This is a genomic window from Sphingomonas albertensis (assembly GCF_014358075.1).
In the GTDB taxonomy this organism is placed as follows: Bacteria; Pseudomonadota; Alphaproteobacteria; order Sphingomonadales; family Sphingomonadaceae; genus Sphingomonas; species Sphingomonas albertensis.
The window spans coordinates 56,130-99,922 of the sequence record NZ_JACONT010000014.1 but is presented as its reverse complement, the minus strand read 5'-3'; the positions used below and the strand labels follow the sequence as shown (position 1 = coordinate 99,922).

Sequence of the window (43,793 nt, the reverse complement as noted above, 5' to 3'; positions counted from 1 at the left end):
CCGCCAAGCAGTGCAGCGCCTGGAACTGCCCCTCACCCAACCCTCTCCCCGGAGGGGAGAGGGCTATGACCGCGCCTCTTCACATCGCGGTGCTTATGGGCGGCTGGTCGGCGGAGCGTGAGGTTTCGCTGATGTCGGGTCATGGCTGTGCCGACGCGCTGGAGTCGCTGGGGCACCGGGTCACGCGGATTGATATGGGGCGGGATGTTGCTGCCAAGCTTGCCGAGGCGAGTCCCGACCTTGTGTTCAATGCACTGCATGGGACGCCTGGCGAGGATGGGTCTGTGCAAGGGCTGCTCGACCTGATGGGCCTGCGCTACACGCATTCCGGGCTGGCGACGTCGGTGATCGCGATCGATAAGGTGCTTACCAAGCTGCTGCTGGTTCCGGCAGGCGTGCCGATGCCGGGCGGGCGGATCGTCAAGTCGGCGGATCTGTTCGAGGGCGATCCGATGGCGCGGCCGTATGTGCTGAAGCCGGTCAACGAGGGTTCGTCGGTCGGCGTGGCGATCGTCACCGACAGCGGCAATTACGGCAATCCGATCGCACGCGACAGCGTCGGCCCTTGGGGCGAGTTCGAGGAGCTGCTGGCCGAGCCGTATATCCGTGGGCGCGAGCTGACGACCGCGGTGCTCGGCGGCAGGGCACTCGGCGTGACCGAGTTGAAGCCCAAGAGCGGCTGGTATGATTACGACGCGAAATACACCGGTGGGATGACGGTCCACGTCTGCCCGGCCGAGATTCCCGACGAGATCACCGATGCCTGCAAGAGCCTCGCGCTCGAAGCGCACCGGTTGCTCGGCTGCAAGGGCGCGTCGCGGTCGGACTTCCGCTGGGATGACGAGCGCGGCGTCGATGGGCTGTTCCTGCTCGAGGTGAATACGCAGCCGGGGATGACTCCGCTGAGCCTCGTTCCCGAACAGGCGCGGCACATCGGCATGAGCTATGCCGAGCTGGTGCAGGCGATCGTCGACGAGGCGCTTCAGGACCATCCTTCTCCATGAGCCGCACGATCAAGCGCGGTCCGCCGCCCAAGCGGCCCGCCCCGCGGCGGAAGGTCGCGGTCAAGAAGATGTCGGTGATGGACCGGCTGGTCGGGATGCTCCCGGTCAGCGAGGACACGCTTCGGAAAATCGCGACCTGGTCGATCCTCGGCGCGGGCGGTGCTGTGGCAATCGCCGCGGCGACGTGGGTCGGCATTCCGGGAATGATCGGCGCGGCGGTGGCCGAAGGCGCCGGGCGCGCGGGTTTCAAGGTCGAGCAGATCGAGGTCACCGGCCTCAAGCGGATGGACCGGATGTCGGTCTATGCGGTCGCGCTGGAGGACAAGCAGAACCAGACGTCGATGCTGTCGGTCGACCTCGAGGCGGTGCGCCAGAAGCTGCTGCGCTATGGCTGGATCGCGGACGCGCACGTCTCGCGGCGGCTGCCCAACACGATGCTGGTCGATATCGTCGAGCGGACCCCCGCCGCGGTGTGGCAGGACAATGGCCAGCTCACGCTGATCGACTCGTCGGGTGTGCTGCTGGAACCGGTCCAGCCCGATGCGATCCCGAACCTGCCGCTGGTCATCGGGCCGGGTGCGGATCGCCAGGAGGCGTCGTACCAGACCCTGCTCGCCGCCGCGCCCGCGCTGAAGCCGCGCGTGAAGGCCGCGACCTGGGTCGGCAACCGGCGCTGGGACCTGACGTTCGAGAGCGGTGAGACGTTGGCGCTACCGGAAGACGGTGCGCCGCGTGCGCTGGTGAAGTTCGCCGAACTGGATGGGGCGCGGCCGTTGCTGGGGCGCGGCTGGATCCGGTTCGACATGCGCGATCCGACCAAGCTGGTCGCGCGCAAGCCGGGCGCGAGCCTGGCGCACAGCGTCGACGTGCCGGCACCAGCTAGCGTGCCGGTAACGGGCGAGACTACGAATACTCCGTCGCAAACGGCGGGCGCGAACGTAACGGGCGGGGAGGGATGACATGGCAAAGGTGGCACCGGAAGGGCTGATCACGGCGCTCGATATCGGGTCGTCGAAGGTTTCGGCGATGATCGCGCAGAAGGGGGACGGCGGCGAGCTGATCGTGCTCGGTACCGGCCAGCGCGAGAGCCGCGGCGTCAAGCGCGGCTATATTGCCGACATGGCGACGACCGAGGCGGCGGTCCGCGAGGCGGTCGAGCAGGCCGAGCGGATCGCCGGGATCAACATCGAGAATGTCTGGGTCGGGTTCTCGGCCGGCGGGCTCGTGTCCGACGTCGCCGAGGTCGAGTTCGAACTGGGCGGCCACCGTGTCGAACAGCAGGATATCGACGCGTTGCTCGCCGCCGGGCGCAACTCGATCGATCCGCAGGGCAGGATGGTGCTGCACGCGCAGCCGGCGCTCTATACGCTCGACGGGCTTACGGGGGTGAAGACGCCGCTCGGTCTGCACGCGGATCGGCTCGGCGTGCATATCCATGTCGTCGCGGCGGACGGCTCGCCGGTGCGCAACCTCGATCTCTGCGTTCGCTCGGCGCATCTGGAGGTGAAGTCGATCATCGCCTCGCCGGTCGCGACCGGGCTCGCCTGCCTCAGCGAGGAGGAGCGTGAGCTCGGCGTCGCGCTGGTGGAGATGGGTGCCGGGATCACCAACGTGTCGCTGTTCGCGGGCGGGATGCTGGTGGGGCTGACGTCGATCCCGATGGGCGCGGCGGACATTACGGACGACATCGCCAGCGCGTTCGGCACGCGGCGGCAGAATGCCGAGCGGATGAAGTGCTTCCACGGCTCGGCCAACGCGAGCCCCCGCGACAATCACGACATGATCCCGGTCATGCCGATCTCCGCCGAGGACGGCGCGGGCGAGGGCGCGCAGATTACCAAGGCGCAACTGATCGGCGTGATCCGCCAGCGGCTCGAACATCAGATGGGGGAGGTGCGCAACGCGCTCACCAAGCTGAAGTTCGAGGGGCCGGTCGGGCGTCAGGTCGTGCTGACCGGCGGTGGTGCCGAGCTAAAGGGCATCGCGGACTATGCGCAGCAGGCGCTCGGGCGGTCGGTGCGGATCGGTCGACCGCGCGGACTGACCGCCTTGCCAGAGGCGCATGGCGGACCGGCGTTCGCGACGCTAGCGGGGTTGGCCTTCTATGCGGCGACCAACCCGATCGACCTTCGCGGGCTCGCGCCGCAGCGGACGACGGTGCATCGGCCAAAGGGTATGGGCATGGTGCGCAAGTTGATTCAGGCGGCGCGCGCGAATTATTAAGAGTTTCGAAGCGTCTGGCGTTATTTCGGCTGGAACAGGCCGTGACGTTGGTGCACACAGATTAATCAGGGGCCCGGCCGTAGCGTATCTACCGGGTTGTGCGGAGAACGGCGATGAGCATCGAATTCCTTAGTCCCGAAGTGGACGATCTGGCCCCCCGCATCGCGGTGATCGGCGTCGGCGGCGCGGGCGGCAACGCGATCGCCAACATGATGCGGGCCGACGTCCAGGGCGTCGACTTCCTCGTGGCGAACACCGACGCGCAGGCGTTGAAGCAGTCGACCGCACCGCAGCGGATCCAGCTGGGTACCAAGATTACGCAAGGGCTCGGCGCCGGCTCGCGGCCCGAGATCGGCCGCGCGGCAGCCGAAGAGACGATCGACCAGCTCGCCAAGATGCTCGAAGGCGCGCACATGTGCTTCATCACCGCCGGCATGGGCGGCGGCACGGGTACGGGCGCGGCACCGGTCATCGCCAAGGCGGCGCGCGACATGGGGATCCTGACCGTGGGCGTCGTGACCAAGCCGTTCGCGTTCGAGGGCAACCGTCGCGCGAAGTCGGCCGAGGGCGGCATCGACGAGCTGCAGAAGTACGTCGACACGCTGATCGTCATTCCGAACCAGAACCTGTTCCTCATCGCCAACGCGAACACGACCTTCAAGGAAGCGTTCACGATGGCGGACGAGGTGCTCCAGCAGGGCGTCCGCAGCATCACCGACCTGATGGTGATGCCGGGCCTCATCAACCTCGATTTCGCCGACGTCCGCTCGGTGATGCAGGAGATGGGCAAGGCGATGATGGGCACTGGCGAGGCCAGCGGCGACAACCGCGCGCTCGAGGCTGCTCAGAAGGCGATTTCGAACCCGTTGCTCGAAGGCGTCAGCATGCGCGGCGCAAAGGGCGTCATCATCTCGATCACCGGCGGCGACGACATGCGCCTGCTCGAAGTCGACGAAGCCGCGAATCACATCCGCGACCTGGTCGATCCCGATGCGAACATCATCTGGGGTTCGGCGTTCAACCAGGAGCTCGAAGGCAAGATTCGCGTCTCGGTCGTCGCGACCGGGATCGACGCCGATGCGCGTCCGCCCGAGGTTGCACCCGAGCCGACCCGCTCGTTCAGCTTCGGATCGCGCAAGACGGACGAGACCACCTCGTTCCGTCCGAGTGAGCCGGCTCCTGCGTCGGCCGCGCCCGCTGCGTCGTCGGCAGACGAAGAGCCGCTCGATCTGAACGCATCGTCGGAAGTCGAGCCGTCGTCGTCGAAGTCGGACGACGAGCTGGTGCTCGGTGCCGAGACGATCGTACCGCAGGCAGCACCATTGGCCGCGCCCGCGCCGGCCGTACCGGCGCCGCAGCCGGCTCCTGCGCCGCGCGTATATGGTGACGAGCCCTATGGTCGCGGTCCGATCGCACGTCCGGCTTCGGCATCGGCCGTGCCGCCGGCCCGTGCGCCGATCGCACCCGCCATTCCGGCGCCGACGCCTGCCGCGGACGAGGGTGGCGCGCGGCGCCGCTGGCTCGCGCCGGGTGCCGAAGCGGCTCCGGAGGCGGTTCCGGCCGCACCACGTGTGAAGCTGGGTGGTACGCTGTTCGAGCGCATGTCCAACGCAGCCCGCGGCGCGGCGAAGGAAGACGGCGAAGCGACCCCGCAGGATCCGCTCGACATCCCGCGCTTCCTGCATCGCCAGAACAACCAGTAAGCCTGAGCGCCGTTCTCTTGGTCTGGCGGGAGAACGGCGGGGCGAGATGGATTGGTCGGGGGTATCGTTCTCCAGCATCTGCACCTCCCCGGCGGAGGCCGGGGCCCAGCTGGCAAGGTTGATGTAACGGAGCGCTTTCGATCGGTATTTCCGTCTCCCCACTGGACCCCGGCCTTCGCCGGGGAGGCGGCATTTCAGAGTGAGCGCTTTTCCAAGATCGCATATGTCGAATCCGCAGATCGTAATCCTCGCCCGTTGCTTGCTCCTCGGTGCTGCACTCGTCGCCACCCCGCCCCAGTTCGCCGCGCCCATGCGTCGGAGACATTGCCGGTTCGGTTCGGCTGGCGTCTAGACAGATGATCCTCATGACCCGGTCCACGCATCATCTCCTGACTGCCGCGCTGGCGCTCGTGCTGGCCGCCGTGCCGTGCGCGGTTGGAGCGCAGGAAGTCGTGCAGGCGATCCCGGGGACGACCGATGCGGACAAGCTGGGCGATCTGATGCGCCGGGTCGCGAGCAATCCGCGCGACGTCGATGCGCTGATCCGGGCGGGCGACCTTTCGATGGGGTTGGGCGATCTGAGCGGTGCCGCGGCATTGTTCGCACGCGCCGAGAAAGTGAACCCGCGCGATGGTCGGATCAAGGCGGGGATGGGGTCGATCCTGGTCCGCTCGGAGCGGCCGGGCGAGGCGCTGCGCTATTATGCGCAGGCGGAAAGCCTCGGTCTCGACCCGCGGAATTTCGCGGCGGATCGCGGGCTCGCCTACGATCTGATCGGCCAGCAGGATCGTGCGCAGCGCGATTACCGGGTCGCGCTCCGCAATGCGCCGGATGACGAGACGATCAGGCGCTATGCGCTGTCGCTCGGGATTTCGGGGAAACCGGAACTCGCGATCCAGCAGCTCAATCCGCTCCTGCTCAAGAGCGATCGTGGCGCATGGCGGTCGCGCGCGTTCATCATCGCGATGAACGGCGACGTCGCGGGTGCCGAGAAGATCGCGACCACGATGATGCCCGCCGGCACCGCGCAGGGTCTGCAACCGTTCTTCCAGCGACTGCCGACCCTGCCTGCGAGCGACCGTGCGTTCGCTGTGCATTTCGGTGAGGTCCATGCGACGCCGGCGCGCCTGGCGGATGCGCGGATGGCGCCGCCGCTAGGCATCCTCGCCGCCGATCCGACCGCGCCGGTGATGATGGCTGCGGTGCCGCAACCGGTCGTCGTCGCCGCGTCCGGCAAGACCAAGCGCGGCCGTCGCAGCAAGCCGGGCCGGACCGAGATGGCCGCGACGACGCGCGCCACAACGCCGGTCCCGGTTGTCGCGACGCGTACCCCGACCACCCCCGCTCCGGCTATTCCCGCTGCGGTCGCACCGCCGGTTCAGCTCGCGTCGTCGTCGGTCCCGATGGTGCAGGCGGTGCCTGCGCAATCGACAGCGGCGCGTGTCGCGACACCGCAGCCGACGTATCGTGCACCGCAAGTCGCGCAGACCACCACCGTCGCGCCGCAGACTCAGGCACCGGTTGCAGTTGCACGCGTCGCACCGACCTCGACGCCGGTGCCCACCTCCGCGCCGACTTCGACAGGGGCGCTGCCCGCGCCCACGGTCACGCAGATGGCGGCCGTGCCCGCTGGGCGGATTCAGTCCGAAAGCAACACGCGCGTGGCCAATTCGATCGCGGCCGCGGCGGTCGCATCGGCGGGTACGACGGCCAAGCCGGTAGCGCCCAGCCCCGTGACACCGGCGCCGGTGCAACAGGCCTCGGTCCAGTCGCAGTCCGTGACACCGGCGCCGGTGCAGCAGGCTTCGGTCCAGCCACGGCCGGTTCAGCAGGCGAGTGCAGCACCGCTACCAACCCCCGGGTTCTCCGCAAATGGAGCGACGACGACTACGACGCCGGTCGAGGTTGCCGCGGCGATGCCGCCGCGCGCAGTGGCGGCGAGTGAGGATTCGATCCTCGCGCGGATCGTTGCCGGGTTGTCGATCCCGGCGTCAGAGCTCGATGTCGCGCCGATGCGCCCCGCGCCTGTCGTGACGCAGGCCGCGGTGCCGGTCTCCGACGACGCCGAGCGCGTGCTCGCCGAGGCGAAAGCCAAGCTCCAGCGCGATGCGGCGGCAAAGAAGATCGCGGCCGAGCAACTCGCTGCCGACAAGAAGGCTACCCTCGACAAGAAGGCGGCGGCGCGCAAAGCCATCGCCGACAAGAAGGCGCTAGCCGAGAAGAAGGCGGCCGCCGCCGAGAAGCTTGCTGCCGATAAGGCTGCGGCCGAGGAAAAGCGGATCGCGCGCGCCAATCCCGAACGCATCTGGGTGCAGGTGTCGACCGGCGCGACCGAGGGCGATCTGCCCAAGGCGTGGAAGGGTGTGAAGGCCAAGGCGCCGGCCGTGGTCGGCAGTCGCAGCGGCTGGACGACTCCTTGGAAGGCGACGAATCGCGTGCTGGCCGGGCCGTTCAAGACCGACGCGGAGGCGCGCACCTTCGTCAATCAACTCGCCAAGGAAGGCGTTTCGACGTTCAGCTTCACCAGCGAACCGGGCCAGGTCATCACGAAGTTGCCGTCGAAGTGAGTTACCGCGCGCCCTGGGCTTCAGACCCGGCGCGCAGCAAAGGACGGCTTCAGGAAGAACAGAACGGGTCCGTCCGTGGCCCGCGCGATGCCTTTCAGCGCGACCGAGACCGGATCATCCACTCGATCAGCTTCCGTCGCCTGCGGCACAAGACGCAGGTGTTCATGGCGCCGGACGGCGACCATTTCCGGGTACGCCTGACGCATAGCCTGGAAGTCGCGCAGATCGGCCGGACGATCGCGCGAACGCTGGCGCTGAACGAGGATCTGACGGAGGCCTTGTGCCTGGCGCATGACATCGGCCATCCGCCGTTCGGCCATGCCGGCGAGGATGCGCTGAAGGCGGCACTGACCGGACAGGGTGGGTTCGACCACAACGGTCATACGCTGCGCACGCTGATGACGATCGAGCGGCCGTATCCGATGTGGAATGGGCTCAACCTGACCTGGGAGACACTCGAGGGTCTTGCCAAGCATAATGGGCCGGTGCGGCATCCGGGTTGGGCGCTGGCCGCGGCGGATGCGGAGTTTCCGCTCGCGCTGACCAGTTTTTCGTCGCTCGAGGCACAGGTCGCGGCGATTGCGGACGATATCGCGTACGACAATCACGACATCGACGATGGCTTGCGCGCCGGACTGTTGACGCTCGACCAGATGCTGGCGGTGCCGCTGGTCGCGAGCGGCTGGGACGACGTCCGCCGGCGGTTCCCGGACATTGCGCCGAAGCGGCTGGTCGGCGAACTCGTCCGCACGCAGATCGGGACGATGGTCAACGATCTGATCGCCGAAACCCGTCGGCGGATCGCGGCGAGCGGCGTCACCAGCGTCGACGACGTCCGCGCCGCCGGGCAGTGCCTGGTCGGCTTCTCGCCCGAAATGCGCGAGGCGGAGCGCGATCTGAAGCGCTTCATGTACGCCAATCTCTATCATCATCCGCGCCAGCTGGCGGCGGCGGATGCGGCACATGGAATCGTGTCGGGGCTGTTCGCGGTCTATCGCGACGATCCGGCGACGATCCCCGAGGAATGGCGCGAGCGGTTACCTGCGGAAGATCCCGACCGCAGCCGGCATATCGCGGATTTCATCGCCGGGATGACGGATCGGTACGCGGTGTCACGCTACCGAGACCTGGTCGGCCCGATCGACCTGCCCGAAGGCTTCTGAGCGACTGATCCTCCCCCGCCAGGGGGAGGTGGCGCCGAAGGTGACGGAGGGGGAGGACGCGCAACCGATGTTGGCGCTTACCTCCCCCTCCGTCGGGCAAGTGCCAGCCACCTCCCCCTGGCGGGGGAGGATCGAAACAGTAAATCGCACCAAACGCAAAACGGCGGCCGGACCAAGGTCCGACCGCCGCTGCAATCATCTAAAAGCCCGTAAGCTCAACGCGTGACCGAAGCGATCCCGCCGGCAGCGCCATTGGCCTCTGCGGTCTTGAACGCGACCGGTACGCCGCCCGACACACCCGACACGCGATCGCCGCGGACGATCAGGTGGAACTTCTGGCCCGACGGATAACGACGACCGTCGATGACCTGGCGGCCACCGTCCTGCGTCGTGGTGTAAACGTACGTGCTGCCCTCATGGACGAAGCTCTGCTTCGCGTCGGCGGCCATGCCGATCGTCGAGGTGAGGGCGGCGGCGACTGCTGCGATGATCTTGATGGTCGTGCGCATGATCGTATCTCCCGAAGTGCGTCGAGCCGGATCAGCTCTTCACCCAACTCTCGAGTCGGATAAATATTGCGGTGCAGCATAAGCCGCAATTGCAAAGCCGGCGATCACGCTTGCGTGCGCTGCAACGACGTATCGACCTGGCGATGCGGTGAACTGCGACGGTGACATAGTTCCGCGACATCTCAGGCCCATAGCCGACGCGAAGGAGAGGGATCGTGTCTGCTTCCAGTATCGCGCTCAATCGGTTCGGCCTTGGTGCGAGGCCCGGGGGCGGCGTTTCCGGCGATCCGGCGAAATGGGTGCTGGCGCAGTGCGAGCGCTTCGATGCGCGGCCCGCGGCGATCGCCGGCGCGCCGTCGACGGCGAGCGTTTCGGCGACCCTGGCGACGTATTTCGCGCAGCAGAGGATGATCAGGGCGGAGTTCGGACCTCGTAGGCCGAAACCGGCGCCGGGCGCCGCGGCGCCGATGAAGGCGCCGGGCATCTCGACGCCGATGACGGCACCCGCCATGCCAGCCACGATGGCCCCGCCCGCCATGCCCGGTCCAGCCGCAGACAATCCCGGCGAAGCGGCCCGGCGCGCCGCGCGGCAACTCGCCGGCAAGCAGAGTCGCGACGATTACGGCGGCGCCGTTGCGGCCCGGACGGTGGCCGCGCTGACGAGCGATGCGCCGTTCGTCGAACGGCTCGTGCATTTCTGGGCGAACCATTTCGCGGTTTCCACCGACAAGCTCGAAGTCACCGGGCTCGCCGGGCCGATGGAGTTCGAGGCGATCCGCCCGCACGTCCTCGGCACGTTTGCCGACATGCTGAACGCGGTCGAGCGTCATCCGGCGATGCTGCTGTATCTCGATCAGGCGGTCTCGGTCGGCCCCGACAGTCCGTTCGTCGCGCGCCGACCCAGGCGACGCACCGGTCTCAACGAAAATCTCGCGCGTGAAATCATGGAACTTCACACGCTCGGCGTCCGCAGCGGGTACACCCAGGCCGATGTCACCGAATTCGCGCGGGCGATGACCGGCTGGACGGTCGCGGGGATCGGTCGCGGGCCCGGTGCGCGCATGCAGGATGACGCGCGTCCTGGCGCGTTCTTGTTTCTCGCTGAGGTGCATCAGCCGGGCGACCGGACCGTGATGGGCAAGCGCTATCCCGCGGCAGGCGAGGCGCAGGCGCATGCGGTGCTGGCCGATTTTGCGGTCCATCCGGCGACCGCGACCCACATCGCGACCAAGCTCGCGCGGCACTTTGCCGGCGATACGCCGCCGCCGGCGATGGTGAAGCGCCTCCAGGCCGCGTTCCTCACATCGGGCGGCGACCTGCCGACGGTCTATCGCGTACTGGTCGCGTCCCCCGAAGCGTGGGTGACGCAGCCGGTGAAATTCAAATCGCCGTGGGAATGGTATGTCTCGACGCAGCGCGCGCTCGGCACGACGATGGTCCAGCCGGGGCTGACGGTGGGCATGATGAACCAGCTCGGCCAGCCGGTGTGGAAGCCGGGGCAACCGGTCGGCTACGACGATATCGCCGCCGCCTGGGCCGGGCCCGACGCGATCCTGCGGCGGGTTGAGGCAGCGGAGCGGTTTGCCGCGCGTGCCGGGCCGGTCGATGCCCGCGCACTGGCGCCGACGCTGTTCCCGGCCTCGCTCAGTGCCGCCACCACGCAGGCGCTCGCGCGTGCGGAAAGCCCGGCGCAGGCGCTCGCACTGCTGCTCGTCGCCCCTGAATCGATGCGGAGATAGTCATGCTCGACCGTCGTTCCTTTCTCTCGACCGGTACGCTCGGCGTGCTGGCGTCCGCCTTCGCGCCGCGCATCGCCTTCGCGCGGGCCGCGACCAACAAGCGGTTCGTGTTCGTCATCCAGCGCGGGGCGGCGGACGGGCTCGGCACGATCGGTGCGGTCGGAGATCCCGCGTTCGCCGGGGTCAGGGGTGATCTCGCGGCCGACTTCGCCACCGGCACGAAGCTCGACGGCATGTTCGCGTTGCATCCGGCGATGACGGCGAGCGCGGGTCTCTACAAACAGGGCCAGGCGCTGTTCGCGCACGCGATCGCCTCGCCTTACCGCGATCGATCGCATTTCGACGGGCAGAACGTGCTCGAGACGGGGGGGGCGAGCGCGTATCAGGTGCGCGACGGGTGGCTGAACCGACTGCTGGGCGTACTGCCCGCGGAGGAGGCGCGGGCGATCGCGGTGGCGGCGACCGTGCCGATGGCGCTTCGCGGCCGGCGTGAGGTGGCGTCCTACGCGCCGTCGAACCTGCCGGATGCGTCCGACGATCTGCTGCAACGCGTGGCGATGCTCTACGACGGCGACCGGCAATTGCACGCGCTGTGGAGCGAGGCGATGGCGACACGCCAGTTGACCAGCGATCTCGGCCAGGACGGCGGCCGTAACGCCGCCGCGACCGGCGCGCTGGCTGCTCGGTTGCTGAAGCCCGACAATGGCGCGCGGATCGCGATGATCGAGACGGGCGGCTGGGATACGCATACCGGCCAGCGCGGGCGGCTGGCGGCGCAGTTGAAGGGCCTCGATGCGATGGTCGCGTCGCTGCAGGCGGGGCTGGGGCCGTTATGGGCGGACACGATGGTGCTCGTCGCGACCGAGTTTGGGCGGACTGTGGCGGTGAACGGCACCGGCGGCACCGATCATGGCACGGGCACGGCGGCGATGCTGTTCGGGGGTGCAGTGAAGGGTGGGCGGGTCGTGTCCGACTGGCCGGGTCTCGCCCCCGCTGCGCTGTACGAGGCGCGCGATCTGAAGCCGACGATGCAGTTGGATGCGTTCATCGGCGGGGCGGTGTCGTCGCATTTCGGCGTCGAGCCGGCGCGGGCGATGGCGGCGCTGTTCCCGGCGAGCGCGAAGACGGCCGCGGTCGAGGGTTTGGTGCGGGTGTAAAAATCGGCGGTGAACCGTAATTTCTGTTCCCTCGCGAACGCGGGGGCCCAGGATCTCGGGCGATGAGCGTGATTTAGCTGGGCCCCCGCGTCCGCGCGGGGAACGGGTACCGCTTCCCTTGCGGCGGATCGCGATGGACGGTTACCGCCTGCCAACCCAGCGACGGGATTAAAATTGAGCGCCGTGCCGCTATGGTCTAGAGCGCGCGCTTCCTTGTGATACCGGAATTGCCATGACGCTCTACACCCGTTTTGCCGCGCATATCGATGCGGCGCTCGACACGCTGACCGCGGCGGGGACGCTGCCGGCTGGCCTCGACCGCAAGAACGTGACGGTCGAGCCGCCGCGCGACACGAGCCACGGCGATCTCGCGACCAACGCCGCGATGGTACTGGCGAAGCCCGCCAAGACCAATCCGCGCGTGCTGGCCGATGCGCTAGTCGTCGAGCTGTCGAAGCTTGAGGACGTCGCGTGGGCGAGCGTCGCCGGGCCGGGCTTCATCAACATGAAGCTGACCGACGACGCTTGGCGCGCCGAACTTGCGGCGATCCCGGCGGCGGGTGCCGATTACGGCCGCTCGAAGCAGGGCGAGGGGATCACGGTCAATATCGAATATGTCTCGGCCAATCCGACCGGGCCGATGCACATGGGGCATTGTCGCGGCGCGGTGGTCGGCGATGCGCTCGCCAGCCTGCTCGAATTCGCCGGGCACCGGGTGATCCGCGAATATTACGTCAACGACGCCGGCGGGCAGGTCGACGTGCTCGCCCGCTCCGTACACTTGCGCTACCGCGAGGCGCTCGGCGAGACCGTCGAGATCCCCGAGGGCCTGTATCCCGGCGACTATCTCGTCCCCGTCGGCCAGTCGCTCGCGAAGGAGTTCGGCGGCCGCTATGTCGGCGCGCCCGAGAGCGAATGGCTCGCCGTCTTCCGCACGCAGGCGGTCGCGGCGATGATGGTGATGATCCGCGCCGATCTCGCGCTGCTCGGGATCGAGCACGAGGTGTTCTCGTCCGAGGCCGAACTGCAGGCCGCAAAGAAGCCCGAAGCGGCCGAGGCGGAGCTGCGGTCGCGTAATCTCGTCTATGACGGCGTTCTCGAAGCGCCGAAGGGCGAGACGCCCGACGATTGGGAGCCGGTCGAGCTGCCGCTGTTCCGCTCGACGCAGTTCGGCGACGACCAGGATCGCCCGATCAAGAAGTCGAACGGGTCCTGGACCTATTTCGGCGCCGATCTCGCCTATCATTTCCAGAAGAGCCAGAGCGCCGATCAGCTGATCGACATCTGGGGTGCCGATCATGGCGGTACGGTCAAGCGGATCGTCGCGGCGGTGGCCGCGCTTACCGGCGGCAAGACGCGGTTCGACGTCAAGCTGGTCCAGATGGTCCGGCTGTTGCGTAACGGCGAGCCGGTCAAGATGTCGAAGCGCTCAGGCAATTTCGTCACGCTGGCGGACGTCGTGCGCGAAGTGGGCAAGGACGTCGTGCGCTTCACGATGCTGACCCGGCGGTCCGATGCGCAGATGGATTTCGACTTTGCCAAGGTGGTCGAGGCATCGAAGGACAACCCGGTTTTCTACGTCCAGTACGCGCATGCCCGCATCGCATCGCTGCATCGGCGCGCGGAAGAGGCGGGAATTACGCCGATTGCGGCCGATTTGTCCCGGCTTGATACGGACGAACTGGCGCTCGTGCAGCTCGCGGCACAGTTCCCGCGGCTCGTCGAGATCGCCTCGACGGCGCGCGAGCCACATAGAATCGCGTTCTATCTCTATGACTTGGCTGCGGCGTTTCATGCGCTGTGGAACGTCGGCAACGACCGTCCCGATCGCCGCTTCCTAGTGATCGAGGATCCGCAGGCGACGGCCGCACGGCTTTTCTTGGCGTCCGCTATAGGGCAGATTATTCATAATGGCCTCGCCATCATGGGTGTCGAAGCGGTTTCGGAGATGAAGTGATGGCCGACGACATGGATCTGCGCGAGGAAGACCGGCTCCCCTGGCTCGAAACCGTCGAGCCGGACGAGCAGGACACGGTCGGCATCGGCCGCGTGATCGCGCTGGTCGTACTCGGGCTGGCGGTGCTCGCAGCGATCATTTTCGGCATCTACAAGCTGCAACAGCGCACACCCACGGGCGACGGCCAGCTGATCGCCGCGCAGGAAGGCGATTATAAGGTCAAGCCCGACGATGCCGGCGGTCTGAAGGTCAAGGGCGAGGGCGACTCGGCGATCGCGACGAGCGCAGGCAAGTCGGGCAATGGCGCGATCGACCTGCGCGGCGTGCCGGAAGCGCCGGTCGACGGCAAGCGTGCGGTGGCGCCCAAGACCTCCGACGTGGCAGGTCGCAACGCCGTCGCCCAGGTACCAGCCTCAAGTGGCCGTCTGGTCGCCGCCGCACCGATGGCGCCGTCACGCTCGGGCACCGCGAACGCCGCGACGGGTGGCTCACTGGTCCAGCTCGGCGCCTATCCGAGCGAGGCGGTCGCGAACGCGGCATGGACGAATTTCTCGAAGCGGTTCGCGTATATCGCGGCGCTGGGTAAGTCGGTCCAGCCGGTCGCGACGGGGGGGCGCACGCTGTACCGGCTGCGCGTCAATGCGGGCAGCGCGAACCAGGCGGCGGATATCTGCGGTCGGTTGCGTGTAGCGGGCGAGACGTGCTTCGTTGCGAGCTGAGGTCGCTGGCTGACTGACCACATAAGTCTCCCGCGAGGGCGGGGGGCCGGGGGCCGGGCCACGTCGCGAGTGAGCGTTGGACCCTGCGCGTTCGCGGGGGAGCGGTCTAGCTTTTAACGGACGGGTGGCAGAGATCACCGGGCATCAACCTCATGCCTACGGGACAGCAGCGTAACTCGCGACGCCCGACCAATCGACACTCGCCAGCCGATTCGAAGACCCGCTGTGCCCGTCCGGTCGCCCTCACGGGGAAATCTTTACCTGCACCGGGGATAGATGCGGTCGCTGGCGGCCAGTTGGCACTGCGTGGCTATCCCCGTGTCGTTCGTGATCGGTCTGCTGCGTTACAGCGAACGACGGTGCTTCCCGCCGTATTTACGCCCGATATAGTCGCCGATCTGCGCGACTTCGGTTGCTGCGGCACGTGCGCCTTCCATCTGGCAGGGCAGGGGATCATGCGCATGATCGGCGACGCGCGCCTGGACCTTGTCGCACAGCTCCTCGATGTCCGCGCGCGACAGGACGTTTTTCTCGCGCAGCAGGCAGATGAGGCTTTGCAGGATGACAAGGTTTTTGTCCTCGGGATCCGCTTCGAGCTTCAGGGACGTTGCCATGATCTCTCTCCTTGACCGTTTCACAACAGACTATGCCGATCGCGATACGTTGCAAGTGGAAATGCGCGAAAGCGTACCGATATCTCGAATACTATGTTTTGAACCCGGCTTTAGCGTAGGGTGTGCACAGATGTCTGCGTACCTGATTGGGAATAATCGGTCGGATTGGCTGGTTGGCCATGTAGTCTCGCGGTAGATTGGCACGGGCAAAACCTGGCCTCGAGGCATGACCGGTTGCGGGGTGACGGAACGGGTCGGCGTGCTTATCTCTGTGCCATGTACAAACCAAAAGCCGGTCTTCCGACGCGCGAGCAGATCCTCGACTTCATCGCCACCTCCGACGTGCCCGCGGGCAAACGCGAGATCGCCAAGGGCTTCGGGCTCAGCGCGCAGGACAAGATTGGTCTCAAGGCCTTGCTCAAGGACATGGCCGACGAGGGTCTGATCGACAGCGCCCCCGGTCGTGCGTTCCACAAGATGGGCGGCATCCCGAAGGTGACGGTGCTGCGGATCGCCGATGTCGACGATGGCGGTAACGTCTGGGCGGTGCCCGAGCGCTGGGAAGCGGAGGGCGTGCCGCCGCCACGGTTGCGCGTGCGCGAGCGGAAACGGGGTGCGCTGGGCGTTGGCGAGCGCATCCTTGCGCGGACCGAGGAGGCGGGGAACGGCTGGATCGCGCATCCGATGAAGGTGCTCGCGCCCGCGTCGGAGCAGGTGCTCGGCGTGTTGCGCGAGGAGGCCGGGCGGCTGTGGCTGACCGGCGTCGACAAGCGCGAGCGGCGCGAGTTCGCGGTGGCGGATGCGGGCGGTGCTGCGCCGGGCGATCTCGTACTGGCGGAACTCGCGGGCAAGCCGCCGAAGATTGCGGCGCGCGTCGTGCAGAAGCTGGGTGATCCGTTCGCAGCACGCAGTTTCTCGCTGATCGCGATCCACAAGCTCGGCATCCCGGACGTGTTCTCGCAGGAGGCGCTCGACGAAGCGGAGCGGGTCTCGAAGCTGCCGTTAGGTGAGGGGCGCGAGGATCTGCGCGATTTGCCGATCGTCGCGATCGATCCCGAGGATGCGCGCGACCACGACGATGCGGTCTGGGCCGAGGCGGACGACGATCCCTCCAATGCGGGCGGGTGGAAGGCGATCGTCGCGATCGCCGATGTCAGCTTTTACGTGCGGCCGAAGTCGGAGGTCGATCGCGAGGCGCGGCAGCGCGGGAACTCGGTGTATTTTCCCGACCGCGTCGTGCCGATGCTGCCGGAGATCCTGTCGGCGGAGGTGTGTTCGCTGAAGGAAGGTGCCGACCGTGCCGCGCTCGCCTGCCATTTGCGGATCGGCAAGGATGGCTCGCTCAAGTCGTGGCGCTTTACGCGCGCGGTAGTGCGGATCGCGGCGAACCTGGCGTATGAGGAGGCGCAGGCGATCATCGACGCCGCATCGCCGGTGGAGGACGACCGCGGCGATATGCTGAGCGTATTGCAGCCGCTCTGGGCCTGCTGGCATGCGCTGGCCAAGGCGCGCGATGCGCGGGCGCCGCTCGATCTCGACCTTCCCGAACGCCGCGTGGTGCTCGACGAGCAGGGGCGGATCATGTCCGTTTCGCCACGCGAACGGCTCGATGCGCACCGGCTGATCGAGGATTACATGATCGCCGCCAACGTCGCTGCCGCCAAGGCGCTGGAGGCGAAGAAGGCGCCGGTCATGTACCGCATCCACGAGCCGCCGAGCCGCGAGAAGCTGGCGGCGCTCAAGGAGTATCTGGAGACGTTCGACGTGCCGTTTGCGCTCGGGCAGGTCGTCCGTCCGGCGACCTTCAACCACATCATCGAGCGGATCGGCGATGCGGACTTCCGTCCGCAGGTGATGGAGCAGATCCTTCGCACCCAGACCCAAGCCTATTACGCGCCGGGCAATCACGGGCATTTCGGCCTCAGTCTGGGCAGCTACGCGCATTTCACCTCGCCGATCCGGCGTTATGCCGATCTGCTTGTCCACCGTTCGCTGGTCTCGGCCTACGGGCTCGGCGAGGGCGGGTTGCCGGCGGACGATGCGGCCAACATGGAGTCGGTCGGCGAGATCATCAGCCGGCTCGAGCGCCGCGCGATGGAGGCCGAGCGCGACACCACCGATCGCTATGTCGCGGCGTTCCTGTCGGAGCGCGTCGGCCAGGTGATGGACGTGCGGATCACCGGCGTGACCAATTTCGGCTTCTTCGCGACGGTCGAGGGGATCGGTGGCGACGGCCTGATGCCGGTGCGCGACCTGGGTGGCGAATATTTCCGCTTCGACGAGGGCGCGCGAACCCTGACCGGCGAGCATAGCGGCGACGTCTTCGCGCAAGGCCAGACGCTGGAGCTGCGGCTGGCGGAGGCGAACCCGGTTTCGGGGGCGCTGCGCTTCGAGATGCCCGAGGGGAAGGGCGCTGCTCCCCCGATGCGCGGGGGACGCAAGCCGGCGCGAGAGATCAAGCGGCGCGGACGCCCTGCGAACATCCGCCATCAAGGCAAGCGGCGTTAGGATTTGCGCAAACCCCCCGCGTTATGCGACGTCTGGGCGGGGGAGACTGGTATGTGGAGATTAGGTCTAGGCCGGTCGCGGCGGCGGATCGTCAATGATTTCGTCGCAGCGAAGGCGACGACGGCCGCGCGCGCGATCGCGTATGAAGCGGCTGACCAGCGCACGTTTCGACGCCTGTGCGGCTATGGCGCGATCGTCGAAGACGGCGCGGGGCGCTATCATCTCGACGCGGACAGGCTCGGCGCGTTTCGCGGTGCGGTGCGCAGGCGGGCCGCGGCGATTGCGGCGACGTCGGGCGTGGTCGCCAGTGCCGCCGCGGCTGCAACGGTGTTCGCGCTGGCTGAGTAACGGGGGCGGAGTGACGGGGGGCGTTGATCAGAATTGCCCGGTATTCGTCATGCCGGGCCTGTTCCGGCATGCACCGTCCCGCCTACTCTACCGCCGACGAGTTTGCTGATCGGTGGACCCCGGAACAGGTCCGGGGTGACGGAGTGAACCGGTAAGCAGTAGACGCAACACGCCGTGACATCACCCGACCGTAAAGCTCAGCCCCGCCTTTGCCACCAACCGATCGCGCAGTTTCGTGCCCATCAGCGCGCCCGGCGTCCAGATTCCGCCGTCTCCCTCGATGTCCTGCACTAGGCACAAGGCTGCCTCCGCGATCATCTTGCTGGTCGAGCCATAGCCGGGATCGCGATCGCCCGTGACGACCGCATCGATCCGCTCGCCGTCGGGCATCAGACCTGCGAACAGCAGATCGTAATGGCCGGCGTCGCGTTCCTCCTTCGATGGTCCCTCGCCGGACTTGGGGCCCTTGTCGCCCGAGAACGGGTTGAACTTGGCGATCGCCTCGGCGGCCACCTTGCCGAGATCGCCGAGGCCGGCGACCATCATCTCGTCATAGACGAAGTCCGCGCCATAGGCCTCGCCGAGCAGGAAATTGGTGCGGTGGACGTTCTTGGTGTTGATCGGCGCCATGACGAACGGCGCGACCCACGCGGAGATGGTCGTGTCGTATTCGGGGATCAGCCCGGTCGGCTGGTGCGGCCCGCTGAAACCCGGCGTCAGCGCGAACGGGCTGGTCAGCAGCTTGACGATGCCAGGATCGCGCGTGGCGGCGGCAAGCGTCGCCTTGAGGCTGGCCGCAGTGCCGCCCGAGAACGTGCCCTGCATTTTGCGCACGCGGCCTTTCACTCGGGGCGCTGGGATGCCGTATTTGGCCTTCGCGGCGTCCTGTAACGTCAGCACGCCGAGATCGAACGGGATGCTGTCGAAGCCGCACGAGAACACGATCCGCGCGCCGGTCCGCGTCGCTTCGCCTTCGTGCGCGTTGATCATGTGGCGCATCCAGGCAGGCTCGCCGCACAGGTCGACATACCCGGTCCCGCTCGCGGCGCAGGCGGCTACTAGGTCGGAGCCGTAAAGCTGGTATGGTCCGACCGTGGAAATGACGACGGTGGCCCGCTCCGCCATCGCGCGAAGGCTGGCGGGGGTGTCGGAGTCGGCAATGATCAGCGGCGTGTCGGCGGGCGCACCGATCAGATCGCGGACCTCCTGGAGCTTTGTCAGCGTCCGCCCGGCCATCGAGCAGCGAACGCCGCTCGGGTAGGTCTGGACGAGGTATTCCGCGACCAGCCGTCCGGTGAAGCCGGTCGCACCGTAGATGACGATATCGAAGTCCCGCATATCCACCTCCTGTTTCGCCGAGTTTTGCGCGCGTGCGCGCGTCGTCGCAAGCGAAACGCCAATGTGGGCCGGGACTCGCCATCTCCGCAACGATCTGCCAGCATCGGCGGATGGCATCCGATCGCAAAACCGTCGCGTTCATCGTCGACCAGCTCGCCGCGGCGGGGGATGTCTCCGCAAAGCTTATGTTCGGCGAATACGGGCTCTATTGCGATGGCCGGATGGTCGCGATGATCTGCGACGACCAGCTGTTCGTGAAGCCGACCGCAGGCGGTCGCGCGTTTGCGGGGGTAATCGACGAGGCACCGCCGTATCCGGGCGCGAAGCCGTGCCTGCTGGTCAATGCGGATCGCTGGGACGACGCCGAGTGGCTCGCTCAGCTCGTTCGGATCTCGACCGCGGAACTGCAGATGCCGAAACCCAAAAAGCCCAAAGGAACGAAGGTCTAGGGCGTATCGAGGTTCAGGCTGAGTCTACGAACCGAATCATGCCCAGTCATGCCGGGCCTGTTCGGGCATCCAAGATGCAGCACGATCGATCGATTTAGGTTTGAGGCACCGCGTCCCGAAACACCTCGATGCTTACTCCGTTAGAACCAGTGCACCCCCCCGGCGGAGGCCGGGGTCCAGTTGGGAAACGTCGATTACGACGGCTGCGCTCCATTACTGCGACCTTTCCAACTGGACCCCGGCCTCCGCGGGAGAGGTGCCTGTCGGTCGGGTATGATTACGGATCCAGTCCGGGCAAACGGAGCGCTTGTAGACTGTCACGACCCGAAACGCTCGAACTCGTTATGGCTCTACGCCGCCTCGTTGAACTGCAGGCTCGCCAGTCGCGCGTACAGTCCGCTGTTGGTCATTAGCGATCCGTGTGAGCCTTCCTCGACGATCTGGCCGTCGCTCATCACGATGATCCGCTCGGCCGCGCGGACGGTGGCGAGGCGGTGGGCGATGACCAGCGTGGTGCGGTTCGCCATCAGCCGTTCCAGGGCTTCCTGGACTAGCCGCTCGCTCTCCGCGTCGAGCGCGCTGGTCGCCTCGTCGAGCAGCAGGATCGGCGCATCGCGGAGGAGCGCGCGCGCGATCGTGACGCGCTGGCGCTGGCCGCCCGACAGCCGAGCGCCGCCTTCGCCGAGGAAGGTGTCGAGGCCCTCGGGTAGTTTGCGGAGGAACTCGGCGGCGTTGGCGGCTTCGGCGGCCGCCCAGAGCTGGTCGTCGGTCGCGGACCAGTCGCCGTAACGGAGGTTGTCGCGCGCCGAGGCGCCGAAGATGATCGTTTCCTGTGGGACCATCGCGATGCGGGCGCGGACTTCCGCCGGGTCGGCGTCTCGCAGGTCGATGCCGTCGAGCGTCACGCGCCCGGCGTCGGGATCGTAGAAGCGCTGGACCAGCTGGAACAACGTGGTCTTGCCCGCGCCCGACGGGCCTACGACGGCGACCGTCTCGCCCGGCTTCACGTCGAGCGAGAAGCCGTTGAGCGCGGCGACGTCGCGGCGCGTCGGGTAGTGGAACTGCACCCCCTCGAACGCGAGCGCGCCGCGTGGCGGTTGGGGCAGGGCGACCGGGTTGGCGGGCGCGGCGATCTCGGGCTTTTCGCGGAGCAACTCGGACAGGCGTCCGGCCGCACCGGCGCCGCGCAACAGGTCGCCGTACACTTCGGTCAGCGCGCCGAACGCGCCTGCGACGATGCCTCCGGTCAGGACGAACGCGGCGATCGCGCCACCGCTGATGCGGCCGGCGGCTACGTCGATCGCACCTTCCCACAGGACCAATGTGATCGATCCGAAGACGAGGCCGATGACGATTGCCGTCATCACCGCGCGGAGCATGATCCGGGCGCGAGCCGCAGCAAACGTCGCGCCGACCGCGTCCGCGAACCGCGCGGCCTCGCGGTCTTCCTGGCCGAATGCCTGCACGACCTTCATCGCGCCGAGCGTTTCGGTGGCGATCGAGCCGACGTCGGCGACGCGGTCCTGCGACGTGCGCGAGTAGTTGCGGACGCGCTTGCCGAGCAAGGCGATCGGCAGGATGATCAGCGGGATGCCGATCATCAGCATGCCCGCGAGTTTCGGCGAGATCGCGAACAGGTAGATCAGCCCACCGATGCCGGTGAAGGTGTTGCGGAGTGCGATCGATACCGTGCTGCCGACGACCTGTTCGATCAGCGCCGTATCCGATGTCAGGCGCGAGGCGATCTCGGACGGGCGGTTCTCCTCGAAGAAGCGCGGCGTCAGGCGTAGGAGGTGGCGCTGCACGTTGGTGCGAATGTCTGCGACGACGCGCTCGCCTAGCCACGACACGTAGTAGAAGCGCACTGCGGTCGCGAGCGCGAGCACCACGACGATCATTAGCAAATAGTGGAACGAGTTGGCGACCGATCCGCCCGCACCGGGGCCGAAGCCGCGGTCGATCACGCGCTTGAATCCGTAGGGAATGCCGATCGTCGCGGCCGACGTCATCATCAGCGCGAGCCCCGCGAATGCGATCTGGTGGGGGTATTGGGAGGCGTGACGCCACACCATCGCAAGATCGCCGATCCGGCGGGACGTCTTCTCTTCGGGTATCGGCTTGGCCATGCGCGGTGCCTAGCAGTGGCGGGGGTGGCGCTCAACGAGAACCGGGCGTCGCAGAGAGCGGTGATCCGGTCGCGCGGGACGGAGCGGCGGTCGATCGCGCGTTGCACTGCGGCAAAATTGCGTTACCACCGTGCAAAGCCCGATGAGGCGAGAGGATACCGCATGCTCTACGATGCCTATGAATTCCAGCGTTCGATGATGGCCGGCGCCAGCAAGATGGCGAGCTTCGGCGCGGATATGCTCAACGATCCGGCAAACCCGTTCGCCTATTTGGGCGGCGGTACGGTGGTCGCATCGGCGCTCGAAGTGTTCGCACACGCGAATGCGACTCGCGGAAAGCCTGCCTTTGGGCTCGACACGACGACGATCGACGGCCGCGAGGTCGCGGTGGGCGAGGAGATCGTGTTGCGGAAGGACTTCGGGCAGCTGAAACGGTTCGTGCGCGAGGGTGTGGAGGACGGTCCGAAGCTGCTGATCGTCGCGCCGATGTCGGGCCATTATGCGACCTTGCTGCGCGGGACGGTCGAGCGGATGCTGCCGTTCGCCGACGTCTACATCACCGACTGGCGCGATGCGCGCAGCGTGCCGCTGTCGGCAGGGCGGTTCGATCTCGACGACTACATCGACTACCTGATCGAATATCTGGAGACGATCGGCGCGAATGAGGGGCAGGGGGGCACGCACATGCTCGCCGTCTGCCAGCCTTCGGTACCATGCTATGCCGCTGTCGCGTTGATGAGCGCGGACAAGAACCCGTGCCGTCCGAAGACGCTGACGATGATGGGCGGTCCCGTCGATACGCGCGAGGCGCCGACCGCAGTGAACACGCTGGCGACCGAGCGGCCGCATGCGTGGTTCGAGCAGAACGTGATCGCGACCGTGCCGGGCAATTATCCGGGTGCGGGTCGGAAAGTGTATCCGGGGTTCCTGCAGCTTGCCGGGTTCATGTCGATGAATCTGGGCAACCACATGGTCTCGCACTGGGAGATGTATAAGCATCTCGTCCAGGGAGACGGCGAAAGCGCGTCGCAGAGCCAGGATTTCTACGAGGAATATCGCTCGGTCTGCGACATGACCGCGGAATTCTATCTCCAGACGATCGACGTCGTGTTCCAGAACCATGCGCTGCCGCGTGGGATCATGACGCATCGGGGTCGGCTGGTCGATCCGGCGGCGATCACCGATATCGGTCTGCTCGCCGTCGAGGGTGAACGTGATGATATTTCGGGGTTGGGCCAGACCAAGGCGGCGCTGACGCTGGCGACTGCGCTACCCGAGGATAAGAAGCGTTACCTCATGGCGGAAGGTGCTGGCCATTACGGCATCTTCAACGGCTCGCGCTGGCGGGACAAAATCGCGCCAGTGGTGGAGGAGTTCATCACCGCGAACGGGTGAGGAAAACGGGCAGCCCTCGCAGGCTGCCCGCATTCGTTAGGCGATCGAGTTTACCACCGCGTGGCTGCTCGACTCGTCCGAACGGATCGTGCCGCCGAACAGCATCTTGAGGCGGCCGCCGATCGAGATGTCGGTTTCCCAAAGCTCGGCGCTGTCGATGTCGAAGCGCAGGAGCGTCAGGTTGGGGTCTTCCTTGCCGCCCGGAAACCATGCCTCGACCTGGTTGTTCCAGAGCTTGTCGATCTGCGTGCGGTCGTTCGACGTCGAGACGTCGCCCGCCATGCAGGCGAAGAAATCATGGCCCTTGCCGACGAACTGCGCCATCGCCGCGCCGCCCTTGGCGATGCGGTTGTCGCGGCCGGCGAAGAAGAACAGCGTGTTGGGCTGATCGTCGTCGATCTGCGCGGTCATCGGCTCGGAATGCTCACCGTCATGCAAGCCGATCATCACGAACGGGCTGGCCTTCAGCTTCTCGATGAACTTCGCTGCGACTTCCTGCGGGGTATCCTTGTCGGCCATCGTCATTCTCCTATTGGCTTGGATTGCCACTGAGAACGGGCGGGGCGTGGGTTGGTTGCGCGCGGCCGGCCGATCGGCGCATGCGATGCTGCTTGGTGAATGCGCGCGCGACGCGCCATGGTGTCGGCGGCAGCAGTTCTGCTGTCGACCAGAAAGGATCGAGAATGTCTCTCACCGATCTGTGTCTGATACTAGGCGTGCTCTTCGCCTTTGCAACCTTGGTCGTGAAGATCATCGAAGTGGCACGTCGAGGATAAGCACACGGGCGGGGTTTGGTCTGCAAGCCAAGCCCCAAACGTATTAGAGCCCCGACCGCTGCAACGGTCGAGGCTCCCAGAAAGGCGAGAATGTCCTTCGCCTAACTCTAAATATCCCTTTGCCGGATACCTTGCAAGGTCACAGCACTTCGAACAACCCGGCTGCGCCCATGCCGCCGCCGACGCACATCGTGACGACGACGTACTTCGCGCCGCGACGCTTGCCTTCGATCAGCGCGTGGCCGGTCGCGCGGGCGCCGGTCATGCCGTAGGGGTGGCCGATCGAGATCGCGCCGCCGCTGACGTTGAGCAGTTCGTCGGGGATGCCGAGGTTGTCGCGGCAGTACAGGACCTGCACCGCGAACGCCTCGTTCAGCTCCCACAGGCCGATATCGTCCATCTTGAGGCCGAAGCGCTTGAGTAGCTTGGGGATCGCCACCACAGGCCCGATGCCCATCTCGTCGGGCTCGGTGCCGCCGACCGCCATGCCGACATAGCGACCGAGCGGCTGGAGCCCGCGCTGCGAAGCGATCTTCTCTTCCATCAGTACCGACGACGACGAGCCGTCCGACAGCTGTGATGCGTTCCCGGCGGTGATCGTGAAGTCGGGGCCCATCACGGGTTTCAGCGACTGCAGGCCCTCGAGCGTGGTGTCGGCGCGGTTGCCCTCGTCCTTGGTGATCGTCACGTCCTTGTAGGTGACCTCCTTCGTCTCCTTGTTGACGATGGCCATGTTGGCGTCGACGGGGATGATCTCCGCGTCGAAATAGCCCGCGGCCTGCGCGGCGGCGGTGCGTTGCTGCGACTGGAGCGCGTAGGCGTCCATCGCGTCGCGGCTGATGCCGTAGCGCTTGGCGACGACCTCGGCGGTCTGCAGCATCGGCATGTAGACGTCCTTGTGCATCGCGATCAGCTGGGGATCGGGCGCGACGCGCATCTGCGGGGTCTGGACGAGGCTGATGCTCTCGACGCCGCCGCCGATCGTTATGTCCATGTTGTCGGTGATGATCTGCTTGGCCGCGGTGGCGATGGCCATCAGGCCCGACGCGCACTGGCGGTCGACCGACATGCCCGAAACGGTGACCGGGAGGCCGGCGCGCAGCAACGACGTGCGGGCGATATTGCCGGCCTGATGACCCTGCTGGAGCGCGCAGCCGAAGACGACGTCGTCGACTTCGGCGCCGTCGATACCGGCACGCTCGACCGCTGCCTTGATCGAATGCGACGCCAATGTCGGCGCCGGGGTGTTGTTGAAGCCGCCACGATAGGCGCGGCCGATGGGCGTGCGGGCGGTGGAGACGATAACGGCTGAGCGCATGATAAACCTCTCGAAAAGCTGGCGAATGGGGAAAGAAGATTAGGCCGGGTTAGGCCAAGATCGGTTATTTGGCGGAAGGAGGCGCGACGAAGACCTGGCTGAGCCATTCGGCGATCAGGGCGGGCTTGTCCTGACCCTCGATCTCGACGGTGAACTCCATCGATTGCTGCCACTGGCCGGGCTTTTTCTCGTTGAAACTCAATAGCTTGAACCGGCCTCGTACCTTGCTGCCGGAACGGACGGGGCTGAGGAAGCGGACCTTCTCGCCGCCATAGTTCACGCCCATCATCGCACCCTCGATCTGCGGCGCGTCCGGCACCTTCGACGACAGCAAAGGCATCAGCGACAGCGTCAGGAAGCCGTGTGCGATCGTCCCGCCGAACGGGGTCTGCGCGGCGCGAACCGGATCGATGTGGATGAACTGGTGGTCGCCGGTCGCATCGGCGAACTTGTCGATCATCTCTTGCGTGACCTCGACCCAGTCGGAAACCGTCTCGGTGCCGATGCGCTGCTGCATCTGCGCGGTGGTGATCGTCGCCACGGCATTCCCCTCAAAGCTCATTTGGCGCTAAGCGCTGAAATGTCTCTAGGCGTACAGGCAAGCGGATCGCAAGCCTCACCCAACCGGAAGCTGGAAAATGTCGACTGCCGTAACGTCCAATGCCCGTGATATCATGGCGAAGCTGTACCGCGCGAGCGAACCCGATGTTCTAAAACCGTTGCTGGACCGCGCCGCGCTCGATTCGGATTCGCGTGAGCGGGTGATGGGGCATGCGCTGGGACTGCTCGCGGACCTGCGGGCGGCACAGAGCAAGGGCTGGGTGAACCAGTTCCTGCAGGAATATCGGCTCAATTCGTCGGAGGGCGTCGCGTTGCTGTCGCTGGCGGAGGCGTTCCTGCGCGTGCCCGATCCCGAGACGGCGGATCTGCTGATTGCGGACAAGCTGGGCGATGCCGATTGGCGGGCGCACGCGGGGAAATCGAACTCGAAGCTCGTCAATTCGGCGACCTGGGGTCTGGTGGTCGGCCGCGTGCTGGTCGGCGAGGGATCGACCGGGCCGCTGCGGCGCCTGATCAGCCGCGCGGGCGAGCCGTTCGTGCGGCAGGCGGTCGGCGCGGCGATGAAGATGATGGGCGAGATCTTCGTGATGGGCCGGACCATCGACGAGGCGATGAAGCGGATGCGCCGCCCTGAGAACAAGGGCTTTACGGCGAGCTTCGACATGCTGGGCGAGGCGGCGCGGACGCATGCCGATGCACAGCGATACTTCCAGGCGTATGTCGGTGCGGTCGATGCGGTCGGGCGCGATCCGGCGGCGGGGCACTCGATCTCGGTCAAGCTGTCGGCGTTGCACCCGCGCTACGAGGTTGCGCGGTGGAACGAATGCGTGCCTGCGCTGACCGAGATGCTGGAGGCGCTGGCGGTGCAGGCGGCGTCGAAGGGCATCGCGCTGACCGTTGATGCGGAGGAATCCGAGCGGCTGGAGATGAGCCTGGATATCATCGGCGCGGTCGCGGGGCTGCCGTCGCTTAAGGGCTGGGACGGGTTCGGCATGGCGGTGCAGGCGTATGGCAAGCGCGCGCGGCCGGTGATCGAATGGGCGAACGGGCTGGACCGCGTGATGAACGTGCGGCTGGTGAAGGGCGCGTATTGGGATAGCGAGATCAAGCGCACGCAGGTCGAGGGGCTGGCGGACTATCCGCTGTTCACGCGCAAGGCGGCGACCGACGTGTCGTATCTGGCCGTGGCGAAGGACATGCTGGCGGCGGAGAATATCCGGCCGGCGTTCGCGAGCCACAATGCGCTGACGGTCGCGACGATCATGGAGTGGGCGGGCAACTCGCGCGATTTCGAGTTCCAGCGGCTGCACGGGATGGGCGACGGGCTGTACGAGCGGCTGGTGCAGGAGAACGGGTATCATTGCCGGGTGTATGCGCCGGTCGGGGGGCATCGCGACCTGCTGGCGTATCTGGTTCGGCGGTTGTTGGAGAACGGGGCGAATTCCAGTTTCGTGCACCAGTTGGCGGACGAGCGGCTGACCGAGGCTGAGATTTTGGCGGATCCTGTGGCTAAGATCGCTGCGGTCGGGGGGAAGCGGCATCCTAGCATTCCGTTGCCGGTGGATTTGTTCGGGGCCGGGGGGCACCGGAATTCTGCGGGATTGGATTTGAGTGATGTGGGGACGCTGGAGGCGACGGTTGCTGCGGTGAATTCCCCCCTCCCGCGTGCGGGAGGGGGACCAGGTTGCGGCTGCCATCGGTCGCGCGCATGCGGCGTTTCCGGCTTGGTCTCGGACGCCGGTGGATGATCGGGCGGCCTGTCTCGAACGGCTCGCCGACCTGCTCGAGAAGCACCGTGACGAACTGATGGCGATCTGCGTGCAGGAGGCGTTCAAGACGATCGCGGATGCGATCGGCGAAGTGCGCGAGGCGGCCGATTTCTGTCGCTATTATGCGCAGCAGGCGCGGACGAACCTTCAGGCGATCGAGCTGCCGGGGCCGACCGGCGAGCGCAACATGCTGCATATCGAGGGCCGCGGTGTCTGGGCGACGATCGCGCCTTGGAATTTCCCGCTGGCGATCTTCCTCGGCCAGACCGTGGCGGCGCTCGTGACGGGTAACAGCGTGGTCGCCAAGCCTGCGCCGCAGACGCCGCGGATCGCCGCGCTTGCGGTTGCGCTGGCGCATGAGGCGGGGGTGCCGGCCGACGTGCTGATCCTCGTCACGGGCGGGACCGAGGTCGGCGCTGCGCTGACCGCGGACGTGCGGATTCAGGGGGTCGCGTTCACCGGGTCGACCGCGACGGCGCGCAAGATCGCGCGGGCTCTGCTCGACGACGATAGCCGGCCGATCGTGCCGTTGATCGCCGAGACGGGCGGAATCAACGCGATGATCGTCGATTCCACCGCGCTGCCCGAGCAGGTGGTGGCGGACGTGATCGCGTCGTCGTTCCGATCTGCGGGGCAGCGTTGCTCGGCGTTGCGGCTGCTGCTGGTGCAGGAGGACATCGCTGACGGCGTGATCGAGATGCTGTCGGGCGCGATGGAGACGTTGCGGATCGGGCGTTCGGGTGATCCGGCGACCGATGTCGGGCCGGTGATCGACCAGGCGGCGTACGACAAGCTGATGGCGTACCGTGAGAGCGTGCGCGGGCAGTGGCTGAAGACGCTCGACGTGCCGACTGATGGGCTGTTCGTGCCGCCGACGCTGGTGCGGATCGGCGCGATCGAGGATCTGAACCAGGAATGGTTCGGGCCGATCCTGCATGTCGCGACGTGGGAGGCGGGCAAGCTCAGCGAGACGATCGCGCGAGTAAATGCGAAGGGTTATGGCCTGACGATGGGTCTGCACAGCCGCATCGCGCGGGCGGCCGAAGTGATCGAGGCCGAGGCTGCGGTGGGGAATCTGTATATCAACCGGTCGATGATCGGCGCGGTTGTGGGGTCTCAGCCTTTTGGGGGCGAGGGGTTGTCGGGGACCGGGCCCAAGGCTGGCGGGCCTCGGTATTTGTACCGGTTCTGTGCGGAGCGGGCGGTTTCTGTGGATACGACTAGCGCCGGGGGGAATGCGACGTTGCTGTCGTTGGATGAGGGTGGGATTTAGGGATCTGCTCATAGGAACTCAGCCTCCGAACGGCTCACAGAGTACCTTTCCGGCTTCATAGCGCCCTCCCCGGCGGAGGCCGGGGTCCAGGTGGGGGACGTAGCCGATGAGTGTTGCGCTTAGTTACTGCGACCTCACCAACTGGGCCCCGGCCTTCGCCGGGGTGGTGCCGGGGTATGGCAGCGGGCTCGTCACGCCGAGCTTGGTCTGACAGCGGCAGCTTCGCGCTACCCTAGCAAGCATTGTTTCCCCGCGAAGGCGGGGACCCAGACTGGGCTCCCGCCTTCGCGGGAGAACAAGGTGGGGTAGCGCTGCCCTAACAAGCGCGTACCTTCCGATGGCGAAGGGGGAAGGCGAAGGCGTCGAGCTGCCTGGTGGACAATCAGGCGGGCGTTGCCTCCGCGTCCGACCGTCGCCCCTCGGGATACGGCATCACCATCGAGCCATCCGGCGCGGCCATCATGTTGACCTGGGTCGGGAAGGCGATCTCGATCTTCTCGTCGTTGAAGCGCTTCAGGATTGCGATGCCGACCGCGGTGCGGCCGTCGTAGAAGCTCGCGTAATCCGGCCCCTTGCTGTCGAACTGGACCTCGAAATCGAGGCTTGACGCGCCGAAGCCGGTGAAGCCGGCGCGGGTGAAGATCTTGTCGTTGGCTTCGACGATCTCCTTCAACATCGCGGGGATGCGCGAGCAGACCTCCGGGGGCGTCGAATAGGTGACGCCGATGATGAACTTCGCGCGGCGGTGGTTGCGCTGCGTGTTGTTGAGGATCTCCTTGTTGAGGAGGTTCTTGTTCGAGATCACGCGCTCCTCGCCGTCGATTCCGCGGATGCGCGTGGATTTGAGGCCGATCGCCTCGACGCTGCCCGAGGCGGTGTCGTAGCTGATCGAGTCGCCGCGGCGGAACGGGCGGTCGAAGATGATCGCGAGCGCGGCGAACAGGTCGGCGAAGATGCCCTGTGCCGCCAGGCCGATCGCGATGCCGCCGACGCCGAGACCCGCGACGAGGCCGGTGACGTTGACGCCGAGATTGTCGAGCACCACCACCAGCGCGACCGCGAAGACCACGAACGTGACGAGCAGACGGATCAGGCCCATCGCCGAGAGCAGCGCCTCGCCCGAATAATGTTCGGACTGCGTGCGGTGCTCGATCGCGCCGAGGATGATCTCGCGGACCCAGACGGCGGCCTGCATGACGGCGGCGACGGTGAAGAGGAAGTCGATCGTCTTCGATACCTCGCCGGGGGCGGCGGAATAGCCGGAGACCAGCTTCGCGGCGAGCATGACGATGAAGAAATTGCCGGTCCGTGCAATCGCCTTGCCGACGACCAGCCCCCAGCCGTTCAGCGCGCGCGGGCGTTCGCAGAGCTTGCTGCCGAAGCGGCGTGCGGTGTGGAGGACGAGGACGATGACCGCACCGATCCCGAACGCGATCAGGATCTGGAGCCAATAGGCCTGGACCCAGGCGATGCTGGCTGTGACGAAGCCCTGGGCGTGATCGCCAACATCGCTTGCGTCGAAGATCGGTTGCTTGGCGGCGGCAGTGGTATTGGTCATGGAGATACTCGTCAGGCCGCTTTTGCGATGGTTGCAACAGCGGGGGTTGCAACGGCGGGCGTGCCGGCTTCGAGGAAGGTGATCAGGCCACACTCCTCGCGGCTCATGTAGCGCTTGGCGCGGGGGAGGCGGAGGGCCTTGCGGAAGGTCGATTGGCCGGTCTTGACCAGCGCGATCAGCGACGGGTGGACATAGCTTTTCCGCGCGATCGCGTGGGTATTGCCGAGCCGTGCGACGACGGGTTCGAGCATCGCCTTCAGGCTGAGGTCGCGTTCGGCCGACGCAAGCGCCTCGAACGCGGCCACGCTGGCGGCCCAGGTGCGGAAGTTCTTGGCAGTGAAATCGGTGCCGGTGACGTCGCGGATGTAGCAGTTCACGTCGGTCGAGGTGACCGGATGCGCGACGCCCGCGTCGTCGAGCCAGGCGAACAGATGCTGTTCGTCGAGGTCCTGGCATTTCTTGACGAAGCTGCTGAGCGAGCGGTCGGTGATCTTGAGCGTCCGCATCTTGCCGGACTTGCCCTTGTATTGGAGCTTGAGCGTCGCGCCCTTCACCTCGCCGTGGCGCTTGCGCAGCGTGGTCGCGCCGAAGCTCTCGTTCGCTTCGGCATAGGCTTCGTTGCCGATGCGGATATGGCCGCCGTCGAGCAGGCGGATGACCGCGGCGACCGCGCGTTCGCGGGAAAGCGAGCGTTTGCGCAGGTCGGCCTCGACCGCCTTGCGGATCTTGGGGAGGGCGTGGCCGAAATCGGCGCAACGCTCGTATTTGGCGGCTTCCTGCGCTTCACGGAAGCCGGCGTGATACCGGTATTGCTTGCGGCCCTTCTCGTCCCAGCCGACCGCCTGGATATGGCCGTTGGGCTTGGGGCAGAACCACGCGTCGCCATAAGCCGGGGGCAGGCCGATTGCGTTCAGCCGGTCGATCTCGTCGCGGTCGGTGATGCGCTCGCCCCTGGCATCCCAATAGCCCCAGCCGTTCCGCATCTTCTTGCGGGTGATGCCGGGCTTGGAGTCGTCGGAATACACGATCTTGGTGGGCAATGCGGTGGTCCTTCCGGTCTCGAAATGTTCGGGGGGACGCATCGTTCCGGAACGACCCGCGCGACGCGGGGTTGAGAGGGCACGGGATTTCACTGGAGACATGACATGACCGATCTTTCACAAGCTCGCGTATTGATGCTCGCTTCCGACGGTTTCGAGACCGTCGAGCTGTTCGAACCGAGGAAGGCGCTGGAGGCGGCGGGCGCGACGGTGCAGCTCGCCTCGATCAAGATGGACCCCATTCAGGGCATGAAGGGCGACATCAACAAGGCCGAGACGGCGACGCCCGACCTGACGCTCGACGAGGTCGATACCGACGATTACGACGCGCTGGTGCTGCCGGGCGGCGTCGCCAACCCCGACACGATGCGCCAGCAGGAGCGCGCGATCGAGATCATCACCGAGTTCATGGAAGACGGCAAGATCATCGCCGCGATCTGCCATGCGCCGTGGTTGCTGGCCGAGGCCGACGTGATCGATGGACGTCGCGTGACGAGCTTCCCGTCGATCCGGACGGACTTGGAGAATGCGGGTGCGGACGTGGTGGACGAGGAGGTCGTGGTCGACGGCAATTTGATCACCAGCCGCAAGCCGGACGACATCCCCGCGTTCAACAAGGCGATCATCGCGGCGCTGGAGGAGGAGCTGGCGGACGAGCCGGTCGACTGACGCTATCTGCTCCCCTCTCGCTAGCGGGAGGGGAGTGCCCGGCGCATCGGGCGGAACGTCTGTTCGCTGCGCTTGCGCGTGAGATAGGTGTCGAGACCGATCTGCGCGCCGATCAGCATGTAGACGAACGGCTGGAACGCGATGCCGACGAAGGCCGCGCCGAACAGATAGATGATCTGCCCGCTCTGAAGCGCGGCTGCGAGCGGCCCCGCCCAGGCAAATTCGCTGGCCGGGTCGGCGTAGCGGCGGCGGAGGATTTCCATCCTGAAAACGCCGATGAAATTGATCGCGAGCCATAGCGCGAGTCCAAGATAGCCCTGTTCGCCCAGCATCTCGAAATAGGCACTGTGGAACGCGCGGGCCTTGTCGGTCTCGACCCGCGGGCCGGGTGCGGCGGCGGCGCCGGTGCTCTTCAGGTCGTAGCGGATGCGGTTGCCGCGATACGCCTCGAAGCCGCCGCCGAACGGATGGGTCTTCGCGTATTCGATCGTCCATTTCCACACCGCCAGCCGCGTCGAGGCGGATTCGTCCGCGTCATAGGTCTTGATGGTGTTCATCCGGTCGGTGAACGCGGAAGGCAGGAACGGGATCGCCGCCAGCCCGAGCGCCGCCACCGCCGCGAGGTACAGCGCCTTGCGCTTCACCGCGCGCACCGACAGCACCGCCAGCAGGCCGATGCACACGAGCCCGGTACGCGTCGAGGTGCCGACCGGGATCAGCAGGCACGCGAACACCAGCGCGAGGCAGAAGCCCTTCACGCGCCAGTCGGGCTTGAAGATCGTGCCGTGGACCATGAACCAGAAGATCAGCGGGATGATCGCGATCGCCACCGCGCTGATCGTGCTGCCCTCGTACAGCCCCGAATTATTGTCGACCATGAGGTTCAACTGGCCGTAGCCGCCGCCGCCGCTGGCGATCGTCTTGATCCCGCCGACGATGATGATCGACGAGGCGGAGAGGATCATGAACAGCAGCAGCGCCTCTATCCGCAGTCGCGTGCGCAGCGTCAGCGGCAGGAAGGCGGCAAAGATCAGCGTCTTCCAGACCCAGTCCCATTTCTCCTTGGCCTCGACCGGAAAATCCGCGCCGATCGTCGTCACCCAGCAATAGAGCATGAGCAGCACGATCAGCACCTGCCGCCCGCCGACGCGGGTGTCGCGCTTGTCGTCCGCGAGGATCCACCCGCCGACCGCCAGCGCGACCGCGATCAGCGAGATCGGCACGCTGTTGAGCAGGAGGTAGGTCAGCCGCTGTGGCGAGACGATGTCGATATAGACATAGACGAGCACGAGCAGGAACGGCCGCTTGAAGCCCATCGCGAAGAACGCGAGCAGGAAGGCGATGAACGCGAGATCACGCATCGCGGCGAGGTTTCTCTATTGGCGCGCGCTTCTTTTCGGGTGCGTCGTGCGGGCTGGGCTCGCGGTCGAGGTCGGGGCGCTTGAGCAGCAGGAATGCGGCGAGCATCATCAGCCCGTGGCTGAGACCGAGCGCGAGATTGTCGATCATGGGTTCGGCCTCCTTTCCTGTGAGGGCTTTTCGAGCTTCGTGCGTAGCCCTAGTCGGTTGACGCGCCGTTAAGCGATCTGTGGCAGACGACGTCCACGATGCGTATCCTTCATATCCTCGATCACGGCCTGCCGCTGCAAAGTGGCTACACGTTCCGCACCCGGGCGATCCTCAAGGCGCAGGAGGGGCTGGGGTGGACCGTCGCGGCGGTCACCGGCCCGCGCCACGGCGTTGCGCCTGCGTCGGTGGAGTCCGTCGACGGGCTGACCTTCTACAGGACGTCGGCCGGGGTGAAGCCGGGGCCGGTCGGCGAGATGGTCGGAATCGCGGCGTTCGCCAAAAGGATCGAGGCGGCGGTCGATGCCTTCAAGCCCGATATCCTCCACGCGCATTCGCCGGTGATCGACGCGCTCGCCGCCCTGATCGTGGCGCGCAAGCAGAAACTGCCGCTGGTGTACGAGATCCGCGCGTTCTGGGAGGATGCGGCGGTTGGCAACGGGACGGGGACGGCGACGTCGTTGCGCTACCGGGCGACGCGGGCGCTGGAGACGTGGGCGGTGCGGCGCGCGGATGCGGTGGCGGTGATCTGCGAAGGGCTGCGCGGCGATCTAGTCGCGCGGGGCATCGCGGCGGACAAGATCGTCGTCTCGCCCAACGGCGTCGATCTCGAGCTGTTCGGGAACTCGGTGCCGCGCGACGATGCGCTGGGGGCGGAACTCGGGCTCGACGGCGCGGACGTCGTCGGGTTCATCGGCAGCTTCTACGATTACGAAGGGCTCGACGACCTGATCGCGGCGATGCCGGCGCTGGTCGCGCTGCGTCCCAAGGCGCGGCTGTTGATGGTCGGCGGCGGACCGATGGAGGCGGCCTTGCGCGCGCAGGCGGAGGCGTCGCCGGTGGCCGACGCGATCCGCTTCGTCGGGCGCGTGCCGCACCAGGAGGTCGAGCGTTATTACGGGCTGGTCGATATCCTCGCTTACCCGCGCAAACGGATGCGGCTGACCGATCTGGTCACGCCGCTGAAGCCGCTCGAGGCGATGGCGCAGGGGCGGCTGGTGGCGGCGTCGGATGTCGGCGGACACCGCGAACTGATCCGCGACGGGGAGACGGGGACGCTGTTTCCGCCCGACGATCCGGCCGCGATCGCGACGGCGTTGGCGGCGATGTTCGTGGATCGATCGGGCTGGGACGAGCGGCGGGCGCGAGGACGTGCATTTGTTCGCGAAGAGCGTAACTGGTCGTCAAACATTCGCCGCTACGATCCTTTGTATCGGCGGCTGATGATGGCCGCTGCACGGGAAAATCGATGATTGCGCTGACCCGCCAGACCTTGATCCGCTCGCTGCCGGTGTACGGCGCGGTGGTCGGCGGCCTGATCGCTGCCATGAGCGTGCTGCTGGCGTCGACCGAAACGCTGGAGTCCGCGGTGTGGACGACGGGCGTGGCTGCGCTGGTGCCCGCCGCCGCGCCGCCGCTCGGGACGACCGCGCGCGCGCTGTTGGCGCTGGGGAGTGGGGCGCTGGTCGCGGCGTTGCTATGGTCGTCGCTGTTCCTGCTGTTCGGGCCGGGCGGGGTGTTCGCGAAGGCATCGCCGCGCGAGGACGGCGTGCCGGTGATCCGCCGCGCCGACGCGCATCCCGACGCACCGCCGCGCAAGCCGATGTCGGCGGCGGATCTTGGTACGCCGATGATGGAAGTGGGTGTCGGGGCTGGTCTTGGTACTGGGCTTGCTACTGGGCTTAATGCTGGGCGCGACGAGCGGACGATTCCGGCCGATCTCGACCAGCCGCTCGCGGCGTTCGATCCGAAGGCCATCCTGCCGGTGCCGATGGAGCCGGTGCGGCCGGTTTCTCCGTTGGCGCAGGCGATGGTCGCGCCGGTGGTGGAGTCGTCGTCGACGGCGGAGCCCGACACGTTCGTGACGGCGCCGTTGGTGGAACCGATCGAGCGGCCGGTGGAGGTCGCGGAGGACGGGGTTGCGGAAGCCGGTTTGGCTGAGGACGGGGTAGCGGAGCATGAGGTAGCGGAGTGCGGGGCGCCTGAAATCAATGCACCTACGCCGATTGCCCGCCCTGCGCGTGCGACGGGCGAGCCGACCTCGCCGCCGACGATCGAGGCGCTGTTGCGGCGGCTCGAACAGGGTGCGCTGCGTCGGGGGCGTATCGGTACGCATTGAGGCTTGAGCCCACCGCTCCCCAGGAGGCTGCCCCGAACTGCTCCCCTCCCTGGAAGGGAGGGGTTGGGGGTGGGTAGGCCGGCTTTTGCCACCGTCGGGCGAACTTGGGGAAGCCGACCCACCCCCGACCCCTCCCTTCCAGGGAGGGGCGAAGAATTGGCTCTGCGCTGGCGTACCCGATCGCCTCGAAAGCGCTGTTTCTCTTTTCTTTCGTCTGATACCCATAGCTCGAAAACATAACGAGGAGGGGTCATGGCGGGTGCCGAAACCATCGTGGGCGAGCGGGAGGCGGGCGCGTCGCGCTATGCCTGGTACGTGCTGTCGGTCCTGTTCCTCGTCTATGTCCTGAACTTCGTCGACCGGCAGATCATCTCGATCCTGGCGGAGGACATCAAGCGCGACCTGGGGTTGAAGGACCAGGATCTCGGCTTCCTGTACGGCACCGCGTTCGGCGTGTTCTATTCGCTGTTCGGCATTCCGCTCGGGCGGCTGGCGGACAATTGGCACCGCGTGCGGTTGATGACGATCGGGTTGTCGTTGTGGTCGGTGATGACCGCGCTGTCGGGCTTTTCGCGGACTGGCGGGCATCTGGCGGCGGCGCGGATCGGGGTCGGGATCGGCGAGGCTACCGCCAGTCCGTCGGCCTATTCGATCATCTCCGATTATTTCCCGAAGCGGCTGCGGGCGACCGCGCTGTCGATCTATTCCGCGGGCCTGTATGTCGGCGGCGGCTGTTCTTTGTTCATCGGCGGGCTGATCGTGCAGGGCTGGAACCGCGCTTATCCGGGGGGCGGGCCGCTTGGGCTGGTCGGCTGGCAGGCGGCGTTCATGGCGGTCGGCCTGCCGGGGCTGCTGCTGGCGATCTGGATCGCGACGTTGAAGGAGCCCATTCGCGGACTGGTCGAGGGACTGCCCGAGCCGGAGAAGCATCCGGCACCGTTCCGCGCGTTCGGTGCCGAATTGGTGACGATCGTGCCGCCGCTGACGTTGATCGGTGCGGCGATGGGCGGCGCGCGAGCGCTCGGGTATAATATCCTTGCGCTTGCGGTGGTGACGGCGGCGGTGTCGGGGCTGGTCGCGGCGGGTGAGCCTTGGCCGCAATGGGTGGCGATCGGGATCGGCGTGTATGCGGTGTTCTCGTGGGCGTCGGCGTTGAAGCGGCGCGATCCGCCGACCTTTGCGCTGATCGTCGGGACGCCGGCGTTCCTGTGCACGGTGGTGGCGTATGGGCTGAACGCGTTCCTGAGCTACGCCGCGAGTTTCTGGGCTGCGCCGTATGCGTTGCGTGAGCTTGGCGCGACGCCGGCATCGGCTGGGTTCATGATCGGCAGCCTGGGGGCGACGGCGGGGTTCCTGGGGCTGACGATCGGCGGGGTGGTGTCGGATCGGTTGCGGCGGGGCAATCCGGCGGGGCGGCTGTGGGTGGTGATCTTCGGTGCGGTGGTGCCTGTGCCGTTCCTGATCCTGGCCTTCACCGCGTCGTCGTCGACCGCGTTCTACACGGGGATTTTTCTCGCGCAGTTGACCGCGTCCTGCGCCTTGGGTGCGGCGGCGGCGACCACGCAGGACATGGTGTTGCCGCGGATGCGGGGGACGGCGACGGCGACGTTCTTCATCGGGACGACGCTGATCGGGCTGGCGCTCGGGCCGTATATGGCGGGGCGGGTGTCGACGCTGACCGGGAGCCTGTCGATCGGGATGTTGTCGTTGCTGGTGGTGACGCCGATCACGCTCGCGTGTGCGGTGGCGGCGTACCGGCTGGCGCCGCGGGCGGAGGCTACGCGGGAGGCGCGGGCGAGAGCGGCGGGGGAGGTGGTTTAGGATTTTTGCGATCCTCCCCCGCCAGGGGGAGGTGTCGCCGTAGGTGACGGAGGGGGAGGATACGGAGCAGGGGTTGCACTTACCTCCCCCTTCGTCTGGCAAGGGCCAGCTACCTCCCCCTGGCGGGGGGAGAATCGACCCATGTCCTAGTTCGGGCTGTCTGCCTCTTCCCGTTCGTCCTGAGTGGCCGTCGAGTTGCTGCGGTAGCAGCGTATCGAGACGGCGTATCGAAGGACAGGTTGGCGCGCGGAACCCATGCTTCGATACGAGCCCTCGATACGCTTCTGCGAAGCTACTCGGTCTCTACTCAGCACGAACGGGAGGGAAATTACCTTTAACTGCGGGGGATCACGCCAACCCTGGTTAGCATCACCCCGCCTGGAACACACCGCAGGCGATCCGTCCGCCGCTGTTGCCGGCCGGGTCGGTCATCAGGTCGTCTGGGCCCGCATGCACCACGAAGGCCGAGCCGTCCGCATCCATTAGGCCAGCCATTGTCGCGCCCGGGATCGTGATGCCGAGCGTGCCGCGACCATCGGTGCCGATGATCAGGTTGGGGAGGTCGCCCTCATGCGGGCCCTGCGGGTTCATGCTGCCATGCTTCATGCCGGTCGGGTTCCAGTGACCGCCCGCGGTCGTGAAGTCCGGGGCGTCGCAGCGGCCGACCATATGGATGTGCGCGCCGTGCGTGCCGGGGGGCATCGCCATGGCGTCGAGCGTGAAGCGGATGCCGCCCGCGACTTCGGTGGCGGTGGCGCGGCCGACGTCGGTGCCGGTCGCGGTCTGGAGCATCGCGGTGGCGCGCTGGCCGCCCGCCATTGGCGTGCCTGTGTCCATCCCGCTCTTGTCGCAGGCGCTGAGGCCCATCGTCGCCGCGCCGAGCAGTGCCAGTGTCGCAATACGCATGTCGTTTCTCCCTGTTGATCTCGTGATCTCTTGGCGAACCCTTCGCCGTCGCTCAGGTTCCGTCCCCGCTATCGAGCGCCCAGCGCGCGACCGGTTCGTAGGTCGCGCCGTCGCGGCCGAGATGGCTTTGGTACAGCACGAGATGGGGTAGCGGGAAGGGCGCGCTCGACAGGGCGGCGTGCGCTGCCAGCCACGCGTCGATCGCGAACCCGACGCCGGCCGATCGCGCCAGTCGTCCGACCGTGACGTGCGGCAGATAGGCGCGGCGTTCGGGGTCCAGCCCCGCCCGGACGCAGGCCTGGTCGACCTTGCGGTGGAGCGCGGCGAGGGCGTCGTGCGGCGTCACGCCGACCCAGAGCGTATCGGTCCGGCCGCGCTTCTCGAAGCGACCGACTCCGGTTAGCGACACGCGCGGCGCCGGCGCGACGACCTGGCTTAGCGCGACCGCGATATCCTCGGCGACGGGCCGCTCGACCGGGCCGATAAAGCGCAACGTGAGGTGCAACTGCTCGTCGTCCTGCCAGCGTGCGGCGGGGACGCCCTCCATTATGTCGAGCAAGCTCTGACGGATAGCCGGCGGCGGGCGGAGGGCGACGAAAAGACGGATCATGGATTGCGGCAGGTTAACCGCGAACGACGGCGCCGATGCAACCACTCAGCTTGAAAAACGTCCTGTAAAAGACGATATTCACCGTAACCGGCATTATGCCGGACAAAGGAGCTGATTTCACAATGGCTAATTGGTCTGACCCCCGGCCCCGTGCCGCGCCGTTCGGAACGACGGCCACGGGCCAGCGTACCGAGGCCTATGACGCTGGTCTCCGGTCGTACATGCTGTCCGTGTATAATTACATGGGCTCGGCTGTCCTGCTGACGGGCATCGTCGCGATGCTGTTCGCATGGGGCGGCGCACAATCGCCTGCCGCCCAGGTGTTCATGAGCGGCGGCATCCTGAAATACGTCATCATGTTCTCGCCGCTCGCGATCGTGTTCGGCATGAGCTATGGCCAGAACAAGATGTCCACGGGCACGATGCAGATGCTCTTCTGGGGCTTTGCCGTCCTGATGGGCTTGTCGATGTCGACCATCTTCCTGGTCTATAGCGGCACGTCGATCGCGGGTGCGTTCTTCGCCACCGCAGCCGGTTTCGCCGGTCTCAGCCTGTACGGCTACACCACGAAGCGCGACTTGTCGGCGTTCGGGACGTTCCTGATCATCGGCGTCGTCGGCCTGCTGGTCGCGAGCCTGATCAACATCTTCCTGCAGTCGAGCGTAATGCAGCTGGTCATCAGCGCGGTCGGCGTGCTGCTGTTCGCGGGCCTCACCGCCTACGACACGCAGCGCACCAAGGCGCTGTATGCACAGGTTGCCGGCACCGACATGATCGGCAAGGTCGTGATCATGGCGGCGCTGAGCCTCTACCTCGACTTTATCAACATGTTCATGTTCGTGCTGCGTCTGTTTGGTAGCAGCCGTAACTAACGCCCGCTAAGGGTGTGACGAACGCAGGGCTCGGCGGGATACCGCCGGGCCCTTTTTTGCTTTGGCCTTGAGACAGGAATGGGACGCACGATGCGGCTCTCGATCGACGTGCGTCTGGATTACGGGATCACCGGGGACGCCGACGTGCTCCTCCAGATCGAAGCGGCGGCGATGGCCGACCAGACGATCGAGTCCGAGTCCCTCACCTTGTGGTCCGACAGCCCGATCCGGGCGGTACGCGGCGAAGACGGGATCGGCCAACGCTGCTGGTCGCGCGGGCATGGCCGCTTCACCGCCGAGTATAAGGCCATCGTCGCTGTGAAGCGCGAGCGCGTGCAGCTCGAACTGTATCCGGCGACGCCGCCGCGGATGCTCGACGGCGAGTTGACGCCGTATCTGATGCCGAGCCGCTATTGCCCGTCCGACCGGTTCGAGGGCTTCGTCGCGCGCGAGTTCGGCGGGCTGGAAGGTGGTCCGCTCGCCGCCGCGTTGACCGAGTGGGTGTACCAGTCGCTCGACTATCGTTGCGGGTCGAGCAGCGGGGAGACGACTGCGCTCGATACGTTTGCTTCGAGGTCCGGGGTATGCCGCGATTATTCGCATCTGCTGGTGTCGCTGGCGCGGGCGGGTGGAATCCCGGCGCGGTGCGTGTCGGCCTATGCGCCGGGAGTCGATCCGCCCGACTTTCATGCGGTGGCGGAACTGTGGCTGGCGGGGGACTGGCGGCTGATCGATGCGACGAAGATGGCGACGTGCGGCGACATCGCGCGGGTCTGTGTGGGCCGCGATGCGACGGATATCGCGTTCATGACGGTGTTTGGGCAGGCGTATCTGTGGGAGCAGACGGTGAAGGTTACGCCGCTGGATTGAAGGCGCTGCTCTCTCGCTGGGCTGCTCTCTCGCTGGAAGGAAAGGCAGCAGGGGGAACGGTCTGCTCCGTTCTGCCTTCTTTGCCCCCCTCCCTGGAAGGGAGGGGCTGGGGGTGGGTCGGGTTCCGCATGCTCGGACCGTTGGGGTTCAGGCCGGCCTACCCACCCCCGACCCCTCCCTTTCAGGGAGGGGGGAAGGAGAAGGGCGGACGGTGGGGGGTGGCGAAGCGGCACGATCTGGAGGCGGGACAGGAACGCTCTGCCACTTGGACCGTTGGTCCTCGCTAAGATTAAAGAGGGACGTCGCAATGACCGACATAGACAAGAGCGCGTTGGACAGCCTGTCCGTAGCGCCCGACGACAAGGATTCCGAGGGCAAGAGCTCGGGCCGCGATCCGCGCCAGGAAGCCGGGCAGGACAAGTCGATCGGCAAGCGTCTGCAGAAGAACCCGGACAGCGCCGATGCCCGTCTCGACAACGGGCTCGACGAATCGATGGACGGCAGCGACCCGTTGTCCGCGACGCAGCCGGGCTCCAATCGCGAGGCGGCAAAGTCGTCGGGGTATGACGAGGACGCCGAGCGGGCGCTGCGCGAAAAGCAGGCGTAACGCTCTCGCCTGCACAACGAACGAGCGCCGGTCGGCAACGGCCGGCGCTTTTTTGTTGCCCAAACGCCGCGCAAGACGATCAAATCGCTTAGTTTCGTTCGGTTCGTCGCAGCCTTGTTGCAGCGCAACAGCTTTCATGGTGGCTTGGTGTTACGGAAAGATGACGCGCGATAGGGTCGTTGTTAACCATCCAGGCGCATAGTCTGCCGGTTCCTTGACGAGAGCGGGGTGACGACATGGCTTCCAGAATGAAACCGGCACAGGGCTCGATGACGCTGGCCGAGATGAAGGAATTTGCGAGCTTCCCGAGTTCGACGCAGCGGTACATCCGCCGCTCGCTCGACGTGGGGCTAGACCGCGAGGACGCGATGCTGCGCTGGTCGCGCGACGTGGTCGAGGCGGCGAGCATCCGGGCGCAGGCGCGTCTCTACAACAACCTCCCCGATCTGCGCGTGATGGTGCCCGACGACAGCGGTCTCGACGCGATCGAACCGTTCCTGGCGCCGCTGATGACCCTCGTTGCGTTCGATCTGGGGCAGGGGCGGCTGACGAGCTTTTCGGCGCTGCGATTCCTGTACGAGCGGTTGATCGGGGCGGAGGTTCGGCCTTGGTTGCCGTCGGCATTCTGTGCGGCGGCGGCGCTCCCGCACCTGCATCCGGAATTGCGGCGGAAACTGCTCCAGTCGATCAGCGAGGCTGCGGCGACCGCGTCGGGCTGGTCGAACCGGCAGCCGGCTTTCTTTCCGTATTGGGTGGAGAAGGTGGATTCGGGAACGACGTTGGCGAGTTGAAATTTGGCTTTAGCCAATCCTCCCCCGCCAGGGGGAGGTGTCGCCGAAGGCGGCGGAGGGGGCGGCGGCGATAACGTAGGTTCCGTGTCCTCCCCCTCCGTCTGGCAAGGGCCAGCCACCTCCCCCTGGCGGGGGAGGATTGAAGCTGTTCCCACGTGGGCTGCAACAGACTTCGGATCAGATCTCCCTACCACCCCGGCGGAGGCCGGGGCCCAATTGGTGAGGTTGTCGTGACGATGCGCTACGCTTGTCATTGGGGTCCCCCAATTGGGCCCCGGCCTTCGCCGGCGTGGTAGAGAAGGGGTGCGCCGCTGTGGTTGTGGAAGGCGTGGTTACGCGCTCCACATCCGAGCTACCCGGTCACTCCATCCATCCCATTCACCGACACGCCCGCCAGCCCATCGATCCACGGTTCGCCTGATCCAGATGCAAGTGATCGGCATGCGCGGCGTTGTAGTCGGGGGAGAGCGTCGTCGCGAACACCTTGCACGCCCCGTCTCGCACCTCGCGGAGGAAGGTAGCCTTCGCATCGTCGCCCTTCCAGTCGCGCGCGACGGTGATGCGGGTGCCGTCGGTCAGGCGGAAGCCGGCGATGTCGACCGCGTCGGCGGTGGAATGCTCGCTCCAGGTGCCGGCATCGCGCCCGTAGATCCGCCGGCAACTATAGCTGCCGAAATGATCGATGCTGGCCACGCGCGCGCCGAAATGGCGCTGGGCTGCGGGCTGGACGACGTCCCATTCCCACATCGACAGGGCCGCGGCGACGGGGCAGGCGATACCGAGTCCGGCGGGCACGAACCCGATCTTCCGCGCGCCGCCGGTCAGCCTGACACCATCCGAATAGCCGCATTGCCCCTCGCCCTTGCGCGGTGGCAGGACGGTGTAGCGCACCCCCGCACGATCGAGCAGCGCGCGGCATTGCGGGAAATCCTCGGTCAGCGCGGTCAATTTGCGACCGGTGAACAGGCCGATCGGCTGGCCGAGATCGAGCGGCGCCCAGGGCACATCCTGCGGGCGGCCGCGCGCCATCGACCAGAGCATCAGCGCGAGCGTCGCGACGATTGCAAGCCCCACGAGCCAGCCGATGGTGAGCCGCACCCCCCGCATGTCAGCCGCGCACCGCGTCCGACATCGGCTCCGACGTCACC

Annotated in this window: 37 protein-coding genes and 1 pseudogene (1 of these 38 only partly in view); 23 read left to right on the top strand and 15 right to left on the bottom strand. The window is 66.6% G+C overall.

Features of this window, described 5'->3' with window-relative positions; all coding sequences use genetic code 11:
- The first annotated feature begins 65 nt into the window (after nt 1–65).
- The 6 genes from H8S47_RS08370 to H8S47_RS08345 all read left to right on the top strand — a co-directional run bounded on the left by H8S47_RS08370 (nt 66) and on the right by H8S47_RS08345 (nt 8,660).
- Nucleotides 66–1,004, top strand: a complete 939-nt coding sequence (locus H8S47_RS08370) for a D-alanine--D-alanine ligase (RefSeq protein WP_187503426.1) — start codon at nt 66–68, stop codon at nt 1,002–1,004.
- Nucleotides 1,001–1,963, top strand: coding sequence for a cell division protein FtsQ/DivIB (locus tag H8S47_RS08365; protein ID WP_187503425.1), 963 nt, complete (start codon nt 1,001–1,003; stop codon nt 1,961–1,963). The genes H8S47_RS08370 and H8S47_RS08365 overlap by 4 nt, the downstream gene beginning before the upstream one ends.
- Nucleotide 1,964: 1 nt before the next feature.
- Nucleotides 1,965–3,227 carry a cell division protein FtsA gene (gene ftsA, locus H8S47_RS08360; protein ID WP_132897832.1) on the top strand — a complete coding sequence of 421 codons (1,263 nt, stop codon included), beginning with the start codon at nt 1,965–1,967 and terminating at the stop codon, nt 3,225–3,227.
- Between the two features lie 113 nt (nt 3,228–3,340).
- Nucleotides 3,341–4,930 (top strand): cell division protein FtsZ, encoded by a 1,590-nt coding sequence (gene ftsZ, locus H8S47_RS08355; protein WP_187503424.1) that lies wholly within the window; start codon nt 3,341–3,343, stop codon nt 4,928–4,930.
- Between the two features lie 356 nt (nt 4,931–5,286).
- Nucleotides 5,287–7,497, top strand: coding sequence for an SPOR domain-containing protein (locus H8S47_RS18860; protein ID WP_235982698.1), 2,211 nt, complete (start codon nt 5,287–5,289; stop codon nt 7,495–7,497).
- The gene (locus H8S47_RS08345; protein WP_187503423.1) at nt 7,494–8,660 is read left to right on the top strand and encodes a deoxyguanosinetriphosphate triphosphohydrolase; all 1,167 of its coding nucleotides are present in this window, start codon (nt 7,494–7,496) and stop codon (nt 8,658–8,660) included. The genes H8S47_RS18860 and H8S47_RS08345 overlap by 4 nt, the downstream gene beginning before the upstream one ends.
- Nucleotides 8,661–8,875: 215 nt before the next feature.
- On the opposite strand, the gene H8S47_RS08340 is transcribed toward H8S47_RS08345, so the two are convergent.
- The gene (locus tag H8S47_RS08340) at nt 8,876–9,169 is read right to left on the bottom strand and encodes a hypothetical protein (protein WP_187503422.1); all 294 of its coding nucleotides are present in this window, start codon (nt 9,167–9,169) and stop codon (nt 8,876–8,878) included.
- Nucleotides 9,170–9,384: 215 nt separating this feature from the next.
- On the opposite strand from H8S47_RS08340, the gene H8S47_RS08335 reads away from it, so the two are divergent.
- The 4 genes from H8S47_RS08335 (at nt 9,385) to H8S47_RS08320 (ending at nt 14,741) form a co-directional block, all read left to right on the top strand.
- Nucleotides 9,385–10,908, top strand: a complete 1,524-nt coding sequence (locus tag H8S47_RS08335) for a DUF1800 domain-containing protein (RefSeq protein WP_187503421.1) — start codon at nt 9,385–9,387, stop codon at nt 10,906–10,908.
- Between the two features lie 2 nt (nt 10,909–10,910).
- Nucleotides 10,911–12,065, top strand: a complete 1,155-nt coding sequence (locus H8S47_RS08330; protein ID WP_187503420.1) for a DUF1501 domain-containing protein — start codon at nt 10,911–10,913, stop codon at nt 12,063–12,065.
- 232 nt (nt 12,066–12,297) lie between these two features.
- Nucleotides 12,298–14,022, top strand: a complete 1,725-nt coding sequence (gene argS, locus H8S47_RS08325; protein ID WP_187503419.1) for an arginine--tRNA ligase — start codon at nt 12,298–12,300, stop codon at nt 14,020–14,022.
- On the top strand, nt 14,022–14,741 hold the full coding sequence (locus H8S47_RS08320) for an SPOR domain-containing protein (protein ID WP_187503418.1): 720 nt from the start codon (nt 14,022–14,024) through the stop codon (nt 14,739–14,741). Before argS ends, H8S47_RS08320 begins: the two co-directional genes overlap by 1 nt.
- 344 nt (nt 14,742–15,085) lie before the next feature.
- On the opposite strand, the gene H8S47_RS08315 is transcribed toward H8S47_RS08320, so the two are convergent.
- A complete protein-coding gene (locus H8S47_RS08315; protein ID WP_187503417.1) occupies nt 15,086–15,355 on the bottom strand; it encodes a hypothetical protein in 270 nt (89 codons plus the stop codon).
- A gap of 276 nt (nt 15,356–15,631) precedes the next feature.
- Here H8S47_RS08315 and rnr point away from each other — a divergent pair, with 276 nt between their 5' ends.
- Both rnr and H8S47_RS08305 read left to right on the top strand, forming a co-directional pair.
- Complete coding sequence (rnr, locus tag H8S47_RS08310) at nt 15,632–17,863, top strand: ribonuclease R (protein ID WP_187503416.1); 2,232 nt, start codon at nt 15,632–15,634, stop codon at nt 17,861–17,863.
- Between the two features lie 51 nt (nt 17,864–17,914).
- A complete protein-coding gene (locus H8S47_RS08305; protein ID WP_187503415.1) occupies nt 17,915–18,211 on the top strand; it encodes a hypothetical protein in 297 nt (98 codons plus the stop codon).
- A gap of 180 nt (nt 18,212–18,391) precedes the next feature.
- Here H8S47_RS08305 and H8S47_RS08300 read toward each other — a convergent pair whose 3' ends face one another.
- Complete coding sequence (locus H8S47_RS08300; protein WP_187503414.1) at nt 18,392–19,549, bottom strand: saccharopine dehydrogenase family protein; 1,158 nt, start codon at nt 19,547–19,549, stop codon at nt 18,392–18,394.
- Between the two features lie 110 nt (nt 19,550–19,659).
- Here H8S47_RS08300 and H8S47_RS08295 point away from each other — a divergent pair, with 110 nt between their 5' ends.
- On the top strand, nt 19,660–19,998 hold the full coding sequence (locus tag H8S47_RS08295; protein WP_187503413.1) for a TfoX/Sxy family protein: 339 nt from the start codon (nt 19,660–19,662) through the stop codon (nt 19,996–19,998).
- Nucleotides 19,999–20,348: 350 nt separating this feature from the next.
- On the opposite strand, the gene H8S47_RS08290 is transcribed toward H8S47_RS08295, so the two are convergent.
- Complete coding sequence (locus H8S47_RS08290) at nt 20,349–22,124, bottom strand: ABC transporter transmembrane domain-containing protein (protein ID WP_187503412.1); 1,776 nt, start codon at nt 22,122–22,124, stop codon at nt 20,349–20,351.
- Between the two features lie 162 nt (nt 22,125–22,286).
- Here H8S47_RS08290 and H8S47_RS08285 point away from each other — a divergent pair, with 162 nt between their 5' ends.
- Nucleotides 22,287–23,519 carry a polyhydroxyalkanoate depolymerase gene (locus tag H8S47_RS08285; protein WP_187503411.1) on the top strand — a complete coding sequence of 411 codons (1,233 nt, stop codon included), beginning with the start codon at nt 22,287–22,289 and terminating at the stop codon, nt 23,517–23,519.
- A gap of 36 nt (nt 23,520–23,555) precedes the next feature.
- Here H8S47_RS08285 and H8S47_RS08280 read toward each other — a convergent pair whose 3' ends face one another.
- The 3 genes from H8S47_RS08280 to H8S47_RS08270 form a co-directional block, all read right to left on the bottom strand.
- Nucleotides 23,556–24,038 (bottom strand): pyridoxamine 5'-phosphate oxidase family protein, encoded by a 483-nt coding sequence (locus H8S47_RS08280; protein WP_187503410.1) that lies wholly within the window; start codon nt 24,036–24,038, stop codon nt 23,556–23,558.
- A 396-nt stretch (nt 24,039–24,434) separates the two neighbouring features.
- Nucleotides 24,435–25,613: an acetyl-CoA C-acyltransferase gene (locus H8S47_RS08275; protein ID WP_056490984.1), complete on the bottom strand. Its 1,179-nt coding sequence runs from the start codon at nt 25,611–25,613 to the stop codon at nt 24,435–24,437.
- A 64-nt stretch (nt 25,614–25,677) separates the two neighbouring features.
- Entirely contained in the window at nt 25,678–26,130 is a 453-nt protein-coding gene (locus tag H8S47_RS08270) for a MaoC family dehydratase (RefSeq protein WP_187503439.1), read from the bottom strand.
- 157 nt (nt 26,131–26,287) lie between these two features.
- Between H8S47_RS08270 and H8S47_RS19205 the strand changes: the two are divergent.
- Nucleotides 26,288–29,216: pseudogene (locus tag H8S47_RS19205) on the top strand (L-glutamate gamma-semialdehyde dehydrogenase).
- A 382-nt stretch (nt 29,217–29,598) separates the two neighbouring features.
- On the opposite strand, the gene H8S47_RS08260 reads toward H8S47_RS19205, so the two are convergent.
- On the bottom strand, nt 29,599–30,774 hold the full coding sequence (locus tag H8S47_RS08260; protein WP_187503409.1) for a mechanosensitive ion channel family protein: 1,176 nt from the start codon (nt 30,772–30,774) through the stop codon (nt 29,599–29,601).
- 11 nt (nt 30,775–30,785) lie between these two features.
- Complete coding sequence (locus H8S47_RS08255; protein ID WP_235982697.1) at nt 30,786–31,856, bottom strand: DNA topoisomerase IB; 1,071 nt, start codon at nt 31,854–31,856, stop codon at nt 30,786–30,788.
- 63 nt (nt 31,857–31,919) lie between these two features.
- Between H8S47_RS08255 and H8S47_RS08250 the strand changes: the two genes are divergently transcribed.
- A complete protein-coding gene (locus H8S47_RS08250) occupies nt 31,920–32,483 on the top strand; it encodes a type 1 glutamine amidotransferase domain-containing protein (RefSeq protein ID WP_187503408.1) in 564 nt (187 codons plus the stop codon).
- A 20-nt stretch (nt 32,484–32,503) separates the two neighbouring features.
- On the opposite strand, the gene H8S47_RS08245 is transcribed toward H8S47_RS08250, so the two are convergent.
- Both H8S47_RS08245 and H8S47_RS08240 read right to left on the bottom strand, forming a co-directional pair.
- Nucleotides 32,504–33,844 carry a putative O-glycosylation ligase, exosortase A system-associated gene (locus tag H8S47_RS08245; RefSeq protein ID WP_187503407.1) on the bottom strand — a complete coding sequence of 447 codons (1,341 nt, stop codon included), beginning with the start codon at nt 33,842–33,844 and terminating at the stop codon, nt 32,504–32,506.
- Complete coding sequence (locus H8S47_RS08240) at nt 33,837–33,992, bottom strand: hypothetical protein (RefSeq protein ID WP_187503406.1); 156 nt, start codon at nt 33,990–33,992, stop codon at nt 33,837–33,839. The genes H8S47_RS08245 and H8S47_RS08240 overlap by 8 nt, the downstream gene beginning before the upstream one ends.
- A gap of 98 nt (nt 33,993–34,090) precedes the next feature.
- Between H8S47_RS08240 and H8S47_RS08235 the strand changes: the two genes are divergently transcribed.
- The 3 genes from H8S47_RS08235 (at nt 34,091) to H8S47_RS08225 (ending at nt 37,989) form a co-directional block, all read left to right on the top strand.
- Nucleotides 34,091–35,302, top strand: a complete 1,212-nt coding sequence (locus H8S47_RS08235; RefSeq protein WP_187503405.1) for a TIGR04063 family PEP-CTERM/XrtA system glycosyltransferase — start codon at nt 34,091–34,093, stop codon at nt 35,300–35,302.
- Nucleotides 35,299–36,168 carry a hypothetical protein gene (locus tag H8S47_RS08230; RefSeq protein WP_187503404.1) on the top strand — a complete coding sequence of 290 codons (870 nt, stop codon included), beginning with the start codon at nt 35,299–35,301 and terminating at the stop codon, nt 36,166–36,168. The genes H8S47_RS08235 and H8S47_RS08230 overlap by 4 nt, the downstream gene beginning before the upstream one ends.
- Before the next feature lie 252 nt (nt 36,169–36,420).
- Nucleotides 36,421–37,989, top strand: a complete 1,569-nt coding sequence (locus H8S47_RS08225) for a spinster family MFS transporter (RefSeq protein WP_187503403.1) — start codon at nt 36,421–36,423, stop codon at nt 37,987–37,989.
- Between the two features lie 369 nt (nt 37,990–38,358).
- Here the strand turns inward: H8S47_RS08225 and H8S47_RS08220 are convergent, their stop codons facing one another.
- Both H8S47_RS08220 and thpR read right to left on the bottom strand, forming a co-directional pair.
- Complete coding sequence (locus H8S47_RS08220; protein WP_187503402.1) at nt 38,359–38,895, bottom strand: superoxide dismutase family protein; 537 nt, start codon at nt 38,893–38,895, stop codon at nt 38,359–38,361.
- 52 nt (nt 38,896–38,947) lie between these two features.
- Nucleotides 38,948–39,505, bottom strand: coding sequence for an RNA 2',3'-cyclic phosphodiesterase (thpR, locus tag H8S47_RS08215; RefSeq protein ID WP_187503401.1), 558 nt, complete (start codon nt 39,503–39,505; stop codon nt 38,948–38,950).
- A gap of 122 nt (nt 39,506–39,627) precedes the next feature.
- Here thpR and H8S47_RS08210 point away from each other — a divergent pair, with 122 nt between their 5' ends.
- From H8S47_RS08210 to H8S47_RS08195, 4 genes are all read left to right on the top strand, one after another.
- The gene (locus tag H8S47_RS08210) at nt 39,628–40,377 is read left to right on the top strand and encodes a Bax inhibitor-1/YccA family protein (RefSeq protein WP_187503400.1); all 750 of its coding nucleotides are present in this window, start codon (nt 39,628–39,630) and stop codon (nt 40,375–40,377) included.
- A 90-nt stretch (nt 40,378–40,467) separates the two neighbouring features.
- On the top strand, nt 40,468–41,247 hold the full coding sequence (locus tag H8S47_RS08205) for a transglutaminase-like domain-containing protein (protein WP_187503399.1): 780 nt from the start codon (nt 40,468–40,470) through the stop codon (nt 41,245–41,247).
- Nucleotides 41,248–41,554: 307 nt separating this feature from the next.
- Nucleotides 41,555–41,854: a hypothetical protein gene (locus H8S47_RS08200; RefSeq protein WP_187503398.1), complete on the top strand. Its 300-nt coding sequence runs from the start codon at nt 41,555–41,557 to the stop codon at nt 41,852–41,854.
- A gap of 236 nt (nt 41,855–42,090) precedes the next feature.
- Entirely contained in the window at nt 42,091–42,645 is a 555-nt protein-coding gene (locus tag H8S47_RS08195; protein ID WP_187503397.1) for a hypothetical protein, read from the top strand.
- Nucleotides 42,646–43,023: 378 nt separating this feature from the next.
- On the opposite strand, the gene H8S47_RS08190 is transcribed toward H8S47_RS08195, so the two are convergent.
- Nucleotides 43,024–43,752, bottom strand: a complete 729-nt coding sequence (locus H8S47_RS08190; RefSeq protein ID WP_187503396.1) for an extensin-like domain-containing protein — start codon at nt 43,750–43,752, stop codon at nt 43,024–43,026.
- Nucleotide 43,753: 1 nt separating this feature from the next.
- Nucleotides 43,754–43,793, bottom strand: the end of a protein-coding gene (locus tag H8S47_RS08185) for an NUDIX domain-containing protein (RefSeq protein WP_187503395.1). It continues 740 nt past the right edge of the window; the window shows 40 of its 780 coding nt (coding positions 741–780); its start codon lies beyond the right edge, outside the window; its stop codon occupies nt 43,754–43,756.

Excerpts from the sequence above, each read along its gene's own strand:
- H8S47_RS08205 (WP_187503399.1), top strand. The coding sequence starts at position 40,468 with ATGCGGCTCTCGATCGACGTGCGTCTGGATTACGGGATCACCGGGGAC.
- H8S47_RS08210 (WP_187503400.1), top strand. The coding sequence starts at position 39,628 with ATGGCTAATTGGTCTGACCCCCGGCCCCGTGCCGCGCCGTTCGGAACG.
- H8S47_RS08230 (WP_187503404.1), top strand. The coding sequence starts at position 35,299 with ATGATTGCGCTGACCCGCCAGACCTTGATCCGCTCGCTGCCGGTGTAC.
- H8S47_RS08295 (WP_187503413.1), top strand. The coding sequence starts at position 19,660 with ATGGCATCCGATCGCAAAACCGTCGCGTTCATCGTCGACCAGCTCGCC.
- H8S47_RS08275 (WP_056490984.1), bottom strand. The coding sequence starts at position 25,613 with ATGCGCTCAGCCGTTATCGTCTCCACCGCCCGCACGCCCATCGGCCGC.
- rnr (WP_187503416.1), top strand. The coding sequence starts at position 15,632 with ATGTACAAACCAAAAGCCGGTCTTCCGACGCGCGAGCAGATCCTCGAC.
- H8S47_RS08225 (WP_187503403.1), top strand. The coding sequence starts at position 36,421 with ATGGCGGGTGCCGAAACCATCGTGGGCGAGCGGGAGGCGGGCGCGTCG.
- H8S47_RS08220 (WP_187503402.1), bottom strand. The coding sequence starts at position 38,895 with ATGCGTATTGCGACACTGGCACTGCTCGGCGCGGCGACGATGGGCCTC.
- H8S47_RS08280 (WP_187503410.1), bottom strand. The coding sequence starts at position 24,038 with ATGGCCGACAAGGATACCCCGCAGGAAGTCGCAGCGAAGTTCATCGAG.
- H8S47_RS08190 (WP_187503396.1), bottom strand. The coding sequence starts at position 43,752 with ATGCGGGGGGTGCGGCTCACCATCGGCTGGCTCGTGGGGCTTGCAATC.
- H8S47_RS08195 (WP_187503397.1), top strand. The coding sequence starts at position 42,091 with ATGGCTTCCAGAATGAAACCGGCACAGGGCTCGATGACGCTGGCCGAG.
- H8S47_RS08235 (WP_187503405.1), top strand. The coding sequence starts at position 34,091 with ATGCGTATCCTTCATATCCTCGATCACGGCCTGCCGCTGCAAAGTGGC.
- H8S47_RS08365 (WP_187503425.1), top strand. The coding sequence starts at position 1,001 with ATGAGCCGCACGATCAAGCGCGGTCCGCCGCCCAAGCGGCCCGCCCCG.
- H8S47_RS08200 (WP_187503398.1), top strand. The coding sequence starts at position 41,555 with ATGACCGACATAGACAAGAGCGCGTTGGACAGCCTGTCCGTAGCGCCC.
- H8S47_RS08315 (WP_187503417.1), bottom strand. The coding sequence starts at position 15,355 with ATGGCAACGTCCCTGAAGCTCGAAGCGGATCCCGAGGACAAAAACCTT.
- H8S47_RS08260 (WP_187503409.1), bottom strand. The coding sequence starts at position 30,774 with ATGACCAATACCACTGCCGCCGCCAAGCAACCGATCTTCGACGCAAGC.
- H8S47_RS08245 (WP_187503407.1), bottom strand. The coding sequence starts at position 33,844 with ATGCGTGATCTCGCGTTCATCGCCTTCCTGCTCGCGTTCTTCGCGATG.
- thpR (WP_187503401.1), bottom strand. The coding sequence starts at position 39,505 with ATGATCCGTCTTTTCGTCGCCCTCCGCCCGCCGCCGGCTATCCGTCAG.
- H8S47_RS08370 (WP_187503426.1), top strand. The coding sequence starts at position 66 with ATGACCGCGCCTCTTCACATCGCGGTGCTTATGGGCGGCTGGTCGGCG.
- H8S47_RS08240 (WP_187503406.1), bottom strand. The coding sequence starts at position 33,992 with ATGATCGACAATCTCGCGCTCGGTCTCAGCCACGGGCTGATGATGCTC.
- ftsZ (WP_187503424.1), top strand. The coding sequence starts at position 3,341 with ATGAGCATCGAATTCCTTAGTCCCGAAGTGGACGATCTGGCCCCCCGC.
- H8S47_RS08330 (WP_187503420.1), top strand. The coding sequence starts at position 10,911 with ATGCTCGACCGTCGTTCCTTTCTCTCGACCGGTACGCTCGGCGTGCTG.
- H8S47_RS08270 (WP_187503439.1), bottom strand. The coding sequence starts at position 26,130 with ATGCAGCAGCGCATCGGCACCGAGACGGTTTCCGACTGGGTCGAGGTC.
- H8S47_RS08250 (WP_187503408.1), top strand. The coding sequence starts at position 31,920 with ATGACCGATCTTTCACAAGCTCGCGTATTGATGCTCGCTTCCGACGGT.
- H8S47_RS08285 (WP_187503411.1), top strand. The coding sequence starts at position 22,287 with ATGCTCTACGATGCCTATGAATTCCAGCGTTCGATGATGGCCGGCGCC.
- H8S47_RS08320 (WP_187503418.1), top strand. The coding sequence starts at position 14,022 with ATGGCCGACGACATGGATCTGCGCGAGGAAGACCGGCTCCCCTGGCTC.
- H8S47_RS18860 (WP_235982698.1), top strand. The coding sequence starts at position 5,287 with ATGATCCTCATGACCCGGTCCACGCATCATCTCCTGACTGCCGCGCTG.
- H8S47_RS08305 (WP_187503415.1), top strand. The coding sequence starts at position 17,915 with ATGTGGAGATTAGGTCTAGGCCGGTCGCGGCGGCGGATCGTCAATGAT.
- H8S47_RS08255 (WP_235982697.1), bottom strand. The coding sequence starts at position 31,856 with ATGCGTCCCCCCGAACATTTCGAGACCGGAAGGACCACCGCATTGCCC.
- argS (WP_187503419.1), top strand. The coding sequence starts at position 12,298 with ATGACGCTCTACACCCGTTTTGCCGCGCATATCGATGCGGCGCTCGAC.
- H8S47_RS08290 (WP_187503412.1), bottom strand. The coding sequence starts at position 22,124 with ATGGCCAAGCCGATACCCGAAGAGAAGACGTCCCGCCGGATCGGCGAT.
- H8S47_RS08300 (WP_187503414.1), bottom strand. The coding sequence starts at position 19,549 with ATGCGGGACTTCGATATCGTCATCTACGGTGCGACCGGCTTCACCGGA.
- H8S47_RS08340 (WP_187503422.1), bottom strand. The coding sequence starts at position 9,169 with ATGCGCACGACCATCAAGATCATCGCAGCAGTCGCCGCCGCCCTCACC.
- ftsA (WP_132897832.1), top strand. The coding sequence starts at position 1,965 with ATGGCAAAGGTGGCACCGGAAGGGCTGATCACGGCGCTCGATATCGGG.